The sequence below is a fragment of the Sphingomonas sp. Leaf67 genome (assembly GCF_001421965.1).
GTDB lineage: Bacteria > Pseudomonadota > Alphaproteobacteria > Sphingomonadales > Sphingomonadaceae > Sphingomonas.
Window position 1 is genome coordinate 1 of sequence record NZ_LMLP01000002.1, and the last position, 57,671, is coordinate 57,671.

General features: G+C 61.8%; 48 protein-coding genes and 3 pseudogenes (1 of these 51 running past the window's edge). 16 read left to right on the forward strand and 35 right to left on the reverse strand.

Going from position 1 to position 57,671, the window contains the following annotated elements:
• The first annotated feature begins 87 nt into the window (after positions 1-87).
• The 3 genes from ASE90_RS05455 (at position 88) to ASE90_RS05465 (ending at position 3,262) form a co-directional block, all read left to right on the forward strand.
• Complete coding sequence (locus ASE90_RS05455) at positions 88-285, forward strand: hypothetical protein (RefSeq protein WP_055997387.1); 198 nt, start codon at positions 88-90, stop codon at positions 283-285.
• Between the two features lie 1,958 nt (positions 286-2,243).
• On the forward strand, positions 2,244-2,924 hold the full coding sequence (locus ASE90_RS05460; protein WP_055997710.1) for a ParA family protein: 681 nt from the start codon (positions 2,244-2,246) through the stop codon (positions 2,922-2,924).
• The gene (locus ASE90_RS05465; RefSeq protein WP_055997390.1) at positions 2,921-3,262 is read left to right on the forward strand and encodes a hypothetical protein; all 342 of its coding nucleotides are present in this window, start codon (positions 2,921-2,923) and stop codon (positions 3,260-3,262) included. The genes ASE90_RS05460 and ASE90_RS05465 overlap by 4 nt, the downstream gene beginning before the upstream one ends.
• 417 nt (positions 3,263-3,679) lie before the next feature.
• On the opposite strand, the gene ASE90_RS05470 is transcribed toward ASE90_RS05465, so the two are convergent.
• The gene (locus tag ASE90_RS05470; RefSeq protein ID WP_055997393.1) at positions 3,680-3,949 is read right to left on the reverse strand and encodes a hypothetical protein; all 270 of its coding nucleotides are present in this window, start codon (positions 3,947-3,949) and stop codon (positions 3,680-3,682) included.
• Between the two features lie 341 nt (positions 3,950-4,290).
• Between ASE90_RS05470 and ASE90_RS05475 the strand changes: the two genes are divergently transcribed.
• The 3 genes from ASE90_RS05475 (at position 4,291) to ASE90_RS05485 (ending at position 7,456) form a co-directional block, all read left to right on the forward strand.
• On the forward strand, positions 4,291-4,872 hold the full coding sequence (locus ASE90_RS05475) for a hypothetical protein (RefSeq protein ID WP_055997396.1): 582 nt from the start codon (positions 4,291-4,293) through the stop codon (positions 4,870-4,872).
• 227 nt (positions 4,873-5,099) lie between these two features.
• Positions 5,100-6,377 carry a relaxase/mobilization nuclease domain-containing protein gene (locus tag ASE90_RS05480; RefSeq protein WP_055997399.1) on the forward strand — a complete coding sequence of 426 codons (1,278 nt, stop codon included), beginning with the start codon at positions 5,100-5,102 and terminating at the stop codon, positions 6,375-6,377.
• Positions 6,374-7,456 carry a hypothetical protein gene (locus ASE90_RS05485; RefSeq protein ID WP_055997402.1) on the forward strand — a complete coding sequence of 361 codons (1,083 nt, stop codon included), beginning with the start codon at positions 6,374-6,376 and terminating at the stop codon, positions 7,454-7,456. Before ASE90_RS05480 ends, ASE90_RS05485 begins: the two co-directional genes overlap by 4 nt.
• 207 nt (positions 7,457-7,663) lie before the next feature.
• Here ASE90_RS05485 and ASE90_RS05490 read toward each other — a convergent pair whose 3' ends face one another.
• The 14 genes from ASE90_RS05490 to ASE90_RS18955 form a co-directional block, all read right to left on the reverse strand.
• Entirely contained in the window at positions 7,664-9,511 is a 1,848-nt protein-coding gene (locus tag ASE90_RS05490; protein WP_082449554.1) for a type IV secretory system conjugative DNA transfer family protein, read from the reverse strand.
• Positions 9,512-9,586: 75 nt separating this feature from the next.
• Positions 9,587-10,609 carry a P-type DNA transfer ATPase VirB11 gene (gene virB11, locus ASE90_RS05495; protein WP_055997408.1) on the reverse strand — a complete coding sequence of 341 codons (1,023 nt, stop codon included), beginning with the start codon at positions 10,607-10,609 and terminating at the stop codon, positions 9,587-9,589.
• 4 nt (positions 10,610-10,613) lie between these two features.
• Complete coding sequence (gene virB10 / locus ASE90_RS05500) at positions 10,614-11,897, reverse strand: type IV secretion system protein VirB10 (protein WP_055997411.1); 1,284 nt, start codon at positions 11,895-11,897, stop codon at positions 10,614-10,616.
• 1 nt (position 11,898) lies between these two features.
• On the reverse strand, positions 11,899-12,906 hold the full coding sequence (locus ASE90_RS05505) for a TrbG/VirB9 family P-type conjugative transfer protein (RefSeq protein ID WP_055997415.1): 1,008 nt from the start codon (positions 12,904-12,906) through the stop codon (positions 11,899-11,901).
• 1 nt (position 12,907) lies between these two features.
• Complete coding sequence (locus ASE90_RS05510) at positions 12,908-13,585, reverse strand: virB8 family protein (RefSeq protein ID WP_055997418.1); 678 nt, start codon at positions 13,583-13,585, stop codon at positions 12,908-12,910.
• 431 nt (positions 13,586-14,016) lie between these two features.
• Complete coding sequence (locus tag ASE90_RS05515) at positions 14,017-15,078, reverse strand: type IV secretion system protein (protein ID WP_235531672.1); 1,062 nt, start codon at positions 15,076-15,078, stop codon at positions 14,017-14,019.
• A 43-nt stretch (positions 15,079-15,121) separates the two neighbouring features.
• Positions 15,122-15,394, reverse strand: coding sequence for a hypothetical protein (locus ASE90_RS05520; protein WP_235531673.1), 273 nt, complete (start codon positions 15,392-15,394; stop codon positions 15,122-15,124).
• Complete coding sequence (locus tag ASE90_RS05525) at positions 15,394-16,116, reverse strand: type IV secretion system protein (protein ID WP_055997421.1); 723 nt, start codon at positions 16,114-16,116, stop codon at positions 15,394-15,396. Before ASE90_RS05525 ends, ASE90_RS05520 begins: the two co-directional genes overlap by 1 nt.
• A 1-nt stretch (position 16,117) precedes the next feature.
• On the reverse strand, positions 16,118-18,484 hold the full coding sequence (locus ASE90_RS05530) for a VirB4 family type IV secretion/conjugal transfer ATPase (protein WP_055997424.1): 2,367 nt from the start codon (positions 18,482-18,484) through the stop codon (positions 16,118-16,120).
• The gene (locus tag ASE90_RS05535; RefSeq protein ID WP_055997427.1) at positions 18,477-18,812 is read right to left on the reverse strand and encodes a type IV secretion system protein VirB3; all 336 of its coding nucleotides are present in this window, start codon (positions 18,810-18,812) and stop codon (positions 18,477-18,479) included. Before ASE90_RS05535 ends, ASE90_RS05530 begins: the two co-directional genes overlap by 8 nt.
• A 1-nt stretch (position 18,813) precedes the next feature.
• Positions 18,814-19,149: a TrbC/VirB2 family protein gene (locus ASE90_RS05540; RefSeq protein ID WP_235531674.1), complete on the reverse strand. Its 336-nt coding sequence runs from the start codon at positions 19,147-19,149 to the stop codon at positions 18,814-18,816.
• A gap of 9 nt (positions 19,150-19,158) precedes the next feature.
• A complete protein-coding gene (locus tag ASE90_RS05545; protein ID WP_055997430.1) occupies positions 19,159-20,691 on the reverse strand; it encodes an LPD7 domain-containing protein in 1,533 nt (510 codons plus the stop codon).
• Positions 20,688-21,287, reverse strand: a complete 600-nt coding sequence (locus ASE90_RS05550) for a lytic transglycosylase domain-containing protein (RefSeq protein ID WP_055997433.1) — start codon at positions 21,285-21,287, stop codon at positions 20,688-20,690. The genes ASE90_RS05545 and ASE90_RS05550 overlap by 4 nt, the downstream gene beginning before the upstream one ends.
• A 349-nt stretch (positions 21,288-21,636) precedes the next feature.
• Positions 21,637-22,431 carry a muramidase gene (locus tag ASE90_RS18955; protein ID WP_082449556.1) on the reverse strand — a complete coding sequence of 265 codons (795 nt, stop codon included), beginning with the start codon at positions 22,429-22,431 and terminating at the stop codon, positions 21,637-21,639.
• A 213-nt stretch (positions 22,432-22,644) separates the two neighbouring features.
• Here ASE90_RS18955 and ASE90_RS05560 point away from each other — a divergent pair, with 213 nt between their 5' ends.
• Positions 22,645-23,253 (forward strand): helix-turn-helix domain-containing protein, encoded by a 609-nt coding sequence (locus ASE90_RS05560; protein ID WP_055997725.1) that lies wholly within the window; start codon positions 22,645-22,647, stop codon positions 23,251-23,253.
• A 305-nt stretch (positions 23,254-23,558) separates the two neighbouring features.
• Here ASE90_RS05560 and ASE90_RS18960 read toward each other — a convergent pair whose 3' ends face one another.
• The gene (locus ASE90_RS18960) at positions 23,559-23,807 is read right to left on the reverse strand and encodes a helix-turn-helix domain-containing protein (protein ID WP_082449558.1); all 249 of its coding nucleotides are present in this window, start codon (positions 23,805-23,807) and stop codon (positions 23,559-23,561) included.
• Between the two features lie 107 nt (positions 23,808-23,914).
• On the opposite strand from ASE90_RS18960, the gene ASE90_RS20965 reads away from it, so the two are divergent.
• Positions 23,915-24,055 (forward strand): hypothetical protein, encoded by a 141-nt coding sequence (locus ASE90_RS20965; protein ID WP_414888924.1) that lies wholly within the window; start codon positions 23,915-23,917, stop codon positions 24,053-24,055.
• Positions 24,024-24,401, forward strand: coding sequence for a hypothetical protein (locus tag ASE90_RS19565; protein WP_156361453.1), 378 nt, complete (start codon positions 24,024-24,026; stop codon positions 24,399-24,401). The genes ASE90_RS20965 and ASE90_RS19565 overlap by 32 nt, the downstream gene beginning before the upstream one ends.
• A 536-nt stretch (positions 24,402-24,937) precedes the next feature.
• Here ASE90_RS19565 and ASE90_RS05570 read toward each other — a convergent pair.
• From ASE90_RS05570 to ASE90_RS20485, 4 genes are all read right to left on the reverse strand, one after another.
• Positions 24,938-25,378, reverse strand: coding sequence for a hypothetical protein (locus tag ASE90_RS05570; protein WP_055997439.1), 441 nt, complete (start codon positions 25,376-25,378; stop codon positions 24,938-24,940).
• A gap of 117 nt (positions 25,379-25,495) precedes the next feature.
• Positions 25,496-26,442 (reverse strand): IS630 family transposase gene (locus tag ASE90_RS18965; protein WP_156361454.1). Its coding sequence is split into 2 segments (ribosomal slippage): positions 25,496-26,097 and positions 26,097-26,442, totalling 948 coding nucleotides; the frame shifts between segments, so codons are not numbered across the junction.
• Positions 26,443-26,604: 162 nt separating this feature from the next.
• Complete coding sequence (locus ASE90_RS05585) at positions 26,605-27,063, reverse strand: NYN domain-containing protein (RefSeq protein WP_055997448.1); 459 nt, start codon at positions 27,061-27,063, stop codon at positions 26,605-26,607.
• An 18-nt stretch (positions 27,064-27,081) separates the two neighbouring features.
• Positions 27,082-27,288: a hypothetical protein gene (locus tag ASE90_RS20485; RefSeq protein WP_235531688.1), complete on the reverse strand. Its 207-nt coding sequence runs from the start codon at positions 27,286-27,288 to the stop codon at positions 27,082-27,084.
• Here ASE90_RS20485 and ASE90_RS05590 point away from each other — a divergent pair.
• The 3 genes from ASE90_RS05590 to ASE90_RS05600 are packed head-to-tail and all read left to right on the forward strand — an operon-like array spanning position 27,212 to position 29,291.
• Positions 27,212-27,913 (forward strand): SDR family oxidoreductase, encoded by a 702-nt coding sequence (locus tag ASE90_RS05590; protein ID WP_235531675.1) that lies wholly within the window; start codon positions 27,212-27,214, stop codon positions 27,911-27,913. The genes ASE90_RS20485 and ASE90_RS05590 overlap by 77 nt on opposite strands.
• On the forward strand, positions 27,910-28,260 hold the full coding sequence (locus ASE90_RS05595; RefSeq protein ID WP_055997454.1) for an L-rhamnose mutarotase: 351 nt from the start codon (positions 27,910-27,912) through the stop codon (positions 28,258-28,260). The genes ASE90_RS05590 and ASE90_RS05595 overlap by 4 nt, the downstream gene beginning before the upstream one ends.
• Complete coding sequence (locus tag ASE90_RS05600) at positions 28,257-29,291, forward strand: aldo/keto reductase (RefSeq protein WP_055997457.1); 1,035 nt, start codon at positions 28,257-28,259, stop codon at positions 29,289-29,291. Before ASE90_RS05595 ends, ASE90_RS05600 begins: the two co-directional genes overlap by 4 nt.
• A gap of 46 nt (positions 29,292-29,337) precedes the next feature.
• Here ASE90_RS05600 and ASE90_RS05605 read toward each other — a convergent pair whose 3' ends face one another.
• The 6 genes from ASE90_RS05605 to ASE90_RS05630 form a co-directional block, all read right to left on the reverse strand.
• A complete protein-coding gene (locus tag ASE90_RS05605; protein WP_055997460.1) occupies positions 29,338-30,183 on the reverse strand; it encodes a fumarylacetoacetate hydrolase family protein in 846 nt (281 codons plus the stop codon).
• A gap of 56 nt (positions 30,184-30,239) precedes the next feature.
• A complete protein-coding gene (locus tag ASE90_RS05610; protein ID WP_235531676.1) occupies positions 30,240-30,953 on the reverse strand; it encodes a GntR family transcriptional regulator in 714 nt (237 codons plus the stop codon).
• A gap of 62 nt (positions 30,954-31,015) precedes the next feature.
• Positions 31,016-33,106: a right-handed parallel beta-helix repeat-containing protein gene (locus ASE90_RS05615; protein ID WP_055997463.1), complete on the reverse strand. Its 2,091-nt coding sequence runs from the start codon at positions 33,104-33,106 to the stop codon at positions 31,016-31,018.
• Between the two features lies 1 nt (position 33,107).
• Positions 33,108-33,932: an amidohydrolase family protein gene (locus ASE90_RS05620; protein ID WP_055997466.1), complete on the reverse strand. Its 825-nt coding sequence runs from the start codon at positions 33,930-33,932 to the stop codon at positions 33,108-33,110.
• Positions 33,933-33,934: 2 nt separating this feature from the next.
• Positions 33,935-35,248, reverse strand: a complete 1,314-nt coding sequence (locus ASE90_RS05625; RefSeq protein ID WP_235531677.1) for an MFS transporter — start codon at positions 35,246-35,248, stop codon at positions 33,935-33,937.
• On the reverse strand, positions 35,245-36,390 hold the full coding sequence (locus tag ASE90_RS05630; RefSeq protein WP_055997469.1) for a mandelate racemase/muconate lactonizing enzyme family protein: 1,146 nt from the start codon (positions 36,388-36,390) through the stop codon (positions 35,245-35,247). The genes ASE90_RS05625 and ASE90_RS05630 overlap by 4 nt, the downstream gene beginning before the upstream one ends.
• 211 nt (positions 36,391-36,601) lie before the next feature.
• On the opposite strand from ASE90_RS05630, the gene ASE90_RS05635 reads away from it, so the two are divergent.
• Positions 36,602-39,463, forward strand: coding sequence for a TonB-dependent receptor (locus ASE90_RS05635; RefSeq protein ID WP_162235052.1), 2,862 nt, complete (start codon positions 36,602-36,604; stop codon positions 39,461-39,463).
• 301 nt (positions 39,464-39,764) lie between these two features.
• Positions 39,765-40,043, forward strand: a pseudogene (locus ASE90_RS18970) (IS701 family transposase); the annotation flags it as partial.
• Here the strand turns inward: ASE90_RS18970 and ASE90_RS05640 are convergent.
• The 5 genes and pseudogenes from ASE90_RS05640 to ASE90_RS05660 form a co-directional block, all read right to left on the reverse strand.
• A pseudogene (locus ASE90_RS05640) lies at positions 40,035-40,492 on the reverse strand (transposase); the annotation flags it as partial. The pseudogenes ASE90_RS18970 and ASE90_RS05640 overlap by 9 nt on opposite strands.
• Positions 40,493-40,630: 138 nt before the next feature.
• Positions 40,631-42,160 carry a DUF1593 domain-containing protein gene (locus ASE90_RS05645; protein ID WP_055997478.1) on the reverse strand — a complete coding sequence of 510 codons (1,530 nt, stop codon included), beginning with the start codon at positions 42,158-42,160 and terminating at the stop codon, positions 40,631-40,633.
• 113 nt (positions 42,161-42,273) lie between these two features.
• Positions 42,274-43,866 (reverse strand): hypothetical protein, encoded by a 1,593-nt coding sequence (locus tag ASE90_RS05650; protein ID WP_082449605.1) that lies wholly within the window; start codon positions 43,864-43,866, stop codon positions 42,274-42,276.
• A 50-nt stretch (positions 43,867-43,916) separates the two neighbouring features.
• Positions 43,917-45,101: a family 43 glycosylhydrolase gene (locus ASE90_RS05655; protein ID WP_200910791.1), complete on the reverse strand. Its 1,185-nt coding sequence runs from the start codon at positions 45,099-45,101 to the stop codon at positions 43,917-43,919.
• A 327-nt stretch (positions 45,102-45,428) separates the two neighbouring features.
• The gene (locus tag ASE90_RS05660) at positions 45,429-47,120 is read right to left on the reverse strand and encodes a glycoside hydrolase family 3 protein (protein WP_055997480.1); all 1,692 of its coding nucleotides are present in this window, start codon (positions 47,118-47,120) and stop codon (positions 45,429-45,431) included.
• 1,134 nt (positions 47,121-48,254) lie between these two features.
• Between ASE90_RS05660 and ASE90_RS18975 the strand changes: the two genes are divergently transcribed.
• A complete protein-coding gene (locus ASE90_RS18975) occupies positions 48,255-48,899 on the forward strand; it encodes a LytTR family DNA-binding domain-containing protein (RefSeq protein ID WP_162235053.1) in 645 nt (214 codons plus the stop codon).
• Between the two features lie 376 nt (positions 48,900-49,275).
• Here ASE90_RS18975 and ASE90_RS05665 read toward each other — a convergent pair.
• A pseudogene (locus tag ASE90_RS05665) lies at positions 49,276-50,084 on the reverse strand (IS5 family transposase).
• A 404-nt stretch (positions 50,085-50,488) separates the two neighbouring features.
• Here ASE90_RS05665 and ASE90_RS05670 point away from each other — a divergent pair.
• Positions 50,489-50,746: a transposase gene (locus ASE90_RS05670; RefSeq protein ID WP_162235054.1), complete on the forward strand. Its 258-nt coding sequence runs from the start codon at positions 50,489-50,491 to the stop codon at positions 50,744-50,746.
• 278 nt (positions 50,747-51,024) lie between these two features.
• On the opposite strand, the gene ASE90_RS05675 is transcribed toward ASE90_RS05670, so the two are convergent.
• The 3 genes from ASE90_RS05675 to ASE90_RS05685 form a co-directional block, all read right to left on the reverse strand.
• On the reverse strand, positions 51,025-53,769 hold the full coding sequence (locus ASE90_RS05675; RefSeq protein WP_082449574.1) for a TonB-dependent receptor plug domain-containing protein: 2,745 nt from the start codon (positions 53,767-53,769) through the stop codon (positions 51,025-51,027).
• Positions 53,770-54,372: 603 nt separating this feature from the next.
• Positions 54,373-56,889, reverse strand: coding sequence for an alpha-L-rhamnosidase C-terminal domain-containing protein (locus tag ASE90_RS05680; RefSeq protein ID WP_156361456.1), 2,517 nt, complete (start codon positions 56,887-56,889; stop codon positions 54,373-54,375).
• Between the two features lie 213 nt (positions 56,890-57,102).
• Positions 57,103-57,671 carry the 3' end of an efflux transporter outer membrane subunit gene (locus ASE90_RS05685; RefSeq protein WP_055997489.1) on the reverse strand. The gene runs 874 nt beyond the window's last position, so only the last 569 of its 1,443 coding nucleotides appear in the window; its start codon lies off the right edge, out of view; the stop codon is at positions 57,103-57,105.

Consider the following 57,671-nt stretch of genomic DNA (forward strand, 5'->3'; position numbering starts at 1 on the left):
GCTCTTGGGCAGGAATTTCTCGTCGCCGACGATGTTCAAAAGTGATCGCGGCCCCTCCCCGTCCTGTCGGGCGCCTGTCGAGCGGGGATGAACCCCGCCGGCTTCACAGAAGCCTCGGACAGGTTCAACGATATCTGGATCGCCCGCAAATCCGCCCTCAGCCTCGCGCGCACTCTCATGGTCGCCACCATGGTCATCGCCGTCGGCACCCAATACGCCGTGATCACCGCGGAAAATCATGATAGCTCACACATCATCGTCAACGAATACGACCCCTTTGCCTGACACCACGGGGGCCGAGAGGCCCCTTCGCGCTCGACCAGTTTAACCATGTCCCGGGCAGCTTCGTGTATTCCGCGGCGATCAATGCGGGGCTGGCTTAAGTCCCTTTCCCGGAAGCGCGTGCAGAAATGGGGCCGCAAGACCAAACCGGCTTGGGAGTCAGCAAGCCGCCCGCTCGACGCTGAAATAACTGGCGGAGACGCGGCGTGCCCCCCCGCCGTCTCCATGACCGCTCCGTTCGATCACGGGCAAAGCGTCGTGAGGTGACGACAGCATCATCGCACAGGATGGCGGCTTGCGCAGATCGCGCGCAGTTCGTTAAAAGCAGGATACTCGCGGAGACGCGGGACGAGGCGTGGAAACCTCGAAGAGTGAGAGCCGGTTCGATTGACCGGGTGGCGGACGCGTATGTCCAAGCCACCCGGCTAAAGGCGTTCGCGCCAAGCTCACTCTTGGTTTCCAACACCCGGTTCCGAAGCGACGGCGTGCTCTACGGGGCACGCCGCCGGCTTCCCTACCGCAATGGTAGCTCCGCCCCAGGTTCGAGCGTGGCAGTTGTGATCCGCCTGTCTCGTAGAGAGCGCCGTGCCATGGCATCAGCACCAGGTTCCGGTGCCGGGGGATCCGCCCAGTTGGCGCCATGCGCTCCCGGGATGGCGCCCCGCCCCGCCGTTTCTCCTTCGGAAAAGCCGAGTTTGCCTCCGCTCAGGGTGTCGCGGGCGAGCCTTAGAGGAGTGCTGTTAGCGGATTGGAACGCCGGCACCGCGCCACGTTCGCGATGGCGGTCAGGGTACTCCAATACGGAGTGCGCAAAGTGAACATGTGATCGCAGTGCGCATGTTTCGACTGTGAACATGCTCATTATTAGGGCGTACGTGAGCAGCGTCTACATATAGGCAAGGTGCACGACGTGAACATACTTGTCTTAGATCTGTTAAGACGGCCAACCCGGCTTACGGAAACCGAGCTATCAAGGGCGTGGAAGGGCCCTTGCGGCCGCACATAATGTTCACATGTGCGCAAAGGCCGCATGCGCACGCCGTGAACAAGTGGCAGATGCGTAACATGTGCGCATGTGTAATCAAATCAGGCAGTATTCGCCAGGCGGCAACCTTTTAAGCGGATGACCCGGGAGCGCAGTGTTGAAGCAAGCGAACGACCGGGGATCGATCGCCCCGGCCGGGCCTCCTCGGAGGAGGCCGATGGCCCCTTCCCTTCCGGATGAATATGCATCGGCACCACCGCTAATTGGTTTCGGCCGCACCCACCGCAGACTCCTCACACATGTAGGCCTAGTGAGCAAGCACTCAAGAAGAGCACGTACACTGCGTGAGCATGTGTACGAGGTGCACCTGCTCACGCTGCATAGATCGACATTTTGGATGGCGATCCGATAGCGAGTTGTCCCGGAAGATTGGGGAGCGAACAGACGCGTCTGATACTGCCGCCAACCCGGTTGGGGAGGGGCCCACGAGGGTGGTAATGCCAGACTACGTGAACAGGCGCGCGAATAGCGCCGGGTGTCAAAAGTGCACATTTGCGCGCGAGCGGGTTGTGCACAAGATGAACATGTGCGCAGACCACGCATGTTAACAAAGTGGCCATGGGCACCACGTGAGCAAGTTAGCGAAATGCGTATGTTGCCTGGCCGAGCAAGTGTCTAGGGCGGGCCTGGGGATGGGTTGGGATCCGGGGGGAGAGAGGCCACGGTGACGCAGTCGCGGCGCCGCGGCACGTGGCTCACCGGGTTACAAAGAGCTCTCGGCCTCCGGCTCGATGATCGTAAACCTGGAGCGTCTACGGCATGTGAGCATGTGCCCAAAATAAACAGGTATACAGCGTCTACAAGCAGCCGGTGTAAGCTTGTCTCCGGTGTTTCCCTATGGCACTGCGCGTACATGTTCGCGAGCGGCGCGTTGTTCCACATGCGCCCCTCAGATAGCTTCGGAGGGACTCGGCTGATGCCGGTTATAACCATGCTTTCCCCGAAAGGCGGGGTGGGTAAGACGACAACCTCGCTCATCCTCGCGACGGTGCTCGCCTCAAAAGGATCGAGCGTCGTGATGATCGATGCCGACCCCAATTTCCCCCTGACGCGCTGGGCGGCCAAGGACGGAAAGCCCGCCAATATCGAGGTGGTCGCCGAGATCGACGAGGACGAGATCATCAATACGATCGACGCGGCCCGCAAGCGCGCGGACTATGTCATCGTCGATCTTGAAGGGAAGGCGAGTGCGCGCGCAACGAACGCACTCATGATGTCGCATCTCGCCCTTGTGCCGATCCAGGGGTCGGAGCTGGACGCAATGGAAGCGGCACGAGCTTTCAAGCAGATACGAAATGCGGGCACCGCTCGTCAGCGGCCCTTGGCATTCGCCGCAGTCCTGACGCGTACACCTGCCTCTACCCGCTTATGGCCCCGAGATCTGAAAGCGGTCGTCAATAATCTTGAGGACGCGGGCGTTCCGCTGGTGCCGACCGCACTTGCCGAACGGGGAGCCTTTCGCGGTTTGTTCAGCATGGGCGGGACGCTCGACGAAATGACGGCGGCCGATGTCGGTTCGCTCGATAGCGCAAGGGCGAACGCGAATGCCTTCGCTTTCGACGTCGTCACCTTGCTTAAGGAAGGGCTCGGCGCATGACCGATAAACCAGCCGCATCCCGGCGTGCGATCACCAGCTTCGCCGCCGACGACGATCTCCCATTGCCGACGCCTGAGCAACTTGCTGCCGCCAAAACGGCGGGGGAGGGGCTTGGCTTCCGCTCCGAGAAGCCGACGCCTGCTGCCCCGCAGCGTCCCGCGCCGAAGGTCCGGCAGGCGACATTCACCGACGCCGTTCACGTTCGGTGCCGCCCTGAGGATCGTTCCCGGTTCGAAGACTTCGTCTGGCGCAACCGTCTATCCAAAGGCGACGCGATGACGCTTCTCCTTGATTATGCGGAAGCCGAGGAGCAGCGGAAGGCCGAAGCCGCGAAGTAGGAGGAAGCTCCATCGAAGGCATGGCAGGGTAGGGGGGGCGTGCCCTGGTCGGCGCCGCCGCCTCGCCATCCGCCCAAACGGCTGCAAGACGGCCACGGTAGCATGGCGCGGACTCCTTTTAGATCCTCGATCGCGTTTCACCCCGACAAGGCATGCCGATCGAGCAGGCCGACTTCATGGGCGACTGGATGACGCCGAGCGGACGTGGGCCGTTCCTCGACAGCGCGTCGGGATGAGGTTTGTAGAAGGGGGCAACACTCGGGTTCCGCGTCGACGGTTCGACCCCGGGCCGTGCCCGCCGCGGCTGACCTGACCGGATTTGTCGCCAAGAGTTAGCGGTTCCATTTCGACGGCTTCAGCGCCGCTTTGCCTCGATCTCGAGAATTGTTGACTCCCCCTGCATCCGGGGTCGACGCCCTATTCGTTCGACAGTTCGGCCAGACGTTCTGCCACGGCTTTCCCGCCATGCGACGCGAGTGCTGCCGCGATCATCCGCGCATCCGATTTGTCGATCGCAGCGATCTTGATCCGGTCGAGCGCGGCCAGAAGTACTGGCCTACCCGCATCGCGAGCGGCTTCCTTGGCGGCCTTTGCCTGTTCGTCGACGCGCGCGAGTTCGGCAAGCAGTGCCTCCCGCCTTGCTACGATCGCCGCTAGGTCGTCACTGTTGGCCTTCGCACGGGGCATTCGCTGGCTCCCTCTGATTTGATCGCCTACTTATGCCGCACCATGAATCAACCGCGTGAAGATTACCAGCCGGCTTGTCGAGCAGATACGCAATGTTGCTCGTCCTTTTGTCGATACTACCAAGTAGCGGAATCCCCTAAAACCACCCTTTCAAAGTTCGTCATGGGAAATTTTGGTCGCCTCACTAACGATCAAGCCCCACTCCGCGTATGGAATGAAATCACTCCAGATAACTGATTTTAGGATGAGGGGAATTCAACTACTAGGGATGGCAGGATATGCCTTAAGACACCAATGTCGGACATTTGGCGTCTGAGGCGCCGCTGCACGGGGCTTGAACGATGAAGGTCACAGTCAGGCTCCGAGATGACATCACATCGGAGATCGACCGCATTGCGGCGGCGAACGGTCAAACGCGAAGCGCCTGGATTTCAAACACACTGCTTCGCGCCGTAATGTCGGAGGACAGTCAGGACGTGCCGGTGATACCCGTGCAGGGCAGGGGCCATCCCGACGACCACATTCGGGTAACGATCAGACTATACCGCAGCGAAATTGAAAGCATCGACGCTGTGGCTGGCCCCATGCGTCTTACGCGCAATGAGTGGATCAAGCGGACCTTGCGTTGGCAGCTCTGGGATAAGGCCGCGCTCCTTAGATTGGCCCCGACGACACAGACTGAGATCGCGAAGGTACGGAAACAGGTCCTCGCCATCGGCCGAAATATCAATCAGGCCGTTCATGCGATGAACGCCGCGAACCAACCTGAAAGCTCTTTGGACATCACACGGATTGCCGCCTCGCTGACCGAGAAGTGTGCGGAGGTGAGGGGGGTCTTATGGGAGACCCGCCGGGTTCTAGCCGCATCCATTGGCGGTGAAATCGCGTACTGGACCCGGCGTGACGGCGAGGCAAGCGAGTGAGTTTTCGGTTCTCGCCGGGCACGCTGGACTCCATGGCAGGGGTGTTCGCGCCGCCCATAAAGTATCGTCTTGGGACCGGAGGTGGCAGGCCGAAATCCACCAAGGGCGGGGGTGCGGTGCTAGGTGTATCGGTCGCATCCATGTTCCCCAAGGCGGAGTCTGGATCGACGACATCTCGGCCTGGTTTGCAGGCTAAGGCTGCATTCGGAGGAGGCTCTCAGACCCGCATGAGCGGTCGCGCGGTGATGGCTACCGACCGAACGTCGAGGCGCGTTCCCGAGGCCATTGTGCGCATCACGGGCCGTCAGCACGGGGGTGGGCATGTCCTTGCGAACTTCGCCTATATCAGTCGTCTCGGCTACGGCGACGGCAAGGAGCTTGGGCTGGAAACAAGTGAAGGTGACGCCCTTCGCGACGGGCGTGACATGCAACTCCTCGCGAAGGAATGGCATGATTTCGATATGGACGGAGACGCTAGGAGAAAGGGCGCGACGTCGATTTCAATGATCCTATCGATGCCAACCGGTACTGATCCGAAGCGCTTGAAGGCGGCCGCGCTGGACTTCGCTCACGAGGAATTTGCCAATCGGTCCTGGGTCGCAGCGCTCCATGTCGATCGCGATCACCCGCACGTTCACCTGACGATTGCTCGTCGTGACCACGACGGTCGACGCTTCCATCCCAATCGCGATGACCTGTTTCGATACCGTCAGCGGTTCGCCGAAAAATTACGTGGACGGGGTATCGAAGCCAACGCAACACCGGCGCGAGCGCGTGGCATTGATCCCCGCCACGAGTCCATTGCGGTGATCAAAATGCGGAGCAAAGGGCAGGTGCCCCAACTCGACAAGTCACGCATGCTTCGCGCTCAACGGTATCGGACACAGGGAATTGCCGACCCGGTAAGGGCTTTCCTCGCCGAGCGTCAGGCGACCGTTCGCGCGACGTACATGCGTTCTATCACGGAACTGTCTGCGTCGCCTCTGGCGGCCGATCACCTCGTGGCGCAGAGCTTGGAGCGCTTTGTCGCTACCATGCCCGAACCGCAGCCCAATTCACTGAGAGCCGATCGCGCGCCGGTCGATACCAGCAAAGATCGAGCGGATCGCCGCACAACGCCAATGCCCTCAAGGGTCCTCAACGTCCCCCCGCTTGTTGATACCGGCATCGACAACCTGCAGGCCCTGCATACGAAGATCGCGGCGCGATCGTCGGTAACGAGGGAGCCATTGGCGACGATCGGAGGGCAGGGCTCGAGCACCCCAAGCGTTGCCGAGCGGATCAGGAAGGTTGGTGAGGGAGGCCGCGGTGATAAAGGCAAGAGCAACAGCGACCGCGGCGGAACGCTCAGCGACCGTCTGCGCGAAATAACCGAAAAGATCGCTACGCCCGCACAGCCTGTCGATCTCACCCGCGCTAGCGAGATCATCCGTAAGGCGGAAGATCGTGATCGCGAGAAGCGGGAACGTGATCGCAATCGGGACAGAGATGGCCCCAACCGATGAGTTCCGAGGCCTCCAGCGTCGCCTTTGCAGCTATCATGGATGCGGTCTCGCTTCTTCGGGGGGAGGTTGCCTCGCTCGTAAGCAGCAACATGCGCATCGAAGAAGCGCAGCGTGCGATCCACCGCAGGCTCGACGCAGTGGATGCTGGCATTGCACCACTGGTCGACCTGATCCCGTTCCAAGAGGCGATCCTCGCCAGGGTGATCGAGGGGGATGACGCAACCCACAAATGGCTAGGCCTGATCGTCCCCGTCTTGGATAGGATCGTCGAAGAGACGAATTCGCAAAGGCACGCGATCGGATCTCTGAGCGGGCTTGTCGAACAGACGTCTGCGAGCCTTGAGAATGGGTACCAGGAACTTTCATCAGGGCTGGAGCTCGTCGCAACCCGGCTGTCGGCCGCAATTGAGCAAAGTCGGAATCAACAGATTCAAGCCTTCAAGGCGACCGGTGAGATGGTTGCGTTCACCCGTGCTGCGGCGCTTGGCCAGCAGGCACCGCTGCCGGTGCATGTTGAAGACAACCCGCTGTTCGAGCAGTATGTCCTATTTCAGCAGCCGGACCTTGCGTCCGAGGCCCGGGCGCTTTCAGTCTGGCGGCGGATCGCTGGAGAAGCCGGCACCGCCGAACTGACCGCAATCTTGTCGAGGCAACAAACCCCGTCGCCAACCGATACCCCAGAAAGTCGGCTTTTACGGTACAGGCTTGCCGCGATCACCCGAGCCCAGATCGAGGGCCGCGGCGCTTCCGCTCCCGCCCGCCCGCACACTACCCGCGCGCCTGATCGATCCGCTGCTTCGTGTTTCGAGCGATCGCAAGAGCTTGCAACCCTCTGGCGGGCTGGGGAGATTTCTGCGCTGTATGCCGACCCCGAGTTGGCCGGTGTGATCGACCTATTCGCCGCAGCCGAACGGCATATAGGGCCATCGCAGGGCGACGTGACTCCACCAGAGCTCGTGGCGCTGCATCGTGATCTGGCGGGGCGCATTGAGTTTGGGGAACGCCCAAACCTCGGCGAGACCCATACCGCAATCGACCGCGGATCAATCAATGCGGCCGAGCTTGGTAAAGACCGATAGGCCCTTACCGGGAACGTCACCATTCAGCACGAACTGGAGGCATCGGCATTTGATCAGCTCACGACCATCGCCAAAGGCATCCGTTTGGAGCTATCTCATTAGCGTTCAACCGTACGCCGACGATCACTCGGCCGACCCTAGAGATTGACGGTGAGGACCGAGGACGCTGACGACGCCGACGGGCGTCACGCCGGCGTCGCTTGGCCATCACGCGGCCTTGTCGCGAACCATCACGATTTGCTCGAACAGCTTTGCCACCCGCTGCTGTGGAGGCGCGGCAAGAGCCGCCTGAAGGGCGGCTTGATTCAAACGTGACGGCACGGCTGCCATAGCATCGCTACCTGTGCCGTTGACGGCTGCGGGGGCAATGACCGTAGCCGGCGCAGGTTCGGATTGCGTCGCCTCAATCACCCTCAGGCTGTTCGCAGCGACAGCGGGATCCGGTCGGATCTGCGGCATCTGCGGTGCCGGCATCTTGGTACGCTCAACGAGCTTCTTCTCGGCATAGTAGCGGACCTTTTTTCCATAGGTCGCGTACATGCCGCGCCGAAAGACGATCAGGTCATTTTCAGGCAGAAGTTCTACCTCCTGCGGAAGCATGAGCGGCCGGCGCTGATCGGAATCGGATGTTGATCCACCACCACCGCCCCACGTGGCCATCGAACGGGACCGCGCGCGGAACGTGTAGCTGCCGAGCTGGTCCGAAATTTTCTTCGCCTCGGCAAGGCCCGCAGGCCGCAGGACGAGCCGCACCGCGCAGTTGCGTTCGATGTCGGCAGCAACCTTGTCACCGTAGACGCCTTGGATTTGCTCCATTGACTGGAACGCCGGCAGCATCCGCAGGCCGTAGCCCGCCACATAGCTGAAGGCGTTGGCCAATACCGTGCATTTCCCAAGGCTCGCGAATTCATCGAGCGCCAGCAACACCCTGACCCGATGCTTGTCCCCTTTGGGCAACGCGCGCACATTTCGATCGATCAATTGCTGGAACAGCAGGCCATAGATCGCCGCAACGCGATCGAGATCGTCGGGCGATACGCCGAGGTAGAGCGAAATCCGCTTGTCGCGGAACTCGCTCAGATCGAAGTCACTTTCCGAGGTCGCAGCATCGACATAGGGGTTGAGCCACCCGTTGATTTTCGACGTGACGGACTGCCGTATACCGGTAAACGTATTTGGAGATGACGAGGTGTAGTCGAGGATCGCGGAAACGCAGCCCGTCGACAGCGGCTTGCCTGCCTTCTGACGAGCCGCGATGATCTTGGGGAATCGCTTTTGCGCATCGCCGCCAGCGAATTGTCGATAAACTTCACCAAGGGTGAAGGGCAGCGCGTCCTCGCCATCGTCAACGGTCGCAGCAATATACGCCGTGATGCCAAGGAAGGCGGTTCGGGCGCCGGCCGCCCAGAAGGGATCGCCGGTCAACGGATCAGGATAGAGCATTGCCGCGATCTTCTGAAGCTCGTTGATGACCTCTACTGGATCGCGGCGATTGATGTAGCTCAACGGATTCCACCGGACGGTGCGGCCGCTGGGGTCGAGCGGGTTGAACAGCAGCACTTCCTGACGGAGAGCGGTCATCCGGTAGCCGGCGGTGTTAGCGTAATTCTCCTGCTTGATGTCGAGAACCACCAAGGAATCCGGCCAGTCGAGCAGATTCGGAATGATGACACCGACGCCCTTGCCGGCGCGGGTGGGGGCCTCGAGCATGACATGCCCGGGTCCGCCGAAGCGCATCACCTTGCTCCCGAACTTGCCGAGAACGATGCCACCTGATGCCAGAAGCTTGCCCTTCTTGATTTCACCGATACGTGCCCAGCGGGCCTCGCCGTGCAGTTTTTGGCGCGTAAAGAGCGTCGATACGATCGGGATAGCCGTCAACACCAGTCCAACGCCGAAGCCGATCAGGAAGGGCTTATAGACGATCGGATAGCCCTTCATCGCCCACAGTGCGCCCGGCACCTTCCGCCACGGCGTATGGATGTTGAGAAGGTGAGATGCCCACAAAACGACGACTGCACCGATCGCAGCACTCAGCGCCAGACCGATTACCATAAGGAAGACGATCGCCCCTGGCTGCGACCCTTCGCTACTGCGAACCCATTTGCCGCTCACGTCTAGGTGCCTTTCTCAGTTGCGAGATTTGCTGGCGGGATCGAACCAAACTCCGGTCATACGATACCGGGCAGGTTTGCCTACGCCGGGCGGAATGCGATGCATCTGGACGACGATGTCGACCGACGATCGCAGGAGGGCTCGTACATCATCACGATCAAGGTCGCTGCCGCCCTCAGACTGCTTTACGAGCAGCGTAAGCTGCTCGAACGCGCCCTCTGGCGTATTTGCGTGGATGGTCGTGATCGACCCGGGATGCCCGCTGTTGACGTTGCGGAGGTAATAAAAGGCCGTTCCGTCGCGCAGCTCCTGAAGGAGGATACGGTCCGGTCGCATCCGCAGCGCCGATTCCAGCAGCTCCTGCGCTCCGGCCTTCTGCAGTCCCTTGCCGTCTTTGGCGTACATCATGTGCACCCGGTTCGGGTGCGGTACGACTAATTCACGCGTATCCTCTATCGTAAGAATACGCTCATAGTCAGGGATCAGCTTGATGAGACCCTTTGAAAAGCTGGTCTTACCCGAGCCCGTCGCGCCGGAGATCAGGATGTTTTTCCGGCTCTCCACCGCACGTCGAAAGAAGGCTTTCCATTCGCCCGCCTCGCGCAGCTGCTCGAGTTCGTCGTCGACCTCGCCATGAAGCCCCGTGGCGCGGACCTCGCTGAAAAGCCCCCCCCGCTCAAAGTCGTCGATGTCCATGCTCACCCCCGACGCCTTACGGATCGTGATGGAGATGAATCCCTGCTCGACAGCCGGCGGGACCACGACCTGAGCGCGCTCACCACCTGGTAGCACGGACGAACAGACCGGATATTCCGAGTTGATATCCTGCTTCGTCAGACCCGCGATGAGCTTGGCCAGGGTCATAAGGGCGGCGTTGTCCAGCGCCGGCTCCTCATGCCACTCCCATCCATTGCGTGTTTCGAGGCCGATCATTCCCGGTCGGTTGATGACAAGTTCGGTTACGTCCGGCCGGGCAAGATGCCGTTGGATCGGCTCTGCATTATGCTCGTAGATGGCAGAGCTTATATTCGATGCCATACACTCATCGCCTTAACCCGACCTCGTAGACGGAGCGGAAATCGAAATCCTTCGCGACGAAGATTGCGGCCGTATCGCCCTGGTTCTTTTTCAGGATCGGGCGGATCTGCATCGTCTGCGATAGGACGGCCTGGCCTGTGGTGCTCGGCACTTGGGTGGTGTTGCTCCCATTGCCCGCCAGTGCCCGCCCCGCGATGTTCGAAGCGTCCTCAAGGACCGATATCACCAAGCCAAGCCCGAATCGCGCCCAGAATTGCGTGTCCACGCCGCCCGGCAGTCCGGCGCGGCCAAGGCTATCCGCTGCAGGCGAGCCAAGGTCGATCGCCACACCCCGAGGACTCAACGCGCGTGTCCAAACGACGAACAAACGGGCCTGCCCCTGCGTGATGCCGCCGGAATACTGGCCGAGGACCTTCGTCCCCTTGTCGAGGAGCACGATGCGCCCACTTTCCGAATAGACGTCGTGGTTGATGACGCAGGAGACGAAACCGGCCTGCGTCGAGTTGATCGCTGTCTGAAGCGTGCAGGGGATGACTGTCCCGGCGCTCAACAGGAGATTGCGATCCCCTACCGTCGTCGCGCGGACCGTCTGAATTGCTGAATGCCCGAGCTGATCGCTGAAATCAAACGGGCCTTTGGTCGCTGCAGCCGGCACATCGTCGTTCGGATCGCCAAAGCCACTGGCGTCAACGCTCTGCCGACGAACGGCAGATTGTCCGGCGTCCGCTACCTCCAGATCACCTTGTTGTGGTTGGGGTTCTCCCGACGCGTTGGCTGTAGAGGTGCTGCCGAACGCCATGATCGGTGATCGCCGGGCGGCGTCCGCCATCGCTCGCGCCTGCTCCGCTCGGCGTTGCTCAGGGGTCGGATTGCCATTTGACGCGACGGCGGTGCCTTGGGGCGCGGCAACGGTGTTGCCGTTTGCATCTACGGTTGTCTGCCCGGATGCACCGGCGATCGGTCGTCCAAAGACGTCAGTCGCAGGCGCACCGGGTTGGCCGAGCTGACCTGCTAGAGCGGCACGTTGCGCGTTTGGCGAGTTCATCACATCCTCGACCGATCGCTCGCTGGGCTTCGCCGGCTGCGCGGCGTTGGTCGTAACGACTGTCCGATGGAATGCCGCGTACCCGATCACAATTCCGCCCAGCGCGCCAAGAAGACCTAGGCCAGCACCGAAGAAGGCGATGTTTCCCCAACCCCCGCTCCGCGCGATAGGAGTGTCCTGCTCGCCGGGAGGAACGGTATCGACAGCGACCTCGCCGCCCCGGTCGATGACATTGCCGACCATGTTACTGCCCCTTCACTTTACGCTCGACCACGTTCGAGACCGTGCCCGTCCGATCGCCGCGATCGTTGCGCAGCGGCGCTTCATTGTAGACGCACAGCACCGAGGTGCCCCGCCGCAAGCGGATCTGCCGATAGACGGCGTGGATCACAACGAAGTCCTCGCGAACGTCGTAGGGGACGATCGTCTCGGACCCATCGACGTCTACCGCGAAGATCGAGGGGATGTCGGCATGCCCCGGGTAGCGCAGCACCGTGAACTCGCCGTTGTCGGAAATCTCCGACGGTTGCAGCGAGGGGTCTCCCTGCACCGTGTACTTCATGTTCCGCACGCCCTCTATCACAGCATGATCAAGGGCCGTCTGGGCGATGTTTGTCTCAACCGCTTTCGCGGCCTGAGCCTGAGCAACCTGCGCCTGCAGCGTTGCCATTGCCCGTTCTTCGCGTGGGTAGCGGAACCGCACCCCGTACATTTGCTGCCCCGGAGCGAGCGAAAGATTGAAGTGGTAGGTGCGCGGTGTTCCCCCAGCGTTCGTTACGACGATGAGGTTCGTTCCAGCCGCTTTCTCGCGAGGTTTGAGAAACAGGATATTGCCGACGGGTGCGATCTGCCACGACACCGTGTCACCCAAGGCCGCTTGCGTCACCGTTTCGCCAGGACCGAACTGGATCTCGATCGCGTGGCGAAAGCTGCCGACGATCGTCACCACTTGGTCCGCGTCATAGTTGATGTTCCGTACCCGAGCGTCTTTCGTCCCGGGCTTGGGCGTATCAGACGCAAACGCCGGGTGTGGATAAACGGTCAGTGTCGCCGCGGCCACGACGGAGAAGGCAATCAGGCGGTGCCAAATCGCACCCACGCCGCGCCAGAAGCGACTTCTGGATCCCGTATCCGTCAGTATCAACTCCGTCTTTGGCGGAGAAAGCCGGGCTCCGAGCTTCTTGCGAAGCCGAGGCATAAAGGGGATGACGACCCGTTCGGCATCGTTCAAGGTGCTCGATGCTTTGGTCATGTCACGCCTCCGGATCCGAACGGTAATTGACGACCTGGAAGCCGAGCGGATTGATATTCCGATCCTTTTCGCTTTCCGGCGCGGAGGTGAATTTGAAGGTCATGATCGCGTTCCAATTCTGCGCGACGGGTGCGTTCTGGCCGAACGTGATGATCTTCATGAACCGAACTTGCGCCACCGTCGGGCTCAGGAAGCTAATCGTTCGGATTGAGATCGAGACGAAACCGCGCTCACCGTAGACGTTCGAGGGCGCGTTCTTGTTGTTGGACTCGACACCATTCAGGTATTGCGCACCTTCCGCCTGGTCGCTCATCAGCATGACAGCGTATGCATTTTCGCGAGCGGCATTATTCAACCAGCCCTCGCGCAGCCGCACATACTGCGAGATGAAGTAGCGGTTCACCGCTTCCTCATAGGTCCGCTGCTGCGGCCCCTTGAGCGCGGTGACGATCTGAGTTTCACCGGAAGAGCGATCGACCTTGATAACGTAGGGCTGCACCGTCTTGAGTGGGGCGAGCATTGCTACCGCGCCGACTGAAACCACCGCCAACGCACAGGCACCTGTCGCTACACCCCACGCAAGACGGCGCGACTGGATCGCCGAACGCATCCGGTCGTACTCCCACGTTCTCGACGTCTCAAAGTATTTAACTCTATCTTCGGCCCTAACCGCACCCATGACGGCGATCCCTTCAGCAGGAGGAGTAGGATAGCGCGCGATCCCGCTGGGATAGGCGCGGCGCTGACGGAGGCGTGTTCATCGCACCCGGCTCCACAGGCGACCGGGTAGCAGCACCGGCATCCGGGGAAGGGGCCAGCGCTGGCGCGGGCCCTGGTTCGCCCGAGGACGGTGCAACCATCGACTGACCCACCCCTTGCTGCGACGCAGGCAGCGGAACCGGCAGGCTGGGAAGGATCGAGCCGTATAGATTGGCCGGACGGCGGTGTTTTCCGTCACACACTGCGGCCGGCTTAATGTTACTCCCGGCGCAGCCGCTAAGTGCCAGCGCACCTAACGCGACGATGATCAGCCTGGTCATGTGGTCTCCGTTCGTATCTGGGGCGCGATGGCGATTGAATGGATCCCGCGATGCGGGCTGGCCCTGCGCCTCAGGAGGCGCGGCGGGCCGAGCCCCCGGTCGCGCTCGGGGCGGCGGCCGGTCGGTTCGCTTGGGTGGCGCGGCGGAACATGAGTCGGTTCGTCAGCATGTTTGCCCCGGTCATCAGGAAGCCATGGCCACCCGAGGATGCGCCGCCTGCGATGCCTGCGGCGATCGCTGGTGACTGGAAGAAAAAGATCGATCCGACGATATAGATCGCGCTGCACGCGAGCGTCGCTGCCAGCATCAGATCGGCGGTCAGGGTGACATATGTGCCTTCAATGGTCACGAAGCCGGAGCCGTCCCCGACCGAGCCCATGATCCCGTCCATCGCCGCCTCCTGGAGGCCGGTGATGAATTTCGTCATGATCGCCATCACGACCATTAGAAGGATGAAGTTGGCGGTTTGCTTCAGCCAACCATCAAACAGCCATCGTGATGAATTGAAGAGCAGGCAAGCCAAAGCCAGAGGTGCAAGCGCGACGCAGATCGCAACGGACAGCTTGGCAAAAATAACGATGCAAAATCCTATCGAAGCTGACAGGAAAGCGAACACAAAAAGGATGCCGATACAAAGATAGGTGATGACCCAGCAGCGAAGCTGGATGAGCGGCGTCCGAACATCCGTGAGTCCCTGCGACGGCATCAACTGGACCTTCGCGTTGGCGGCGCTCATCCTCGAGGCGAGCTTGCTGGTATCCGATACATAGGTGTCGAACGTGGTGCCGGGGTTCGTCATTGGCGTTCCCGACCCCGCGGCGATGATCTCGGTCGGCAGGTTCGTGACAACGTTCACGACGAACGCCGAATATCCAACGGCGCTCGCGGCAGCGAGGGCGAACCCGACCTTTCCTGCTTGAAACACAAGCTCTCTAAGGGGCGCTTGGATAGCGCCCCTTAAAACCGCAAAGCCCAGCAACAAGAAGTAGATCGTTGCCGCCAGCGCTAAAGGCGCTGCGACGAATGCCACCAGCCCCGAACCGAAGGATGCGACAGACGTCGAAATCGCCGTCTCCACATACGAATACATCGTTGTGAAAAGCGTCATGATATTGACCGGGGCGGCGGGCATCTTTGCTAGACCTTAGATATCGCAAGGGGCAGTAAATCGAGACCTACTTCCGCTTCGTATTGGTGTTGTAGAAGTCGCTCACGCTCTTGGCTGCTGCGGCTTCTGCGGCCGAGACGCTGGCCTCTTGGGTCGTCGAGCAGAACCGAGCCTTCTGCTCAGCCGTCAGCCGGCTATACTCGCCGGTGTTGCACTTGGCCTGCCACTCCGTGAGCAACTGGCGGCTATCGATCAGCTCCTTGGCCGTCGGAACCGACACTTCCTGCTGGCATCCGCAGACGATCAGCAAAGCGCCAATTGGTAAAAGCTTGCGCATCATCATTTCCTGATCGTGTTCGCGCCGTAAAAGGCTGCTGCATTGCGAGCGGCGGCCGCCTCGGCGCCGCTGGCCGCGAGGTTGCCTTCGCCGGCCTGCGCCATCTGGATCGCCCGCATTTTCAGCATGTCGTTCTGAAGATGCGCTTGCTCGACCGCGATGCGCGCCTGAAGGTCCATCACGTCCTTCGGGTCCTTGGCGACGGACAATTGCTGGCGCAGCTGATCAAGACCCTGCATTCGTGTCTGCGAAAGGGCGAGGGTTTTCTCGCCTAGAGCGGCCGTGGTGGCGGCGGAGCCCGTCGAGTTCTTCAGGGCAGCGGCATATGCCGCATCGGCATCCGAGCCGGACGACGAGAGGGCGTACCGGGACTGGATGTTCGAGGCCAAGCCCCCGAGCGCGCCGAGCTGCGAGAAGTCACCGCGGAGCAGCGTCTGCGCGTCAATCGTGGTGTTCGGCAGTATATTGCGGACCTGACTATTCGCCAGCTGCGATGCGATGGTGTTGACGTTCGTCAGTTTCGACATCGACTCGAATGTCTGGCGCGCCTGCTGGATTTGCTGCTTGCCCTGGTCGACGATCGTCAAGGTCTGCCGAGCGGTCTGGAGCGCCTGCAGATAGGTTGTCGTATCGAAGACCGGGATACCTTGCGCTGCGGCTGACGACGCGGAGGCGGCGAGCGCGAGGGGCGCGCTCGCGATTAGGATGATGGGCTTGAACGACATCTCAGCTTCTCCTCTGATTTGCATAAAAGTGCGGCAGCCACGCCGCGGGGTCGGTGCCCGCATGGGCAATGGCCTCCTCCATGGCTTCGAGCGTCTCCGCTCGGCCGGAAAGCACCTTGAGCTCGTCCGACATGCCGCCGAGGTCGAGCCTCGCGACGATCGATGTGTGGCCTTGCTTGACCAGAAAGGTGCGGCTCTCCGGCGTGAGTTCCTCGCGGATCAGTCTGTATTCGGCTTCGGTGAGCCCAAGGCCGTCGATGTAGTCCGATCGCCTCGCCTCCGAGTTCGGGAGAAGGATCTTGGTCGCGGTCTGCTCAATGATCGCGCTAGCGATCGGGGAGCGTAGGGCGTCGGCGGGCGACTGCGTCCCGAACACCAGGAACGCGTTGCGCTTACGGAATGTCTTGAGGCCGTCCTTTGCAAAGGCACGGAACGCATCGTCTTCAAGCGCCTTCCAAAACTCGTCGACGTCGACAACTACTCGCTGCCCGTTGAGCAGCTCGTTTACCCGGTGGAACAGGTAGAGCATCGTCGGCGTGCGGATTTCCGGATTATCCAAGAAATCGGTCATGTCGAAACCAACGAATTGCGCCGCCAGGGAGACCTCGTCCTGTGGACCATCGAACGCCCAACCAAGGGGGCCGCCTAGACACCAGCGTTCTAGCCGAGCGCCAATACCCTCCGCGTCTGCATATCCTAGCATTTCGCGCAACGCGCTGAATGAGCGTGCCTCAGATGGAAGGCGCATCACCGCGTCGATCCCCTCGTCGATCAAGCGTTCCTCGGCGACCGAGAGGGGCTGGTTCGTTCGACGGACGAGCACCCGAATGAACTGGCGCAGGAAGCCGATGTTGACCGGGTTTGCCGTCAGTCCCTTCAGCGGCGCAAATCCGGTCGGCACGCCATTGCGAAGCGTGAGGTATGTGCCCCCACACGCCCGCACGAAAATCTCGGCGCCCCGGTCCTTGTCGAAGAACACTTGGCGCGCGCCGGTCTTCTCAAGCTGCGCCTGCAGGAAGTTTTGCAGGACCGTTTTACCGCCGCCCGTCGGGCCGATGATAAGCGTGTGCCCGACATCGGCCCGATGGAAATTGAACCAGAAGGAGGAGCCTGCCCGCGTCTTCAAGAGCGTGACCGCCTCGCCCCAATGATTGTCCGACTTGCGGCCGGCGGGGAAGGTGTAGAATGGGCTCAACGCCGCAAAATTGCGGCTATTCACGACTGCCGGCCGAGCCCGCATCTTGAAGTTGCCCGGGAGCTGTGCCCAGAAAGCGGCTTCCAGCGCTACATCTTCGCGGGCCATCACCATGCCAGTGTCAGCTGCGGCCGATCGCGCGATTGATAACCGCTCCAGCAACCGCTTGGGGTTCTCGTCAATCACCGAAAGCGAAAGGTGATGCTCTCCCATCGCAAACCGGTTTTGCATCAGATCGTCGACGCCATCGAGCAGCTCTTCGGCCTGGCTTACGCCTGCGTCGTTGGACGAGATCATCTGCTTGTATTTTCTGGTGAACCGTTCGCTTGCGACGGACTTCACCAGCGGCGAAAAACTCTGAGTGAGGACAAAGGGGAAGTCGAGGCTGAGAAGGTCGTTGAACTGCCCGGTGCGGGTCGACGCGACATATTCGCGGACGCCGAACATACCCAGATAATGAGATTTGTGAGGAAGCCGAATTTCCGCAGCTTCGCGTCCAAAAACGATGCGTGACGTGTAGAGCGCTTGGCCCAGACGACCGTTCAGGAGCGGAATGCGAATGCGGTCCGCCGTTAGGATAAAGTGAAGGACCTCCATCGGCTGCGAGAACAGCACGCCGTTATGTTCGTAGATCGAGAGTGGCTCGGGAGCGATCTGCACCAGAAGTTTCTCAAAATCACGGCATTTGTCAGCCATGATCTTCATTGCACGATCATCTGTTTCCGCGCTTGCCTTCCGCTTTGCAAAAAGCCGCGTCAACTGATCGCCTGCCATCTGTGACGGCCGCACCAAGATCGTGACGTAGAACTCGTTGTGGTAAAGGACCTTTTCCTTCAGCGAGGCACCGTATTTACACTGCAGCTCGCGAGCGAAATCCGAATGAAACTCGCCTTCGAGAACCGGATCCGTCGCGGTTCGCACAAGATGCGTCCACAACGCGACGCGATCGTCACCGATCGAACGCCAAGCGACGTTGAGTTTGTTATGCCAGCTATTGAGGTCGGAGACATCGCTGGTTTCGAACGGCCGCCCATCCACACGATACATGCGGATTAGCGAGCCATCTTCAAGCGCGATAACGGAGTCGTCGACATGTCGCATGTAAGGAATGAATTTGATATCGTCCGCCTCACGCTTGGCGATATTTTTATGTTTGAGCTTGAAATCAGTCATTTCCGAACTGCTTCCGCTTCACGCCTTTACTGAGACGGACAGGAGAGTAGCTGCCGCCATCCCAGAATTTACGGTTTTTCGAGATGAACCCGGTCTGGAACCACAGGCCCCAGAGCCGGAAAGCATTGAAGTCGTAGTGGCAGATCATTCGCGCAGGGAAGTAGAGCGCTCCGAACAAGGCCAGGGGGAAGAAGGGATTATGAAATACTCCCCAGATCACCATGCAAACCATGATGATCGGAAGGATTGCCTCGAGCGGCAATCCCATGAACACCGAGGGTCTGGTCAGGGCGAGGAAGACCTTATCCTCGGCGAGCTTGTCTTCCATGTTATGCCGTTCCGCCCATCCAACCGACGATCGTTGCGGCGGAGAAGATGATGCCGATACCGATCAGCACCGTTACGGCCCGGGTCCAGTCCATGCGACCGGTCAGCTTGGCATAACCAACGGCCATGACGGCAATCACGCCAACGACCGATGCGATCGTGATCATCCAGTCCTTGATCGTGTTGAGGCCGCTCTGGATTGCGGTGCCGCTCTGCGCGAGTGCAGGCTGGGAAATCACCATTAAAGCTATGACGCCGGCAACGCCGACCACCCGCCGGGAATTTGCATCGGGTATCATCCGGCGGATGCTGCGAGAAAACTTCATACGGGTCTCCATGGCTAAAGGTTACCTCTCCATGTCGGGGGTTGGTTGGGACGGTTCGATCTGCCGAACCGGTGTCGGCTCGCGGACCGACACATCGAGGCCGCGCCGGAGCACGTCCGAGATCATCTGGCGGCTCTCGAGGGTTGCGGCGGCGGTGCGCCCGACCTCCCCCTGGAAAAGCTCGCCAAGATGCCGCTCCATCACCGCTTGAGCTTCCATCGCGTTGGCGAGACGTGGTTCGGCCGAAATTCTCTCTGCGGCTCCATGCAGAAACAGCTCTGCCAATGCCTCGCTCTCACTGTGATGTGAGGGGGCTTCGGCGGAGCGCTGCCGGTTATCAGCAGCTTTTGCAGGCGGTGTATCGGGATGCGTTTCGCTTGATCCAGCGCCGCCAGTGGCGGCCTCACGCTCGATGAGCTGCTCCATTGCCGGATGAAGACGCCAGCGCGGAAAACTTCCGTCGTTGATCCATTCGGCATGGCCAACCGTCCGATCGCTATCCCGATCAACGATCCGAGTGTCAGTTTCCCGATTGAAGAGCGTCGCTGCTTCGGAAGGGCTGTCGGTTTGCCCGAGCAGCATAAATTCCTTCGACTCCGCATCGTAGCGGTCGATGCGGTAGCGACCCGTTTCGTCCTTGACGGCTATGGCTTGCCCAAGCGTTTCGCGATGACTGTCCGAGCGAACCAAGTAGATCGCATCAGCGATATCCTTGTCCCACAGGCCCTGAGCGGCCATGCCGCGCAGCTCTTTCGGTTCATACCCGGCCTTCCTGAAAGAGTTGACCAGGGTTTCGCTACCCAAAGCCCGATTCAGCGCTTCATCCAAGGTGTGTCGATTGACCTCGAAGCGCTCCGAGATGAACGTCGCCTCTATTGGCGACAGGGCCCCGTTGCAGTCCTCAGCGAGCGCCTTGCGATCACGCGTGTGGGCACTGATCGTCAATAGAAGCCGTTGGTCTTCGCTGGAAAGGTCGCCGTCGACCTCCCGACCTGACGGCGCGGCACCTGACCGCTCCAGGCCTGTCGTGCGACCGGTAGCCTTGGCCTCTGGCGCTTCGGGTTCTGACTCATTTGGTGCTTGTTCGGGCTTCGGTGTTTTTGCCGATGCCTCCCGCTCTCGACGTTCGGCATCGTCATCGCGCCACTTATCCATCTGCCCGAGCTCAGCGAACGCTGGTTCATAGCCGCGCACGACCAAGCCTTCCCGAGTGCCCGCGGCCCATACGGCCCTGCGAAACTCTGGCGATCCGTCGACGTCGATACCTTCCCAACCATTGTGCTTGGCAATCTCGACGAGGGCGTCGATGGCTTCTCGATCGTCCGTGCGAGCAACGATGCGCTCGCCGTTCCCTGAGATTTCAATCGACGGGTTGTCGCGGTCACCTGCGAGAAAGAGACCGATGCGACGATCTGCCCCATCATCGTCTCGAATGATGCGAACCTCGTACCGTGCTCGGAGCTCCGGTGGGATCTGGAATCCAGCCTGTTCGCCCTGGTCGGCCGATGGGTCAATGTCCCGCCCGCCACGCGTGACAGTGTTCTCGATGCTCATCTGAACACCTCGACGGTAGTAGAGGCGACCTGGCCGACGATCCAAGCGTCTTCCGCCGGAACCGCCACTGCAGTGGTATGCGACTTCACGATCGCAGCGAGCGCTCCAGGGATGGCCGGGGCGGCGTAAATCGACCCGAGATCGGTCGCGGCCGCCCAGACACGGCTGACGTACCCGTTGCGAAAGCCCCGCGTTAGCGTGCCGGTGTTGTAGAGGGAGTAGGTCGCCGAGATCGCGTCCATTCCGGTATAATGCTTGCTCGCGAGCCGGAAGCCGTCCTGCAAGACGATGGAGGCCAACCGCAGATTGGTGCAAGGCTCGAAGACCTGCTCGACGCCCACGCCCAGTCGAGCGAAATTTGCCGAGTTGATCTGGGCGAGGCCGACATCAACCGTATGGCCCGTTGCCATGTACTGTCGCACCAACGCCGCGCCTTCAGCGACTGACCTTGCGCGTACGCGAGGGCCATTATTCACGTTAATTGACAAATCGTCGCCGCCACTCTCCGTAACGACGAGGGGTACAACGGCTTCGGTCGCGACTTCGGGCGCGCATTGCTGCGCTAGAAGTGTGATAGCGGCGACCGTGTAGATCATTGCGGCGTGACGGTCTGGTATCGCGTATCAAGCGAATAGCGCGACGTGACGCCATCCGAACGCGTAACGCTCAGATCGTACCCATGCTTCGCCTTCTTCGTCTTGATCCCAATGCCAGCGCACGTCGGAAACCCGCGCCCGAGTGCGAGCGCGTTCCACAATTTGGTGATGGGGGGAACGCAAGCCGCGTACTTCGTCGGAGATCCCGGCGTCGCGAGGCAGAGGATCACCTGACAACCCCAAGCCGATGCGTTCGCCGGCTCAAGTGCCGCAACCGAGTTCAGCCCTGCCGCAGCGAAGGCCGCGGCTCCGCTGCTTCCTATAAATCCTTCGAGCAATCGTCCCCTCATTATCCACCTCCCTTGGATGCGCGCCATGCAGCGGTCGCGAAGACATCCCATTCGGGTGGCGGCTTGGCTGCCACCGTGGCAGCCAACGACGGCGTGTCATGCGCGTCGGGCTCATTGGTATCGGCGGGACCATCCACGCTGGCCACATTGACGATCCAATTCTCGCCTCCCTCGACCGGGCGAGTCCGGTCGATGATCTGACCAGGCCGGGCAAACGCGATGTGCCAATGATGGGAATGACCCCGATCTCCTGGACCAAGTAGCTCAAGGATCCGAATGCCATGCCGCGCCATTAGGGCACGGATCTGCAAGCGATCGACTGCGTGAACACCACCTCGCGGAACAAAGTCTATTGCTTGCCCAGCCTTGTGCCAGCTGTACCGGGCCCCGTAGTTCGCATTGGCAGGTCGGACCGTGTCGGTAATTCGCGCTCCGAACGACCGACGTAGCAAAGCAGACACACTCGACAACGTGATCGATTCCATGGCCGGCGCCAGCCCGGTTCCGCCGTTCAGGTTGACGACGCTGCAAGGATCGAAAACTGACGATGGCGTGATGCCATACATCGTGAAATCGCGACCGTTGATGCGCAGCGGGCCAGCAGTGAAGTCGGCGTCAATCGCGAGCAGCTCGCGAACGGTTGTCTCTGCATCCGCGAGATCCTGCGGCTGCCGAACGAGAGCGGCGCCACTGAGAACGACGATCGGAAAGCTTTGCGCTGGAGCTGGCCCCATCGCTGCAAATTGGGCTGCGCAGAGCTGAATCGCTTTCGCTGTTAATGCCGCTGGAAGCATGGGGCTCCATCCATCTGATGCAGTCCAAATAAACGACAAGACGAAATTGACGCAAGTGGCAAACGTACCCGGGGTCGGCAGACAGCGTCTGGAATGCGATCAGCGGAGGTGGCGCCAGCGTCACGTAGGGTGCGCTGGTTGCTCAAGGCTCCTGGTTGACTTAGTGCGTCAGCTTTCGGCGGGTGATATCGCGCAGTGAGGGGAGAGCAGGGGGTGGGCAAGATCGTCGCGTTCCTTGCGGAATGCCAAGGATCGCCGACGATCGACGATCAAAACGCGGCGATGGCCGCTGATGCGCACATCCTGATTGCGGGCCGACAGAGCTTCAACAAGCTCGGCGATCTTCTGGCACGAGGCGGTGTACGGCTCGCAGCCGGTGACAGGGTCGTGGTCTACGACTTGTCCTGTATCACGCTGTCGACTTCGACAATGGTTCGAATTATCAGTAGGCTCCTGCGAAACGGGATTTCCTTCGAAATTGCCTCGCTAGGCATCATCATTAGCCCGGCCGGCGATGACAAACTCTATGGCCTGATCCGCGCGTTAGACGGACACTATCGCCATCTGCATAGGCTAAAGACCCGTCCGGAAGCCGCGTCGCGCGGTCGAAAGCGGCTGTTGGATCCAAACGACCTTGCAGCGATTAAAGCCGAGCTAAGCCGCCCAGGCGCTACGGCAACCGAAGTCGCGCGCGACTTGGGTGTGTCGCGGTCGACCCTATTCAACTTTCTCGAGCGTTATGATCTTGATCGTGCTGCCGGGATCAAGAAGATCGGCAAGCGGGGTTCGGATGATGCCCGCAAGCGTGACCATCTCGTGTAATGTAACGCAAGCTGAGTCTGCATCCAGGATCTGCCATAGGCGCGTTAGAGGCCAACTAGTCTGTTTCGATAAGTCTTCAATCGATAGCCCAAGCCTCATTGCGATTTCGCGAACTCTCTGCCCAAAGCGAAGCTGTAAGGTTTGACCGTTGTTCACGACGAACTCCACCCTCGCTTCAATCCGGCGGGTGGCAGCTGCTACCGCAGGTATCAGCAATCAGCAGAGTTATATACGTTCAAACTAGTTGTAACAACGAATTGTTTGGAGTTAATCCTCTACCGTTTCGGAGTGAGTCCGAGGAGCGACTAAGAGGCTGTTGGCTTAAGCATATCCCAAACTTCCGCTTCGACCACTTCGGCAAATCGTGCCATCACATCGAGCGTAGGATTGGCTCGTCCGCGTTCTACCTGAGAAACATAGGCAGCGGTTGTACTTGTCCGTTCAGCTAACTGGCCCTGTGTCAGGCCCAGTTCGCGTCGGTGCTCCTTGAGGCGCTTCCCAAAAATTTCTGCGGCGGGCAGTTTCAGATCGTCGGCAACGATGAGCTTCGGCATGTGCCCTCGCTAGCAAATACCGCGCGAAAATCACAGCATCAACGCGGATCAATGGTGCGGGTAACGCACGGGGCTCCGGTCGAAAGGTCCGAAACCAGATACAAATCCTGGTCCACTTCTTCCGCGATGGCGACACGTTGGTCGTGAGGCGCATTGACCGGCTTGCGCAGTCCATGAAGGATTACAGGACATTGCCTATGAGCGGAGGGGCAGGGGATGGCTCGGAAAGCGAAAGAGCAGCCAATTGATACCCGCTTTGCCGCCGTTAAGGCGTTCCTGGATGTGCTGAGCGTCCTGGCAAAGTTCGAACCAAAGCTCCGCAAGGGCTGGCCGCCAGAAAGCGTCGCCGCCGCCAAGGCGCGCCGAGCCCATAAGGGCGATAGACCTTGTATCGATCCGGAAGCCGTGCGGCTGCATGCTGAGCGCGAAATGCTACTTAACCAAATCGCACGCGAAGCAGAACATTCCCCGGAGAACGGCCTATGGCTTCCTACCCGCGGTAGCCTTCGAACCAAACGGTACCCTGCCGCCCTACGGCATAGAGTTGCTGCCGATGCCGATCCGTCCCGAGCATATCTTTCTATTTTCAATTGAATAGCAGCACATCTTCAACATCGTTCTGTTCCTCCGTTCGGAAGGTCGCTTCGGGGACTGCGGTCGTGGACATTTGAAGCGGTTTTCCCATATGAGCACCGAACGGTGGTAGAAATGCATACCGCCGGTATTGGAGGAACGGGCGGGGTGGGCGAGTCCGTCGGCCGATCAACGCCACTCTTGACGTGAGCCGATGGGCTTCGGTGGTTTTAGTCTGCACCCATCTGCGTCAAGATCCAAGAGACGGTCGTTTCGGAAAGCTGGCTGTGCCTTGACAACAATGCCAGATGATCTTCGATGCGCACGAGCATCGCCGACGCCGGTGAATGAACGCGCATTCCGTCCAGCACTGGGCAAGCTGTTCTATGGTCCTATCCGAAACACTTTGCCGGCTGGAGCACGCCGACGCTGGCCAGCATGCTTGATGACCCAAGGTCACTTTACCTCCGGGTTTGACTCGAGCCGACGATCGGGCAAAAAGTCTATGAGACAGGCCCGAGGGTTCGTGCTTTTGAGTAGCAACGTGCACGTGCTGATTACGCTGCTTCCGACCCCTGTCCATTTGCCGGCATGTCAGCAATCTGCAGGCGCTTGGTTGCCTGAGCCAGGAACTCGGCGTGCGACAGATTACGGTGATCGATCCACCACTTAGCATCGTAGATACGCAGGCAAAGGTCGCAATCGGAATTGTCGCTCGTATGCGGGGATGTCGTCAGCGCGGCCAGGCGACTTATGCGAATAGCTACTGCCCAAGCCACTTGGCATTCGCTCCCGATCAGCATCGGCAGGTCGAGATGCGCGATCGTTGCGCTGTCACGCGCTGTAGCCTCGGCCTGTTCGGCTTTCCTGTCTGCGAGGAAACAGGCACGGCATTTGGTTGTCCGCAACCAGCGTGCCTTCCGAGCAACTTGAGTGTTGAACCCGTAAATGACGTGGATTTGCTCGTGGCCGCATGCATGAACGATCTGGTGTTCCATGCTGCCGAGAATGCGGCACCATCTACCGGTGGCCAAATCTTATGAGTCGGTCTGAATCGTTCTTGCGACGAACGGTTTTGTCCAAGCCAAAGTGGCTCAGCCTAGAGCAGATTCCGTTCAGTACGCATCGTATCCGGCAGCGGCGAAGTAGTTGGCGCACTCTGCGGGCGTGAAGGTGTCGATGGCGGCACCGATGGCGCGGGACAGATCGTCGACGGTGCGCGCAGCGGCTTTGCGCAGGAGCGCCTTGAGCTTGGCGAAGGCGTTTTCGATCGGATTGAAGTCCGGCGAGTAGGGCGGAAGGAAGAGCAGCCGGGCGCCCCTTGCCTCGATCGCGTCTCTGGCCGCGACGCTCTTGTGGGCAGGCAGGTTGTCCAGGATCACGACATCGCCACGTTTCAGCGTCGGGGCGAGTGCCCGGGCGACCCAGGCTTCGAACCATGCCCCGGTCATCGGTCCGTCGATGACGAGCGGTGCGGTCATACCCGAGAGCCGCAAGCCGCCGACGAACGTGGTCGTCATCCAGTGCCCGTGCGGCACCGCCATGCGCAGCCGCTCGCCGCGTGGGGCACGGCCGTACCGGCGTGCCATCTTGGTGCTGGCGCCTGTCTCATCGACGAAGACGAGTGTTTTTGGATCGAGATCGAGTTGACCATCGAACCAGGCCTCGCGCGCGCTCAGGACGTCAGGGCGGTCCTGCTCTTGTGCATGGCCAGTCTTTTTTTGCGCGTATGCCCATGGCGGGCGAAGAAGCGCCACAGGGTCGATACCGCAACCGCGATCCCCTCGGCGGCCAGCGCCGCGCGCAACTCAGCAAGCGTGATGTCGGGCGCTGCTTCGTACAGCGCCCAGATCCGCGCCGCCTTGGCCTCGGCCTTCGCCGAGCGTGTGTCACCACCTTGTGGCTTGGCCGCTGGCTTGCCCTGATCGCGTTGGAGTGCCGCCCACCTCACCGCACTGGCTGCGCTCACACCGAACCGCGCCGCGGCCGCCCGGCGTGATATGCCGCCGGAAATGGCACCAACAACCCGCTCGCGCAGGTCCATCGATAACGGCTTACCCATCTGACCGGCCTCCCGTCGCCGGTGACAAGCATGAATCAGACTTCAGTCCCCTTGGGAATCCCTCAACGATTCACGCTGTTCGGATTTTGCTCTAGCTCTGCGGGAGGAAGGCTTGGCGGTCACCAGCATCATAAAGAATGTCCGCGACGCTGCTGGCGAACCTCACGACATCCTGACGTAGAGAGTCGAAAGGTAAATTACTGCGCGTCGTAGTTGCTTCCCGCAGAGCAACGCGGCCCTGCCCGGATGCTTACCCATTGCTAGTGGAGCGACCGCCTCCAAGTAACGGCGCCGCACGAAGTCGGCGAAGTCGATCGAACCATAGTCAACGCCGTCAGTTTGGGCGACGGTGCCTACTGGCGGCTTGAGGACCGCATCCGCGTCGCGGGAGCGCAGGAGTTCCCGAAGCGCATCGAAGTCGACGACGCGGTCCGCCGAAGCGCTATATGCGGCGGCCAAGTATCCGGGCGAGACAATCGTCGTGCGCCTATCCTCGGCGCGAATGCGCTGGAGTAGCGGCATGAAGTCAGAATCGCCGGAGGCGATGACGAACTCGTCGAAGCGGGTACGATGGCCGAGCAGGTCGAGCGCATCGATTATCCATACCGACAGATAGACCATAGAGGAACAACTAAAATATCAGTAGACAGATGTGATCCGTTTGTCGTAGGCGTTGATCATAATCAATAACAGGCGATCGAAGCCTTCGGCAGAGAACGCGATGTCGGATGATTGAAGAATGGCGCGATTGACCGGGAAGAGGGTTCTCGTGACGGGGGCAGGGCAGGGCATCGGGCGTACCTCTGCAGAACTGTTCGCGCGGGAAGGGGCGGCCGTGGTGGCCATCGATCGCAACGCGGATACGCTGGCCAGCCTAGCCGGATGCCAGACCCGGGTGGTGGACCTGACCGATCCCGCCGCGATCGTCGCGCTGGGAACGGAGGCCGGGAGGACAGACGCACTGTTCAATTGCGCGGGCTATGTCGATGCGGGGGGACTGGCCGACACGACGGATGTCGGCTACCGGATGTCCTTCGACCTTAACGTCCATGCGATCACGCATATGCTTCGCGCGTTCCTGCCGGGGATGGTTGCGAACGGCGGCGGATCGATCGTCAACATGGCGTCGGTGGCGGGGCCCGTCATCGGCGTTCCGAATCGCTATGCCTATTGCGCCAGCAAGGCGGCGGTGGCGGGAATCACGCGCTCGATCGCGGTCGACTATGTTGCGCAAGGCATCCGCTGCAACGCGATCTGCCCCGGCACGGTGCAGTCTCCGAGCCTCGACGAACGGCTTGCCGCGACTGGCGACGAGGCGGCGGCTCGCGCCGCCTTCGTCGCGCGCCAGCCGATGGGGCGGCTCGGTTCGGCGGAGGAGATCGCCCTTCTGGCGCTCTACCTCGTGTCCGACGAAAGCGCCTATACGACCGGGCAGTTGCATACGATCGACGGCGGCTGGAGCATGGCATGATCAGGGAGAGCCGCAGGGTCTGCCTCGCGCTCGACCTGATCGACGATGCCGACCTGATCGCCGCCTACGACGCCGCACATGCGCCGGGGGCGGTATGGCCGGACGTCATCCGGGGTATCCGCGCGTCGGGCGTGGTGGCGATGGAGATCTGGCGCACCGGCGAGCGGCTGTTCATGATCGCCGAGGTCGCTGAAGACTGGCCCCGTGCGATTCCGGCGGACCTAGAGGCTGTTGATGCGTGCTGGCAGGCGGCGATGGAGCGGTTCCAGCGGCGGCTCGCCAATGCGGGCGGCGATGACAAATGGGTGACGATGAAGCGCATCTTCCATTGGGACGCTCAGGCATGACCGCGGTTGATCGGCGCCGCGTCGGCACCACCGCGCTGTACCTGCCGGAGATCGGTTTCGGCGCGGCATCGCTCGGCAACCTGTATCGCGTGATCGACGATGCCACCGCGCACGCGACGCTCGACGCTGCGCTGGCGGCCGGCATTACCTATGTCGATACCGCGCCGCAATATGGCCGCGGGCTGAGCGAGCGGCGCGTCGGCGATGCCGTCCGGTCGCGCCGGCACGTGATCGTGTCGACCAAGGTCGGGCGCCTGCTGGAACCCGACGCCTCGATCGTGGACGATCGTCTGCACGAGGGGTTCCGCTCGCCCATGCCGTTCAGTGCGCGGTACGACTACAGCCACGACGGGGTGTTGCGCAGCGTCGAGGACAGCCTGCAACGGCTGGGCTTGGCGCGTATCGACCTGCTCTACGTCCACGACATCGGGCGGCGCACGCATGGCGAGGCCCACGCGCTATATTGGGAGCAACTCACGCGCGGCGGCGGGTTACGTGCGCTCGAACGGTTGCGTGACGAAGGTGCCGTCGCGGGATTCGGCGTGGGCGTGAACGAGGTGGAGGTGTGCCTGGAAGTGATGCGCGAGACACGGCTCGACGCGATCCTGCTCGCCGGCCGCTACACGCTGCTCGAACAGGGGGCGCTCGACGCGCTGTTTCCCGCCTGTTCCGCGGCGGGAACGTCGATCGTGATCGGGGGCCCCTACAATAGCGGGGTTCTCGCCACCGGCACCCGGACCACCGACATCGTTCATTATGATTATGCACCTGCGCCGCCGGCGATCGTCGCGCGCGTCCGGGCAATCGAGGCGGTCGCGGACCGCCACGCCGTGGCGCTGCCGGCCGCCGCCTTGCAGTTCGTGCTGGCGCATCCACAGGTCTCGAGCGTAATCCCAGGCTGCGATAGCGCGGCACGGGTCGGCCAGACGATCGACCTGTATCGCCATGCGATCCCGGCTGCCTTCTGGACGGAATTGCGCGCGGACGGGCTGGTGCGTGCCGACGCGCCGCTGCCGGGGGATCCGGCATGAGCACGGCGGCGTCCGGCCGGCACCGCCGAGCGGACGCCGGGAGCGGTCAGGCCGCAGCCACGAATCGCTGCGTCTGTTCGCCAAGGCGGTCGATACCGAGCCGAACCGTCTGCCCGGCGCGCAGATAGACCGGCGGCTTCTGGCCCAGCCCGACACCCTTGGGCGTGCCGGTGGAGATGATGTCGCCCGGCTCCAGCGTCATGAACTGGCTACAATAGGACACCAGTTCGGCGACGGTGAAGATCATGTCGGCGGTGGTGCCATCCTGATAGCGGTGGCCGTCGACCTCGAGCCACAGCCGCAGCGCCTGCGGATCGCCCACCTCGTCGGCGGTGACGAGCCACGGGCCGGTCGGCCCGAACGTGTCGCACCCCTTGCCCTTGTCCCAGGTGCCGCCGCGCTCGATCTGGAATGCGCGCTCGCTGACATCGTGGACGACGCAATAGCCGGCGACATGCGCCAGCGCGTCTTCGTGCTCGACATAGCGTGCGCGCGTTCCGATCACGACGCCCAGTTCGACCTCCCAGTCGGTCTTCTCCGATCCGCGCGGGATCTCGACGTCGTCATCGGGGCCGACGACCGCGCTGGTCCATTTGCCGAAGACTACCGGCTCGGCGGGAATGGGCAGATTGCTCTCCGCGGCATGGTCGCGGTAGTTCAGGCCGATGCACACGAACTTGCCCGGCCGCGCGACGCAGGACCCAAGGCGCGGCGTACCCTCAACCAGCGGCAGCGAGGCCGGATCGAGCGCGGCGATGTCGGCGAGGCCCGCCGGCGTCAGGCGCTCGCCGCCAAGATCGCCCAACGCCTCGGGCAGCGCGCGGATGCGGCCGTCGCTGTCGAGCAGCCCGGCGCGCTCGTGCCCGGGTTCGCCATAACGTAACAGTTTCATCGTTCGGTTCCTGTCGCGATGGTGGCCGGCACCGCGAAGCGCCGGCAGAGAGAGGATCAGACCATGCCGAGGATGCGTTGCAACGCGGCCTGGAAGTGATGGCCGAGCGCCGCTTCCGCCGCGGCGGGATCGCGCGCAAGGCAGGCGTCGAGGACGTCGAGATGCTCGCGGATCGTGCGGATCACCCGTGGTACGGTGAACGTCAGGTCGAGCCGGATCAACGCGACATGGTTCTTCAACCGGCGCGCGGTCGTCTCGATCATCGGGTTGCGCAGCGCGGCGATGATGCTGCTGTGGAACTGTTGTTCCAGTTGCTCCATCGCCTCCTGCACCGCCCCGGTCGCTCCCTCGGCCTCGACACGGTCGAGCAGAGCCTGATGCGCATCGATCAGCACGACGATGTCGGCCGTGTCGGCGGTTTCCGCATAGGTCCGTGCCGCCGATCGCTCGATGATCGAGCGGAACTGATAGGTCGAGCGCGCCAGTTCCAGATCGGCCTTCAGAAATTCGATGCCCGAACGCGCGTGGATTTTGAGGATCCCTTCGGTCTCCAGCACCCGCAGCGCGTCGCGCAGCGGCTGGATCGGCAGGTCGAGCAGACGGACCAATTCGCCTTGCGAGATGAAGGAGCCGGCCTGCAGGCGGCGGTCGAACAGCGCCTCGAGGATACGGCGATAGGCGAGGTCGCCCAGTCGGCGTCCCGATTCCAGCGGCTCCTCGATCGGCTTGGTCGTCGTGCGGGCGCGAGCAGATCGGCTGGTCGTGGTCATGGACATTCCCCGTAGCGGGTCCCGACCTTTCACGCCAGCCACCTGAAATACCACACTGCCCGTCACGGTTTGGGCTCGGGCTCGATACCCGCCTCGGCAATCACCTTTGCCGCAGCAGCAGGCCAGGCGCTGCCCTTGACCTTCACGTTGTCGACCAGACGATTGTTCATGTATTCGTCCCACGATCCGTTACGCGTTCCGGCATTGTACCAGTTGCCGCTCGCGAGGTTGTCGGTGGTGGTCCGATGCGGACGATAGCTGTCCATCGTGTTGGCGTTGAGCCAGACGCCGACGCCGTCGACCACGTTGTTGCGCGCGGTGACATAGCGTGACCCTTCGTCGAGATAGAGGCCGATGCCGCCCGGCACGTCGAAGATATAGTTGTTCGCGATCAGCGCGCCGGGGTCGGCGGACAGATGATAGATTGCGCCGCCGTCGGCGAAGTTGGTCTTGACGTTGTGGACGCGGTTGTTCGTCACCACGGTGTCGCGCAGGATCGTGGGCGTGTCGTAGACCATGTTGCCCGGCTGGTCGTAATAGCCGCGGGTGCGGGTGCGATAGGCGCCGCTGCCGCCGGGATCATTCACGCCCCAGCCCCAGCCGATGTCGATCCCGTCATAGGGCGCGCCCGACACGTCGTTATGCGTCACGATCGTGCCCGCGGCATAGGTGACCAGGATCGCTGCCTGTTCCTTGTAGTCCTGCGAGACGTTCTCGATCCGGTTGTTCGCGATCACGACGTTGCGCACGCCCATTTCCGGGCGCGGCGGATGATGTGCGTCGGGCGCGATGCCGCCGACCATGATCGCGCCGCCGGCGAGATCAGTGAAACGGCTGCGGCGCACCTCCACCCCGGCTGCGCCATATCCGACGCCGCCGTCGTTCGCCTCGGGGTTGTTGCCGATGCCGAGCGCGATCTGACCGAGATGCGCGAACTCCGCTCGTTCGAAGGTGACGCGGACGGCGGCGGCGACCTGCACCGCCGCCGGCTGCTGCCGCCAGCGGTTGCGCATCGTCTCGAACGCCCAGCAGCCCCAGCTGCACGTCGCGATCGGGTCCGCCGGATAGTTGGGGATCAGCCCGGCAAGGTAGGACCCGCTCTGCTGGCTGGCATAGCCTTCCGCGCTCGATGCGCCCAGCCAGCTCGTATGGTGGAAGGCGAGGCCCGCGAACTGCAGGTCGGTGACCGGCCGATCGTAGCTGCCCGCGATCGCTACCAGCGCTTCCAGCCGCGGCATCACCACGTCCACCCGGGTCATGTCCTCGCCAGCGCGCGGCTTGTAATACAGCTTCCCCGGCGTCGGATCGACGAACCACTGGCCGGGTTCGCGCAGGAAGGCGAGGGAGTTGGCGAGGTACAGCCGCCCCTCGTCCCCCGCCAGCGTCTTGGGCAGCGTGTCGTAGCCGATCAGGTTGTTGCGCCATCCCGGCTGCTGCATCCGGATCATGTCGCCCTGGATACTGTCCACCAGCGCGCGGCGATCGGTGAAGATGCCCGTATGCTCGACCTCGATCCGGTTTTGGTCGGGCAGGGTGGCGAGGAAGCGCCAGGCCGGATCGACGATCGTCATGCCCGTCGCGTTGAAGGCGAAAGCCTTGCGCGGCGCCCGTACCTGCGCGCGATGCGCCATCTTCGCGCCAACCCAGATCTGGCGCGGATCCTCGCCGCGCGGCACGTTCGCGACCCAGATGTCGCGCGTCCGATCCGCCAGCGTCCACCCCGTCACCACGGTGCCGCCCGACAGGACCGGGCGGGCATTGGGGGCCGCCTCCCATCGAACGACACGGCCGCCCTGTCCGCCGTCGGCCGCGGTGAAACGCAGCGGCGCGGCAAGGGGGTAGGTTCCGTCGGCGAGGCGCACCGTGACATCGTGGGTGGCGTTCAGCCGCCGCACCGCATGCTGCGCGCGCTCGGGCGAGCGAAAGGGATAGGCCGCCGATCCGTCGCCTCCGTCCGAACCCTGCGGCGAGACGTGGACGACCAGCGGGACCGCCGCCTTCGCCACCGGTAGCTGGAGACCTGCGAAGGTCTCGTTCGAATCGGGTTTCTCGACAGGGGGCATCGCCGGGATGGCGGGTGCCGGCGGCAATTGCTGCGCGGATGCCGCCGCCGCGAACGACATGATCGCCGAACCGGCCAAGACATTCCTCATATCACGTCTCCAGGGCATAGAAGTGCCGCGCGCATCCTGCGAACAGCCAGTCGTTGGCCTCGCCGGACAGGGCGGTGAGCCGCATGGCGTCGGCGAACCAGGCGGCGTAGCTGTCGCCGGACAGGTTCAGTACCGGCCAGTCGCTGCCCCACATTAGCCGGTCGCCGAAACCGGCGACGAGATGGGCGATGCACGGCGCAAGATCGTCGGCGGTCTGGCCCGGCGCTTGTTCGGTGCGCAGGCCGGACAGTTTGCAATACAGGCCGCGCGCGGCGAGCGCGGCGATGTCGTCCCGCCACGGATCGAGCGTCCCCGTCGCCAGATGCGGTTTGGCGGCGTGGTCGATTACGACCGGCAGGTCGGGCCACCGATCGGCGAAGCGGGCCAGCATCGGCAGATGCCGCGGCTGGACCAGTGCATCGAGGCGTAGGCCGTGCGCGATCATCGCATCGATCGCGGGGACGAGCTCGTCGCGCAGCAGCCAGTCGGTATCGTCGATCGCCTGCAACATCGGCCGCAGCGCGCGCAGCTTGGGATGCGCGGACAGGTCGGCGATCCGCGTCGCCGCGTCGGGCGCGGCAAGATCGACCCAGCCGACCACGCCCAGCACCCGCTCCTCCTGCGCGGCGAGCGCCAGCATCCAGTCGGTATCGGCATTGGCGAGTTGCGACTGGACCAGCACCGTCCCCGCAAGCGGGATCGAGGCGGTCGCGCCGAGCAGGTCAGCGATACCGAAATCGCGGTACAGCGTCGACTCGGCGGTCGGCCATTCGTGGCCCGGCGTCGCCAGCGACCAGAGGTGCATGTGCGAATCGATGATCGTCATCGTCAGCGCACCGACTTGATCGGCAGGACCAGGAACGACCCCACGATCACGAACAACCCCGACACGATGAAAAGTGCGGGATAGCTGTTGCCGGTCAGCGAAAGCAGTGCGGCGGCCATCACCGGGCTGAGGATCTGCGGCACGTTTATCGCGGTGGTCAGGATGCCGAGGTCCTTGCCTGTCGTATCCTCCTCGCCCTCGCGTGCCTTGGGCAGCACCTGCGTCATCAGCGCGAGGTCGACCGACATGAACGCGCCGTAGCCCAGCCCGATCAGCACCGCATAGGCCATCATGCCGCCGGCCGTCGGCACGAAGAGCGGCATCGTCACCGCGAGCGCCATGACGAGGCTGGCAAGAAAGACCAGGGGCTTGCGCCGCCCGATCCGGTCGGACAGCACGCCCGACCCGAGCCCGGAAATCACCAGCGCGACGAAGGTGACGATCGACATCGTCGCGATCGTCGCGTTGGCGACCGACTGGCTGAGGCCGATATGATCCTGGAGGATGTAGAGCAGGTAGGTCAGGATCGCCTGATATCCCATATAGATCGCGAACCGCCCGGCGAACGCCCAGGCGAAATCGGGATGCTCGCGCGGGCTGATCCAGAATCCCTTCAGGAACGCGCCGAGCCGGAACGGCCGCGCCGCCGGCAGCGCGACACGCGGTTCCGGGTTGAACATCACGAACCCGAGCGACGCAATGACGATCGCACCACCAACGATGCCGTAGGCCAGCGGGATACGATTGGCGAGCGAGCCGGCGAAGAAGGTGCCGAACGACACGCCCGCCGTCATCGCGCCGCCGACCACGCCGGAGGCGAGGCCGCGCTCCGCCGGGGCGAAGCGGTCCGCGACCAGGGTGGTGATCGCGGGCTGCATCGCATTGAGCGTGACGACCGCCACCAACCAGATCGCAGTGATCCCGACCAGATTGCCGCCATGAGGTGTCAGGATGATGGCGATGCCGCCCACCGTGCCGCCGATCACGATCCACGGCGTCCGCCGCCCGAACCGGCTGCGCGTCCGGTCGGACAATGCTCCGGCGATGGGTGTGGTCAGCGTGCTGAAGACCGAAGTGATGGCGTAGATCACACCCAAGGTCTGCGCCTTGCCGGCGGGATCGAGGTTTTGAATCTGGTTGGGGAGCAGCACGCCCAGCACCGAGGCATAGAGCGTCAGCAGCGTGAAGAACACCGTGCCGAGCGACACCAGAAGTACCCATTTGCCGCGACCGCTCACCCAGTTCGCGCTGTGCGGATCGGCGGCGGCGAGCATGGCTGCCGGCTCCTCCAGCGACGGGGTCAGGCCGACGCTCACGCCGGACGTTCCCAGCGCGGCGCGGCCGGCAACGCATCCTCGGTCAGCGGCTCGGGCGTGCGATGCTCGTTCCGCGCCGCTGCGCTCAGCACGAGGCCATGGCCGGGGCGGTCATGGCCGCGGATCAGGCCGTCACGGATCACATAGGGCTCCTCGACTAGATGTTCGAAATTCTGGAAGCTGTATTCCAGCCAACGGACGCCGGGCAGCGCAAGCGCCATGTTGACGCCGATCTCCAGGAAGCTGTTGCCGAACGTCACCTCGACATTGTGTTCGCCCGCCAGCCAGCCGGCGCGCATCACGTCGCTGACCTGGCCATGGACATTAAGCATGTCGCACGCCTCCGCCTGCAACAGCCGGCGCTTTCCCGACACGTTCAAATATTCGCCGCTGTTGACGCGGGTGCCGGGGCAGGCGAGCCGCAGGCGCCGCAGCCCGTCGATATCGTCCCTCGGGATCGGGTCCTCGATCCAGTAGATGCGGTGGCCGGCGCGTGCGAACAGATCGAGCGCGGCCTGCGTCTCGGCCGCGGTCCATGCCTCGTTGGCGTCGATCATCACCGGCCGGCCGTCGTCCCCGGTGGCCCGTTTCAACAGGTCGAGTCGGTGAAGATCGCGCTCGACGTCCGGGTGGCCGACCTTGATCTTGTAGCCGCGATAGCCAGCCTGCGCGGCCCGTCCGAACAGGTCCGAGAAGTCGTTATCGGACAGATGGAAATCGAGGCCACTGGCATAGGTCGGAACCGCCTCGCGCTTCTCCCCCAGCAGCCGCCACAACGGCAGCTCCATCGACTGGGCGAACAGGTCCCACACCGCGTGCTGGATCGCCTCTTCGAAAGGCAGCAGCATCCGCCGGACGTTGCCGCCGCGCGGGCGGGTGACCTGAAGCGCGACAGCACCGGCTTCGCGCCCTTCGAGCAACGGGAACGCCTCCTGGCGGAACGCCGTCTCGACACCGGCCTCCGACATCAGCGGCTGGAAGAGCACTTGGATAAAGCCCAGCCCGGCGCGACCCGCCTCGTCGATCAGTTCGAGCGAGACGATGTTGGCCTGGGTGGCGAACACCTGCGCATCGCCGATCGGCCGGTCGCGGCGAAACTGAAAGCGTGAAATGCGGAAATCGACAATCCTGGTTCCACGCATCTTCACCCTCGTCCCTTAAATTTATGGTTCATCGTAGCGGCCAATCCAACGTGGCGATGCCTGCACCGTTATCGCCTTGTGCCTTAATCCCCAAAGATACGTCAATAGAAATGCCAAAAGACGACGATGATATTTCAGATTGACATCGGAACGCCATCCGATGATGGTTCCGTCAAATTCCGAACAGAATCGGAACCTGGAGGGGAAAGACATGAAAAAGGCATATCTGCTGGCCGCCGTCGCGGGCGTCGTATTCGTCCCATCGGCGCGCGCGCAGACCGCGCCGGTCGCGAATCTTCAGGACCAAGGAGTGCAGACCGGCCCCCAGACCGACTCCGGCGCTACGCCGCAGGACGCCGCCGCCACCGATGACATCGTCGTGACCGGAATCCGCGCCAGCCTGCGCTCGTCGCAGGCCACGAAGCGCAACGCCGCGTTGATCGTGGATTCGGTTTCGGCCGAGGACGTCGGCAAGTTCCCCGACGTCAACATTTCCGAGTCACTCCAGCGGGTGACCGGCGTCGCTATCGACCGGAACGGGGGCGAGGGCCAGTTCATCACGGTGCGCGGGCTGGGGCCGCAGTTCAACACCGTGCTCGTGAACGGTCGCATCATGGCGACGGACAATCCGGGTCGCGAATTCTCGTTCGACGTCCTGTCGCCGAACATGATCCAGCGTACGGACATCTACAAGAGCACGGTCCCCCAGTTGCAGGAGGGCGGTATCGGCGCGACCGTCAACATCGTCACCGCGCGGCCGCTCGAGGGCAAGGGCGGCGCGCATGTGACCATAGCTGCCGGCGGGATGTACGATACGCTCCGCGACAAGGCGAGCCCGGACGTTTCGGGGGTCGCGTCCTTCACCAACCAAGCCAAGACGTTCGGCGCGGTGGTCGCCGCGTCATACACCAACCGCTTCAGTCAGAACGATCAGTTCATTATCCATGGCTGGCTCCCGGGACCGCAGGGGCTGATCGCCGGCGGCGCGAATGCGGCCGGCCTCGGTGCGGCGAGCCTGGTGGATAGCGCAAGCAACATCTCCACGCCCCGCGACTCCACCTTCAACCGATCGCTGGAGAACCGCGAGCGGCTCAACGTCTCGGGGACCGTGCAGGGGCAGTTGAGCGACAGTCTGCTGCTGACGGTTGATGGTCTCTATTCGAAGTTCGACGCGTACAGCACGGGACGGACCTTCGGTGCCTTCTACACGCCGCGCTTCATCGGTCTATCGACCAACTCGAACGGCACGGTCATCGGTTTCAACCGGCCCGGCTCGCAGTTCCTGACCGCCAATCCGGCGCTCACCGACCCAGCGCTCGCCGACCGTCGGGTGACGCTGTCGCAGAACGATAACTACGCCTCCTATGCGAACCGCCTGACCACCAGCTATCAGGTCGGCGCGAACCTCAAATGGAGCGTCACCGACGCGCTCGATCTTAAGTTCGATGCGTCGAGAACCCAAGCGAAAAACCGGACGCCTAATGCCTTCGTCGTGGTCGGTTCTCTCGCGCAAACGTCGCCGCGATGGGATCTGGTGTCGGGCACCGAACTGCCGATCCTGACCAATCTGGGGCCGATCACCGATCCGGCGCTCATGCGTGCGCACTATACCTCGATAGGGGAGGGCCGGGTACGCGACTCCGGGTCGGAATATCATTTTGATGGCGAATTCCGCAACGACGACACCGGCATCGTCAAGTCGATCCTGTTCGGTGTCGCGTACAACGAGCGGAACAAGAACAGGACCAATGCGGACAATTCGGACACCGTCTGCTCCTACTGCGGCTACGACATTCCGATCCCGACGTCGCTGCTGTCGCCCTATGCGATGGACAACTGGCTGCCCAAGGCATCGGGTAGCGACCGGGCGCCGGTGGACTACCTGACCTATGATCCGATGGCGATCATCGCCCATCTGTCGCAGCCGAGCGTCCTGGCGCAGGTCCGTCAGGGCCGCACCGCCGCTGAACAAGCGGCCGAGGCCGCGCGCCAGCTGGCGCTGCCCGGCGGGCCTTTCGGTCTGCGCGATCGTCCCGGTCAGTTGCTGGACGTCCGTGAAAAGGTCTGGGCAGGCTATCTCAACATCGGGATCGGCGGTCCACGCTGGTCGGGCAATGTCGGTTTCCGCGTGGCCGACACGTCGGTGCTATCGCAGGGCTTCGCGCAGACGATCCGGTCGATTACGGTCAACCCCGGGGATGACAACCTTAACATCGTCTTCAACGATCCGACCGCGACCAGCGTGCGCAACCGGTACCGCAACTTCCTGCCGTCTGCGAACGTGAAATACAATCTCTCCGACACGATGTTGCTGCGTGCGGCGGCATCGCAGACGGTGACTCGCCCGACGCTCACCGATCTTGGCGTCGACAACAACTACACCGGTCGGATCACTGCGGCGGTCTCGGGCGGGGGCAATCCGGCGCTGCGACCGTTCAAGTCGACCAACTACGACCTGTCCTATGAATGGTACATCTCCGACATCAGCTATCTCAGCGTCGCCGGCTTCTACAAGGAGTTCTCCGACTTCCTCGAACAACAGACCCTGCCGGTGCCGATCGGCATCTATACCTTCCAGGACACGCGGACCCGCAACGGCGCGACGGGGTCGGTGGCCGGTGTTGAAGTTGGCGGCCAGCTGACCGCGGATCGCCTGACATCGGGCTTCTTCGGTGGGTTCGGTGTCTCGGGCAACTACACCTATGTATCCAGCACCGCCAATCGAACCGCAGCGACGAACAACAGCTGCGGGTACAATGGCCTGTCGCCGCACTCGGCGAACGGCAGTCTGTTCTTCCAGAAATATGGCATCCAGGCTCGCGCCTCCTATAATTGGCGCTCGTCGTTCCTGCGCACCTGCTTCAGCGATTATGGTCAGCCGGAAGATCGCCGCGCCTATGGCCAGCTCGACTTCAGCGCATCGTACGATATCACGCCGGCGTTCCAGGTCTATGCGCAGGGGGTCAACCTCACGCAGAACTATGTGTACGACTATTCGGTGCTCGAGGAGCGGGTGAAAAACGTCCAGAACACCGGCACCCGTTTCAATTTCGGCGTCCGCGCTTCTTTTTAAAAGACTTGCAGCTCCCTTTCACCTGGCAACCTTGGTTGTCAGGTACTTGTTGCTAGGGTGGCGCAGATTCGGGCCAGCACGACAAGTGGATGATGGCCTATGTCTCCGATGACCGGAATTGTTGAGCGGACGTCGATAAACGCAGTCGGCCCGGTGGAGCCGTTGTTTATGAGCGGTGACGAATAACAAGTTAGTAGCCTTACCGGATGGTCCGGTTTGATACTTAGCATTACAGTTGTTTTTTTTGATCGTGTTCTGATTCAATGTGTCACCGTGACGAGGAGGTCGTGGTGACGGGAGCATCGATCGAGGCGACGCTAGAGCCTTGGGCGAGGTGAAGGCGCGGATGCGACCATTGTTCAGTCAGGCGCGCGTAGCAGCATCGGCGAACAGCTTTCTGGATGGCCTGTTGGGCGATGAACGCCGTAAGACCGGCTGGATGCGCGCCGAGGCGGCTGCCGATGCCGGGCCATGGCGTCAGTAGGCGATCCTGCGCCGCGGGCGTTGGGATGCAGATGCCTTGCGCGACGTCGTGCGCGATTATGCCATCGAGCATCTTGGCGCGGAAGATGCGGTGCTGGACAGCGCGTCTTCGTCCCTTCCGGCGCCTGATCGTTAGAACCTCCTCGCTTAGAGCCGCTGAGTCTTTTTGCGGTTGATCGTGATGCCGTGCCTGCGAAGCAGGATTTGCAGCCGTCGATAGCCGAACCACCAGCGCTGCTGCGCCAGTTCGCAAAGCTGCGCCCGCAGGTCACCATCATCTCTTTGGCACGAGCGATACCGTATGCTCGTGCGGTCCGCCCCGAAGACCATGCACGCCCGCCGCTCGGTCATCCACAGCGTCGCCTGGAGATGCTCGACCGCAGACGCTTCGCGTCGTACACCTCCAGCCTGCCTAACTTCGCCTTCCACGCGTAGTAGGTCGCTAGACATCTCGTGCTTGCGGCATAGCTCCGTCACCACCGCACCTGACTCGGCCATCTTCAGAATGCCGACGATCTGCTCTTCCGAAAACTGTTTCCGCTTCATTCCGTCCGGTCCGTCGAGGGACCGGTCTTTAGGTCGAGGTAAATGGAGAACCGGGGGTCACGTTACATCAAACCTTGGGTAAGTGCCGGCACGCCGTCGATTTCGTCGTCCTGCGGCAATATGCCAGATCAGTAGCGCCTACGGCCGCACGTCAAGGATGACCCGGCGGTAGCTAGTCAGCGCCGGCTCTCCAGTATCGGTGACTTCGAGGATGATGTGGGCAACGCCGCCCCGGCAAGGCCGCTGCCTGTCAACCCAGGCTGGCCGACAAGCGGCAGTGGGGGTGACCGTCGCCCGTGCCTGCTCCGCCCCCTCGATTGCAAGGTCGGCCATAGCGACGTAGGGTCGATAGCCGGCCTCCGGATAATGAAACCAGCGGAATCGAAGCCTCTGCTTGTCGGGGTCGCGTGATCCGTCAGCGTCCAGAACGATGGGTTTGCCCTGCTGCGCCTCGATCGCTAACGGCTCACCCGTCGTATCGCGATTGACTATCGCAACCGGCGCATGGTTGGCGGCCGCGAATGGTTTGACCGTCCATTGCATCCGCGCCGCAAAGTCGTTCTGAAACGCGTTTCGCCAACGCCAGATCGTTGCCTGGTCGGAGACGTAGGTCCGACCATCGCTTCCGACGACGCTGTCCCGAGAGTCGACCCTGGAGCCGACTTCACCGCCATTGGACCAGATCGGATGGCTTTCCCCGTAGGGCTGGGACCAATTGTACCGGCCACCCCAGCCGCCCCAGTTCGGGCTGCGCCAGCTTTGCAATCCATTGCCGACGAACCACAGGTACGCCGGCGTATCGCCTTCCATAATGTACTCGTACTTCGGATAGTGCCGGCCGAGCGGGCCAACGCTGCGGACGTTCCGGTCAAGCCAGTCGTTCGTGACCTTCTCAAAGTCGGCGCCCGCGCCGTTGCGATAGAAAGCGTCGCCCGCAATGCCGCTCCAGGTCGCGGAAGCGTAGCCCGAGCCGTCCGCGTTCGACGGCGAGACGACGTAGAACAGGCTAGGGAACTCCCTTCGTATCCATGGGCCAGCATCGTCTTGGTCCGAAATAGAATAGACCCGCATTTTTGCTACAAAAACGGCAAGTTCAGCCGAAGTACGGCGTTCGCGGACGTCGCGAAGAGCTTGGGCGATCGTGTTGGCTCCACCCCACACGCTGATCCACAACGGACGCAAATCCGCGCGATCGACGGCAGCGATAAGGGCTTCCGATCCCGAGGTGGACTTGCCGGGCCCGACCGATGCCATGCCATAGCTCGGCTGGCCGGAGCTAACCCTTGCCGCCAGTTGCTGCGCTTCGGGCCAGCCTTTGGCATGCATGAGCAAGTTTGGCCGTACTTCGCCGTACGCATCGATGATGCCACGGATCGTCTCCGGATGAACTTTCTCTCGTAGCCAGGTCGAGGTGGTCGCCACTAGCCCCTCAATGTCCATTTCGTCCGTGTAGAGCATCAACCGGACCATCGACATCTGATCGTCCGGCTCGTTGCCCATGTCAGTGAGTACGAACACACGCGGCTTGCCGGGTACCCTGTCAGTGTCGGCGGCGAGCGCTAGCGGCGGAACTTGAGCGGAGGCAGCGAACGGTGCGAGCGAAACCAGGGCGAATCCCAATGTAGGCCAGAACTTCAATGCGCTTATAGCCTTATTCAATTGAGTCATCTTCAACAGCCCTCTGATCTTCCCTCGGCCACAAGACAGGTTGGTTAGCCGGATATGCGCTAGTCGCGCTCCCTTGGATTGGTGCGCGGAGCAAGGTGGCGAATGTGCGATCGTCATCGGCATGACAGATTGCTGGCGCCGGGCATCGCAAGAAAGCTGATGCTCGCGGCCGGCAGTCTGACTGATCCGCGGGCCTGCGCCTCGGGGCGCAGCGTCGGCATTGCATCGTTGGACCCCAATCGCAGCGGTTTTCCGTTGAGCTTAACCGTGCTGGCTTGCAGTTCGTCGGCAGTCAACGTGTAGCGTTGCGCCGGAGCCGTAAGCACTACGGTTGCCGCAGCGTGATCGTTAAGGTTGATGGCGACCACCGCGACGCCGCCGCTGGAACCGCGCAGGCAGTGGGCATAGAGGTGCAGGCGGCCGCGTTGCTCGCCCGCGTCAAGCACGGTTTCGCCCATTAGCCTGCGCCACAGTAGCGCGGCCCAATAGCTGGGACGGGGCAGTTCGGTGACATCATCGATCAGCGCATAGTCGCTGGCGGACAAAGTGTTGTGGAAGATCACGTCGACGCCGCGCTTGGCCAGCCGCGCCATTTGGTCGACGTACCGGAAGCTGTCGAGCCAGGTCGCGGCCCAGCGATCGCCGCCGCAGCCGGCCTGACCCATCTCAGTCACCCAGATCGGTGCGCCGGGCAAAAAGTGGTCGCGATAGGCCTTGTAGGCGTCGAACACTTGGTCGGCACGCGCCAGCCAAGCTTCGGAAAGTGCGTCCTCGGGTGCAATACCGGCAGTCTTGTCCATCGCCGCGCAGCGCGAAGAAACGGTACCGTAGAAATGGTATGAGAACGCGTCAAACGTCGGCCGGGGCTCCGCACTCATAAGTGCGGGCGTCGGGATCATGCCGCCGCGGGCTGGGAAGATGACAAACCCGCCTTCGCCGGTTGATCCCGGGCCTACAGTGCGCATCTGAGGCGCATCGGTCTCGACTAAGCGGCGGAAGGCGGCAATATCCTGCGCGAAGCGCGCGGCGGTATAGTCTTTGGGCACGCCGACCTGCGGTCCGACATTGGGCTCATTAACCAGCTCGGCCGCCACGATCTCCCCGCCTCGGTCGCGCGTGTAGCGGATCATCCGTCGCGCTTGGTCCGGATCCCAAGAGCCATCGGGGTTGCGCGCGCCTATGCCGACAGGAAACGACCCGACGATCGACGCATCGACAAATTTCGCAAAATCGATCACGCCCGCCCATTGCGGCCGGGTCAGCATACTCTCGAACCCTGCCGGCGGGCCGGCCGGCGCCGGCGTATCGGCGTCGTGGAAGAACACCCTGTTCGCCCAAGCGCCGCTGACGCGCATGTAGGCGGGGCCAAGCTCGCGGGCCAACGTGCGCAGGCGCCGGTCGTTCGCGAGATCGAGCGGCGGGCGCTTGCTGAACATGGCCGCGATGTCGACACCGCCACTGGTGCTCCGGTCGGCAGTCGCGGGCTTATCGCCAGGCTTGGCATAGGGCGCCCAGAAACGGCCGCCGACCACCTCGACCATCTCGACGTTGTACGATTGGAAACGCGGATCGACCTTACGCACCATCGGGAACGTGGCTGGGGCAACTGTCGCTTCCCGCGACGCATTCTGCCCCGGTGCCGGGGATGCCGGTATCAGCGCGGCTGCGGCGGCAAGCGCGGTGATGCTTACAGATGACGCTTTCATCACATACATTCCCTTTTATCGTAACTTCGGCGCCGCGGCGGGCCGCGACGTCAGGCGTACTCGTCGATCGTCCATTCGTCCCGCCATGCGATCGTGGGTCGGCCGTCCCGAAATTCGATCGGGAGCCACACGTAGCGCGAGATCGACGTGTTCACGTTCGCGATCTGTGCGCTGATTCCGACTGCGGAGCGCTCGGCCGGGCTCATCGGTTTGCGAGGTTTCGCCGTCGCCTTGGCGATCCCCGAGCGTACGAGCTCAGACAACTCGCCCGAGGCAAAATTGGGCCGGTCGGCGACATCGGGCATCCAGCGATCGCCTAGAGCGATATAGAGGTCGCGCTTGTCGGGATGTTTGAAGATGAAGCTTATCTGTGAATTGAACGACGTTCGCGACGGGTCCGTGGGGTGCAGGTCACCGATAGCGGTAAACGGTCCGTGGAAGCGATCGGCGACGGCGACGCTAGACGGGTTGGGAAAATACCCGGTCATCTGCGAACTAGTCAGGAAGACTTTACCCTCGCGCTGAAAGCAGGCGATGCCCTCCGGCGTGGCAGGCGGACGGCTACCCACGAAATGGCGAGTGAACTTTTCCGTGACATCGTCCCAACCGGCGGTCAGCTCGACGCAGACCACCTCTTCGTGATCATGCTCGAAATACATAAACGCTTTGCCGTCGCGGGGATCGATGACGATGTCGAAGTCGCCGGCCGCCATGCCCCCCGGCAACAGTCGGCGGTGGACCATGGTATAGGGTCCGGTGATAGCATCGGCGGTGAGCACCGCCCGATACTGCGGCTCGCCGCCTCGCCGCACCTTAATCCAGCAGACGAACTTGCGGGTGCGCGGGTTGAACAGGATGTGCGGCCGTTCGGGGAAACCCTTCGGGCTGAGCGGGGATGATGGATCGGCCGTGTCAGGAGGAATGATCGGTCCAAGATCCTCCCAATTGTAGAGGTCGCGTGAGCGGTAGAAGCGAATGCCCCAGCTCTCGATACCTTGCTTCCCGTCGGTAAATTCCTTGTTCTCGCCGTACCAGTAAAAATATTTCCCGACGGCGATGATGCCACCGGCGTGCGCTTGAATGGGCTTGCCGGCCGTATCCAACCAAATCTCGCCGGGACGAATACTGCGGCGCGCGGCTACACCTGTCAGTCGGGGTGTAGAAAGGCATCCGCCCAGCGCGAATGCGCTGAGCGCGGCGCCAGCGGTCATAAGATCTCTGCGGGTGGTCGTCATGGCTGAAAGTGCTCTCCATTAGAGAAATTTTATGGCGTTGTCCGTGCCGAAGTCTGTCAATGGGCGGCAATGCTGAATGGAGCTTCGTGCCGTCGACGGCGACAGGGGTACTGAAGCAAGTGATTGGGCGAACGAGTGCGACCGAGAGGTGCCGCTCGCAGGCAATGCCTCCACTGTCGATCGTCCCGAAACCGTCGCGCACGCCTGACACCGGACCGACATCCAAGGAAACCATAGGTCCCCGGACGTGACCTGGGACTTGCTGCTTAGGAGAATATTGTACACATGATGGCGCTTGCTTCGCTCTGAAGATGAAGATGCTCGTTACTACGGCTTGAACTGAAGACCGAAGCCGTAAGGGTAGAGCGGTTTCGGGCTATCGTACGCAACGTCTTCCTTCTGCTGGCGGACAGCCTCCATTGACGAGGGAAGCTCGAATGGCAACTTGGCCGTCGGGCGCACCTTCCCTATAATAAGATTCAGGATCGCCTCGTCGCTCGCTCCAAAATTGCCAATCAGTGCGGTGGTCGACGACCGGACGTTAGTGAGGATCGCGGGACGTTCCAGGTATATGCTAGCGATTACCGGCACTTTTTCGCTAGCCTCCCGTATCGCTTTCAGGTCGGCATTGTCGTCTTTGAAGTCGAGGTCGCCTTCATGGAGAAAGTGGGCACCGACGTGGTAGGGGTGCAGCTGCTGGTGGGGGGTCACCGTCCGCATGATCGCCAGATCTGCGTTGGCGAGCTTGTCGACCACGGTGAACCCGGCGGCACGAGCCGCGGCCGGATCAACGTTGCGCAAGAACACCTTCTTGCCCGCCGGAACAAGCGGCAGCAGATTGCCGCGGTTCTCCAACAGTACCAGCGAGCGCTGCTGTGCGTCGAGCGCGGCATCTCGAAAGGCGGACTGTCCGACGATACGGCTCGCAGCGGCCGGATCGACATAGGGGTTCTCGAACAAACCCTGCTTGAACTTGACGGTCATGACCTTGCGCACGATCCCGTCCAATCGCGCCTGCGACAAGCGGCCGCTCTTGACCGCATCGGCGATCGGCTTGAAGTCAGTTTCGTCGCCCAGCTGGTCTACGCCAGCCTCGATAGCGCGCACAATCCGTTCGTTCTTCGGGACCTCCTCCATGCCCCATGGCTTGCCGAACTGTATTTCCCTTCGGTCGAGACCGGGTTTATATCCGGTCTGGCAGCCGCCCGAGCAATCCTGAACGATACCGAAGTCGGACAGGACGATGCCCTCGAACTTCTCTTGCTCGCGCAGCACGTCCTGAAGAAGATGCTTGCTAAAGCCACCCGCCACTGGCTCATAGCCGGGCGCGCGAATGATCGAGTATGTCGGCATGACGCCGGTTGAGCGTGCAGCGAAGGCGGGACGGAAGGCGGCGATGAAGTCGCCCAGTCGATTGCCGGGGTAAACCGAGTTCCGCCCGTAAGGATTGTGGCTGTCCAAACCTTCGGGCTGTGCGCCATAGCCTGTAAAATGCTTTACGATCGTCGCCACGCCGGACCGCGTCAGTCCGCGTGCGCTGCCTTGAAAGCCCTCGACGTACGCACCGGCATGCCGTGCCACGGTGCGCCAGTCCTCGCCATATGTGCCCGATACGCGTGACCAGCGCGGCTCGGTCGCCAAGTCCGCCTGCGGTGACAGCGCCATGGTGAAGCCGACCGCTCGATATTCCCTTGCAGCAATCGCGGCAAAGCGTCGGGTCAGCGCAGTGTCATTGATTGCTGCGAAGCCGATGGCGTCGGGCCACTTCGAGAAGCCCGTCGCTGCCACGTTGGTCTGCGTCGTCTCGACAAAAACGTTGCGAGGGTCCGTGCTGATCGTCAGCGGGATACCGAGGCGGCCGGTCTCCGCGACTTCCTGTGCAAGATTGTTGCGCTCCGCCAGCTTTTCCGGTGCGGCATTATAGCGGGAATCCATGCTGATGATGCCGCGTTTCACGACATCGTCCTTGTCGGTCATCACCGGATGGACGGCGACCGCAGCCTTTTCATCCAGCCTCATTCGCTTGAGAAGGTCGGTACTCCTTACGCTGTCCGACTTACGCCAATCTTCATAGGGATCGACGCGCCCGTTCCGGTTGAGATCACGAAAGCGGAGACCGTCGGCGTCAAGGACCGGCGCCGAGCGCGTGCCAAGTGTCGGCTGTGATACCGGACTTGCTGCACCGGTAGCAACGCCCACAGCCATTAGGCCGAGCGCGACTGCGGTCGCACGGGCACCTGCTAGTCGTTCATGAGCGCCACAATCGCGCATCATATTCCTCGGTAGCTATAAAGGTACATGGATGTACGATTGTGGCTTAGGCCATTTACGGTGCAGCATGCAAGGCGCGGCGTGCCAGGCGGCCATTGCGTCTGCCGTTTTGAGTCCGGCATTTGAAATTTGAAAGGTGCCGAACAATGCCCGGACGCTACTACCGCCAAGTCAAAAGGCACTTGGTTACTCCTGCCGGCCTGAACGCTTACGTGCGCAATCACGTCGAGCGCCTCCGCAAATCGCGACGCCACTCAAACTGGAATTAGGTCAGCCTCATGGACTTTGAGGTGTAAGCGTAGGTAGGTTGAATCTCGCTGACGAAACCGGCCGCTGATGGCGAAGCCCGCGGAAGCCAGCCTTCAAAATGGCTTTGAAACAGCGGACGTTTGCCCCATCTAGCCGACGGTTGCCGCCATTAGAACGACATGACCAAAGAGGGCGAGGATGATGGCAGCACCGCGATTGAAACCAGTAGACATAACTTACTCCTGTTGCTGAGCGGTCGATCCGCAGGCAGACATCTGAGTGGTTGCGGTTCGCGGGCAATGGCGTTTACGTAACGCGGCTGAACCTGCCAAAAAAAGGCGTTAGAACAATGATCTGCCGGTTGGCGTTTCGTGAATGGGAAGGCCATCCGTCGTGAGCCGGCCACGTCGATTTGTCCTCGAAATGTTCGCAATGTTGCCGGTCACGGCCGCAACTGCGTATCTGGGTCCGTTCGGGACGTACAATGCGATGAGCTACAGCACTCGTTTGGGGGCATGGGGGCTGTTACTGCTGAGCGCATACGTCCTTGCCCGACCAACGTTGCTATTTTGGCGCTGGGTCGCACGAGTCTCAAAGTTGCCCTACCGAGGACTCGCGGTATGGGGCATGTTCGTGTCGGCAGTACCGATCGCACTTATTTTTATCGAGGCTTCACCAAGCGGGTTGCGCGAATTGATCGGGTTCTGGGGCATGTTGCCTTTCGCCCTGCTATCCTGTCTTCTCGTCATGGCGATAGGCTGGTGGGCGGAACGGGTCGACGCACAGATCACGGCTTCGGAACTAGATTATCGTCAATCTCTTGAAGCGCCATCTGGAGGATCCGTCGTAGGTGAGCCAAGCCTGGCGTTGGACGATGGAACGTATGTCGTAGATCGACCGCAAGCGTCCTCGGTAATCATTCCTAAATTTTTTGGCCGGGTCGGTGTTAATTTTAGAGGACCAATCGATGCCTTAGAAGCGGAGGATCACTACGTCCGGGTGCACAAGTCTGACGGCTCTTCTCAACTCATTCTCATACGGCTTCGCGACGCTATCGCTGAGATGGATAGCGTACCTGGACGTCAGGTGCATAGAAGTTGGTGGGTCGCAAACGATGCGATTACACATGCGGTCGAAGCGGGTAGAACGGTCGAACTGGCTACCCGGTCAGGGGTACGCGTACCAGTAGCTCGCGACTTGGTTGGTGGGTTAAAGGCTGCCGGCTTTTTTAGAAAGCAAACAGATGACCGATCAAACTTACAATCCCCCAAAATCTGACGTTATTGACAAAAATATATAGTATGAAAAAATTCGTTCGCGCTGGCGTTGGAATCATACCATTGGGAAATCAACCATAGCTATATGCGATTATGATCCCCGGAATTGTAATACAATGGGGCATACGTGTGCATTTGGTAAGTTTCCTACGCCGGGTCGACATTCAGGATTTCCAAACGACCTGAGGGCTAATTTATCGGCATCCGTGTCAAGGCGCGGAGCGAGCGATGGGGATCAAGCGGTACGAGTAGAGCGAGCCGCAGTGGCAACGGATTGCACCGCTTTTGTCGGGCAGAGCGCCTGATCCGGGACGCACGGGTTTGGACGACCGCTTGTTCATGAACGGATGTTTGTGGGTGCTGCGCTCTAGAGGCTGTTATGAACCTATGGCGAGCGCGGCAGCCTGCTTCATCATGAGGCATGCGAAGGCGACGACGTGAAGTCCTGCGAGGTTTCCGCGTAGCGTTCGTAATCTTTAACGAGACGCCTGAAGCGGGTCGCCCATGCGAATGATCGTTCGACCACCCAGCGTCGTGGCAAGAGGACGAAGCCGCGTCTGGCCTCGGGCAGTTTGACGACCTCAAGTGCGATGCCGTGTTTGGCTGCGGCGTTGGCGGCTCGCTCGCCGGTATAGCCCTGGTCGACCCAGGCCAGTTCGACGGCATCGTCGGTGACGGCCTGTACGGTCCGCGCGAGCCGTTCCACCTCGCCGCGATCCTCTGCATTTGCCGGCGTTACGTGGAGTGCCAGCAGATGACCCAGCGTATCGACGGCCATGTGGATCTTCGAGCCCTTCTTGCGTTTGCCCCCATCATAGCCGGCCCGCTCGCCGCTCTCGGGCGTCGAGCGTAGCGTCCGACTGTCGATGATCGCGGCGGTCGGCTCGGCCGCGCGTCCCGCCGCCAATCGCAGCACCGCCCGCAGGTCATCGACCAGCGCTTCGAAACAGCCTGCCGCCAGCCAACGCTGCGTCTGCTGGTACACAGCCGCCCAGGGTGGCAGATCGTTCGGCATCCACCGCCACGGCGCTCCCGTCTTCACGATATAGCGCAGACCGTTGAACACCTCGCGCAGGTCGTGCTCCCGCTGACCGGCATCCTCGCGCTGCAACAGCAGGTACGGCGCAACCAGCGACCATTCCTCGTCGCTGACGTCAGACGGATACGGCCTGCGGCAAATGCTCATCCAGTAACGGATGAATCAGTCCCGCCGCCAAGTCCATAACAGCCTCTAGGGCACACTGGTGCGATCTCCCTGAACGTTACGGCAAATGGAAGACTGCACCGGCGTTTCAGACGCTGGTGTCATGCGGGTGTCTGGGAACGGCTGTTTGAGGCGCTGACAGCCGACCGCGACAACCGGTATCTGATGATCGACAGCACCATCGTCCGCACCCACCAGCAGGCAGTGACCGGGAAAGGAGGGGCTCGGACCAGCCGCTGGGGCTTTCCGGAGGTGGACTAACGACCAAGTTCGACATGCTCGCCGACACGCTCGGTCGCCCCTTGCGCTTTTGCATCACGCCGGGGCAGACCAGCGACATTGCCTCCGCGCCCGCCTTGCTTGAAGGCTAGCTCGCCGGAGCCGTGTTGGCTGACAAAGCCTATGACGGCAACGACTTACGCAACCAGATCGCGACTATAAAAGCTAAAGCGGTGATACCGTCCAGGCACAACGGCCAGATCGACATCCCGCACGACGCCGACATCTACAGGCATCGCAACCAGATCAAGCGATGCGTCAGTCGGCTCAAACACTGCCGCCGCTTCGCTACCCGCTATGATCGGCCCACCATCCACTTCAACGGCTTCGTTCATCTCGCCGCCGCCATGATCTGGCTGCGCTGAATGTTGATCGGCCCTAGTCGTGCTCCCGAACCGACGTACATCCTCCAGATCGTGACAGCGCCCGGCTAGGCTTTAGCCGCCAACGGGAACGAATGAGTTCTAATATGTCCCTACGGAAAGGGGCCAACACACCGGCCGAGTTTCTGACCCAATCACCAACCGGGGCAACGACGGTCGCACGCTTACGCTGCCGCCGTTGTCCGACGCTCGAAAGGGGGCACGCTGCGAGACCCGGACGCTCGGTTGCCCCCTTTGCCGCAGCGTGGCCGCCGCCCTAATCAGAACTTTTTGGTGATGCCGAACTGGACCACCCGACCTACAGTAGCGCCGTTCGCATAGCCCGGAAATCCATTGTAGTTAGGCGGATCGCTATCGAACATGTTGCCGATATAGGCCGTCAGCTGGAGATCCTTAGTCAGGCCAGCGCCATTGACGTCGTAAGACAAGAAAAGATCGACCGTATTGAAAGCGTCCACGCTGGTCTGGGGTGGCAATCCAGGGTTGAGATCGTAGCCGCCAGAGTGGCTCAGCGTTAGACTGCCGGTCAGGTCGCCATATGTCGCCCCGGCCGTTGAGATAAAGCTGAACCGGCTCAGCCCTGGTGACTCAAGCAAGTCGCTGAATGGATCGTTCGGCAGCGCGGCGACCCGCCGGGTCAGCGTATAGGTCCCGGCGAATGCTGCATTCACAGAGCCGAAACCGGTGGTGCGGTTGTAGGCGATGTTAAAGTCGATACCGTCTTGTTCGTACACGCCGAAATTCTGACGTCGGGCATCCAGGATCACGGCCGGCCCGAGAGGGTTTAGATTGTACCATTCGGCAACTGTAGAAAAGTTTACTAGGGGCAGGCTACCGAACAGGCCCGTCGCTTGGGCAATTGAGGGATTCTTGATGACCCAAGGCGAGTAGACCGGGCGATAGGCTTGCGCCGGAGTGAAGATCGGGACGATCGCAACCTGGTTGTCGAGGTGAATGCTATAGTAGGTTGCGCTAAGTGTCAGCCCAGGCACCGGTGCCGGCTGCAAGTCTGCACCTATCGACCAGGTTCGGGCCGTTTGCGGCCGTAGATTAGGATTGCCACCTGCGATGATCGCCGATGGTCGGGCTTGGAGCTGGGGTGTGGTTGTGTCGGTAGGATCATAAAACGGATTGGCCGGGATCAGGACTACGCGCGTGTCGGCTGCGGCGGTGGTATCGCCCAGCTGCGGCGCGTTAAACGCCTTTCCCCAGTTGCCACGTAGCTTGAACCCTCGCACGATTTCCCAGGTGGCACCGAATTTCGGATTGAAAGTCCCGCCGAAGTCCGAATAGTGATCGTATCTCCCCGAAGCCGAGAAGACCAGACTCTGGAAGCCGCTTATCGCGTTGCTGCGGCCGAAGAGCGGCACGGCGACCTCTCCATAGACCGAAGTTATGTCGCGGCTGCCCGACGCAGCACCATTCGCCAGCCCGCGCAGGCTGGCCACCAGACGCTCATGTCCGTACTCGACACCGGCGGCGAGCCGTACGTTGCCGCCGGGCAGCGAGAGCGGCGAACCATCGATGATCGCACGCGCGTTCCGGTATGCTTGGTTGTAGCGGGTGCGGCCACGAACATATATCGAGTCCAGCACTGCTTGGCTGGTTGCGCCCAGGTCGTAGGGGTTGAGCGCGGTATCGCGGGTCACCGCCGCCAGCGCAGCGTTCTGGGCCGTGGTGTTGTACTGAGGCTCGTAGGAGTTGACCCAGCTTTCGCCTAGCGTGCCCAGCGCGCGCACCTGCCAGCCGCCGCCGATGTCAGCGGTAATGGTAGGTGTGATGCCGTACTGGTCGAGCCTGTTCAGGCGATCGTCGGGCAGCACGCCGGCGTAGGAGAAAAGAACCGACTGCGTTCCGGGATCGGGTGCGATCGGCACGTAGAAGGGATTGGCCGGGGTAATCGTGCCGGTCTGCGCGTTCTGCGGGTCGTTCAGGTCGATGTGGCTGGTCGAGTCCCGGCGGGTGTAGAAAGCGGTGACGCCGACATCGAGGCCGCTGCCCAGCGACTGGCTTAGGTTCGCGAAGACCGAATGGCGGCTAAGGCGCGGGAAGATCGTAGTGTTGTCGGTGCCGTCGCAGTTCGTCAGCGTGCCGGGCCTGCGGTCGGGCAGTGCATAGTTGGTTGTGGTGCCGTTGCGGGTAACCTGCACAGTTCCGGGTGCGCAAAATCCGCGGTTTTCGGAGAATTGGCGATAGTAGCTGCGTTCACGTCCCTGGATCTCGCCGGTGACCGCATAGGTGTAGGAGACATAGGCCGAGCCGCTGCCCCAGTCGGTACCGGCAGTGCCATTCGCGTCCAGCGTATGGTAACCATCGCCAAAACCGTATTTGGCGTGGAACTGCAAGCCGTCGAACCGCTTGCGTGTGATCAGATTGATCACGCCGCCGATCGCGTCGGAGCCATATATGGACGAGCCTCCGTCCGGCACCACGTCGACGCGCTCCAGCACCTCGGCAGGAATGATGTCCGGGTCGACACCGGCGAAGCCGCCAGAGCCGCCGATACGGTGGCCGTTTAGAAGGACCAGCGTGGTGGCGCCACCCGCCGGAATGGAGCGGATGTTGGGAATTATCGACGATAAGCCGGGATCGTTGGTCGGCAGCGTCGGCACGGCGTTGAACGCGCTGCTGACCTGCGGAATACGCGCGAGCACTTGATTGGTGTTGAGCGCGCCGGATTTGGCGATGTCGGCAGAGGACAGGCCTACAACGTTAGTGCCTGTTGGTGCGACCCCGCGTAATAGGGTGCCGGTCACCACGATTTCCGCAGACGTGTCGGGCGCAGTTTCGGCTACCGGTCCGGGAAGTTGGTTGCCTTGTGCGGGCGCGCCCTGCTGCACGTCGGGGTTGACCGGATCAGTTGTACTGGCGGTAGTAGGCTGTTCATTCGTAGTCCGCGTAGGCGCCGCCAGCTGCGGCGCTTGTGCTAGCGCGGGCGCTTCCCCCAGAAGCAGTGCGGCAGTGGCAGTGCTAAATAGCAACTTGCCACGGATGTTGTTTCCCATTCGACCTCTCCCAAAAGGTAATTTGCATCCTTCGGCGTCCAAAAGCCACGAACTTATTGTTCTGTCGCAATTTACAAGAACTGACCCAAACAGATGCTTTATTGGTTCGTGCTGATTAGATATCGCAACTTCCGTTGCGGCAATTAATTTACTGACTCCGTAAGCTCGATAGTTACGGGTGCAGACGTCGTAGGCTAGTTTCGATACAAGAGCAACAAAAATTCACATTATAAAATATTGTCCCGCATGATGAGATTTAATTATCTTTTGTCGGCGTAAATTTCGGAGATCACATCGCAAATGTTGAGATCACTTCCCTATTACGAGGAGCCAAACTGCCTTTGTGCTCAACGGATTGGAACGGGCCTTGCTAGCTTGGGGCATTTTATACTCGGATATTCCCGGCGATGCTCAGCATCATCCTTTACAGTGATCAGGCTGGCGGTCCGCAAGGCTCCGGTGCGGGAGTGCCGGACGTTCTGAACTGGCATCGCTAAGTATCGACCGATGTCTGTACCGGCGTACGTCCTGTCGCCAAAAGTTCGTCTGATCCCCGCCTCAGCTAGCAACGCCTTTCAAGGCGGTTGCCAGCTTGGAGGGCGGTTATTCTGCAGGCGTCCCGCGTTCGGGATGGATGCTCAGCCGCCTCGTTCCGGGCCCGATTGACCAAGATCTGCCGGCATAGTCGAACTTGCCGGACAGTCCCGCTGGCAGCGTGATTATCGCCGTGAGGCCGTTGCCGCTTCGACGGTATCGGACGCGGATCAACCCGGACGGATGCGGTACGGCGGCGTCCAACTGCGTAAGCGGCCCTAAGTTAGGCGCAATCCGAACCGTCGCGTAACCGGCGCTCGCCGGCGAAATTCCCGCAACGATCCGGAGCAGGTCCGCTGTCGGATGGGCGCTCCAGGCGTGGCTGTCGGACCGGGATGGCTCCGGGTTTTCCGGCCAAGTCGTGAAGTTTTGTCCAAGCATGTCACGCCACGTCCGCAGCAGTTCGAAGTACCGTTCGGATAGGCCTGCATGGACGGCCGCGCGGGCGAGATAGTAGGAGAAGTAATAAGACGTTCCGGTGACACCGTTGGGTGCTGTAATGCCGCCGTTGCGAACGGTGATCCGGTCCATAATCGCCCGGTGCTGCGCCGAAGGCGCTACATCGTAAAGGACGGCCAGTAGATTCGCGTGCTGGCTGAAGTTCTTGAGTCCAGTGCTATCGGCATAGAGCCCGCGCTCCGCCGACCAGCAATGCGCCCGTACCGCCTTGGCTACCCCGTCTGCGCGGTGACGGTCGCGAGTGGCGATGCTAGCGTCGCCCAGTTCATCTTCCAACTCTGCCGCTTCTTGCAGCGCCCCCAAATAGGCGAGGCTGACCACGCAGCCATTGTCATCCTTCGTATCGGGGCCGGTCGGGTTACCTTCCAGGTTGGGCTTCCAGTCGATGAAGGTCCATGCGGGCCCCTTGCCGACCAACCCGTTCGCACCAATGAGCCTCGCGTACCAGTCGAGCACAATACGCATGCCGGGCAGGCTCTCGCGAACAGGCGTAGGGTCCGGCCAGCGCATTCGGTAATCTGCGAGCGAGCCGATCCAGAACAGGCCGAAGGGCGGAATGGACTGGTAGTCCCCCGAGGGGTAGGCCGCTTGGGGGAGACCGGCGACGGCCGGAGTGAGGCGTCCAACTATGCTCTCGCGGGCGGCCCTAGGCGTGCGAGACGCGTCGAACGCGCGCAGCATCTGCGCTGACAATCTGCCGTCGCCGGACACGGTGTCCGCGATGAGGGCCTCAATCCGGCTGTCGCCGGCATATTGGAGCTGCTCCCAATAGGCGGTGTCCATGAAAGTCTCGTGTGCGTCGAGGCGAAGCGTGTCCCAGCCAATCTGCCAGACGCGGTCGAGTGCCGGATCGCTAGAACGGAACCAAGCGCGCGCCTTGAATGGGTAGCCGGTCCGATAGCGCCTGAAGCGGACAAGGCGTAGCGGTTGGTCACCTGTTTTCACGTGCAGTTCGGCGAACCGCCACACTCGCCACCAGAACGGCTGGAAGCGCTGTTCGGCTGCGCCGCTCGGTCGAAACGTGTCGCGCAGACCCAGTGCCTGCCCGTCGCCAACGGCAGCGCGATCCTGCAGACGCTTTTTGTCGGCGCTGTACAGCGCCTCGGTATAGGTCAGCGTCACCTCAGCACCCGCCCCGCCCGAAACTACCAGCTCTGGATAGGCCGCCTCGACCGCACCGGCATCAACCAGGAACGTCGCTTCGCCATGCGCGGGGACCGTAACTGCCTGCTGGGGAAAGCGCCCGGCGGCAGTGCCGCGAGCACGCACCAAGCGACCTGCGGGTGCCGTCTCGTACCGCATCTGAGGCAGCGTGTCGGGCATAAGATGCCACGGCGTGTCGGATCCGGTGGCGAGCGGAACTGCCGGCACCCAGTCCGGAGCGGAGCTTCGAACTGCGGCCCAATCAGGGCGCTGTCGAGCGCCATCTAGTGTTTCAGGCGCCCCCGCCACATAGTAGGTGCCGCCGACAGCATCGATCAACTGCGCCATGCCCGAGGAGACTGAGCGGGAGCCGTCAACCCGGACGAGCCAGTTCGTTCCGTCTGCAAAGGGCATGGCGCCGGTATCGTCTGGAACGAGGTAGAAAGCCGTTCGAGCAGAGATCTGGGCACGCGGCGCGTCTCGGCCATCGCTCCACACCTCCGCAGCAATGACGTTGGCGCCGACGCGCAAAAAGGGCGCAAGATCGACCCGCTCGTACCGCCAATGGTCCAGGTCGCCGCGCGCCGGGCCGGCCGCGACTCGCTGGCCATTCACGTAAAGGACGAAGCGATTGTCGGCGCTGACTCGCACCATCATGCGGGCTGGTCTGGACCGCAGCGTCAGTTCACGCCGAAATTGCAGGCTGATCGCCGTTCGGGCCTGATCGGTTCGGGCGGCCATCGGATGGGTAATCCAGCCAGACAACTGCCGTGACGGCGCCTCCACCGGACCAGCCCCGAGCAGGGCCGGTCCAGGTGCGTTCCCCGCCATGAATAACCCCACAGCAAAAATAGGGACCGATTGCTTAAGCCATCTCCAACGTGCCGAACGATTGTCCTGCTTCTCCGATTTGCGCGTCAGCAAGGTCTTCTCCAGTCAATATTTTAGAAAATTACGCTGTGTTTGCAAAGGTCCGCACATACTGCTTGGGTGTTCACAAATTTAATTATGTGCAGTCCCACTGCCGCTATCCATAGTAGCTGCGGAGCCTCGAAGGGAGCAACGACAGCGTCGCTTGTAAAGTCGCGCTGGATACCGGTCGCGCCGTTGATCGCGGTACCGGTAACGCTGCAAAAACTATTGCACATCTTGGTTTTGTTCCAATTGCGGTTCCCAGCCCAAACCCAGAGACTTCTGAAGCGCGACGAAATCTGTGCCGACTGCCGTCTTCGCCTGCAGCAACGCATCCTCGGCGGTGAGCAGCTTGCGGCGATATTCGAGCATTTCCTGACGGCGGATGGTGCCGGCCGCAAACGCACGGTCGGCACGGCCCGCGATTGCAAGCGCCGTCGCCCGTGAACTCAGCGCGTCGCCAAAGCCGGACCTGCTGCGTCCGAAGCGGCTGAGTGCATCCTCGGCATTTCCGAGCGCCTGTAGGATCACCTCTCGATAACGTGCTTCGGCTTCATCCCTGGCACCAGTTGCTTGCCGTACCCGGGCAGCATTCCGCCCGAAATCCAGAAAGCTCCAGGAAAGTCGAGGCAACGCAAGCAAAGAGATGTTCGAGGGGGCCAGAACGTCGCCAGGCTTGCTTCCTCCAAGACCCACGAGGCCCATGAGGCTTACTCGGGGGAAGCGTGCAGCCTCTGCGACCCCGATCCTCGCCGTCCGCGCTGCAAGCTGGCGCTCTGCACCTCTGATATCCG

Coding starts and splice junctions, on each gene's coding strand:
- ASE90_RS05485 (WP_055997402.1), top strand. CDS start 6,374: ATGAGTTCCGAGGCCTCCAGCGTCGCCTTTGCAGCTATCATGGATGCG.
- ASE90_RS05530 (WP_055997424.1), bottom strand. CDS start 18,484: ATGACTGATTTCAAGCTCAAACATAAAAATATCGCCAAGCGTGAGGCG.
- ASE90_RS05630 (WP_055997469.1), bottom strand. CDS start 36,390: ATGCGTGGAACCAGGATTGTCGATTTCCGCATTTCACGCTTTCAGTTT.
- ASE90_RS18955 (WP_082449556.1), bottom strand. CDS start 22,431: ATGCTTCCAGCGGCATTAACAGCGAAAGCGATTCAGCTCTGCGCAGCC.
- ASE90_RS05605 (WP_055997460.1), bottom strand. CDS start 30,183: ATGAAACTGTTACGTTATGGCGAACCCGGGCACGAGCGCGCCGGGCTG.
- ASE90_RS05675 (WP_082449574.1), bottom strand. CDS start 53,769: ATGGGAAACAACATCCGTGGCAAGTTGCTATTTAGCACTGCCACTGCC.
- ASE90_RS18960 (WP_082449558.1), bottom strand. CDS start 23,807: ATGCCGAAGCTCATCGTTGCCGACGATCTGAAACTGCCCGCCGCAGAA.
- ASE90_RS19565 (WP_156361453.1), top strand. CDS start 24,024: ATGGCTCGGAAAGCGAAAGAGCAGCCAATTGATACCCGCTTTGCCGCC.
- ASE90_RS05505 (WP_055997415.1), bottom strand. CDS start 12,906: ATGACCAAAGCATCGAGCACCTTGAACGATGCCGAACGGGTCGTCATC.
- ASE90_RS05490 (WP_082449554.1), bottom strand. CDS start 9,511: ATGGTAATCGGTCTGGCGCTGAGTGCTGCGATCGGTGCAGTCGTCGTT.
- ASE90_RS05455 (WP_055997387.1), top strand. CDS start 88: ATGAACCCCGCCGGCTTCACAGAAGCCTCGGACAGGTTCAACGATATC.
- ASE90_RS05475 (WP_055997396.1), top strand. CDS start 4,291: ATGAAGGTCACAGTCAGGCTCCGAGATGACATCACATCGGAGATCGAC.
- ASE90_RS05645 (WP_055997478.1), bottom strand. CDS start 42,160: ATGACTCAATTGAATAAGGCTATAAGCGCATTGAAGTTCTGGCCTACA.
- ASE90_RS05610 (WP_235531676.1), bottom strand. CDS start 30,953: ATGACCACGACCAGCCGATCTGCTCGCGCCCGCACGACGACCAAGCCG.
- ASE90_RS05550 (WP_055997433.1), bottom strand. CDS start 21,287: ATGATCTACACGGTCGCCGCTATCACACTTCTAGCGCAGCAATGCGCG.
- ASE90_RS05570 (WP_055997439.1), bottom strand. CDS start 25,378: ATGGAACACCAGATCGTTCATGCATGCGGCCACGAGCAAATCCACGTC.
- virB11 (WP_055997408.1), bottom strand. CDS start 10,609: ATGGCATCGAATATAAGCTCTGCCATCTACGAGCATAATGCAGAGCCG.
- ASE90_RS05545 (WP_055997430.1), bottom strand. CDS start 20,691: ATGAGCATCGAGAACACTGTCACGCGTGGCGGGCGGGACATTGACCCA.
- ASE90_RS05620 (WP_055997466.1), bottom strand. CDS start 33,932: ATGACGATCATCGATTCGCACATGCACCTCTGGTCGCTGGCGACGCCG.
- ASE90_RS05650 (WP_082449605.1), bottom strand. CDS start 43,866: ATGAAAGCGTCATCTGTAAGCATCACCGCGCTTGCCGCCGCAGCCGCG.
- virB10 (WP_055997411.1), bottom strand. CDS start 11,897: ATGGTCGGCAATGTCATCGACCGGGGCGGCGAGGTCGCTGTCGATACC.
- ASE90_RS05520 (WP_235531673.1), bottom strand. CDS start 15,394: ATGATGCGCAAGCTTTTACCAATTGGCGCTTTGCTGATCGTCTGCGGA.
- ASE90_RS05515 (WP_235531672.1), bottom strand. CDS start 15,078: ATGCCCGCCGCCCCGGTCAATATCATGACGCTTTTCACAACGATGTAT.
- ASE90_RS05480 (WP_055997399.1), top strand. CDS start 5,100: ATGAGCGGTCGCGCGGTGATGGCTACCGACCGAACGTCGAGGCGCGTT.
- ASE90_RS05535 (WP_055997427.1), bottom strand. CDS start 18,812: ATGGAAGACAAGCTCGCCGAGGATAAGGTCTTCCTCGCCCTGACCAGA.
- ASE90_RS05595 (WP_055997454.1), top strand. CDS start 27,910: ATGATCAGGGAGAGCCGCAGGGTCTGCCTCGCGCTCGACCTGATCGAC.
- ASE90_RS05635 (WP_162235052.1), top strand. CDS start 36,602: ATGAAAAAGGCATATCTGCTGGCCGCCGTCGCGGGCGTCGTATTCGTC.
- ASE90_RS05655 (WP_200910791.1), bottom strand. CDS start 45,101: ATGACGACCACCCGCAGAGATCTTATGACCGCTGGCGCCGCGCTCAGC.
- ASE90_RS05510 (WP_055997418.1), bottom strand. CDS start 13,585: ATGGGTGCGGTTAGGGCCGAAGATAGAGTTAAATACTTTGAGACGTCG.
- ASE90_RS05615 (WP_055997463.1), bottom strand. CDS start 33,106: ATGAGGAATGTCTTGGCCGGTTCGGCGATCATGTCGTTCGCGGCGGCG.
- ASE90_RS05470 (WP_055997393.1), bottom strand. CDS start 3,949: ATGCCCCGTGCGAAGGCCAACAGTGACGACCTAGCGGCGATCGTAGCA.
- ASE90_RS20485 (WP_235531688.1), bottom strand. CDS start 27,288: ATGGCCACCACGGCCGCCCCTTCCCGCGCGAACAGTTCTGCAGAGGTA.
- ASE90_RS05660 (WP_055997480.1), bottom strand. CDS start 47,120: ATGAGGCTGGATGAAAAGGCTGCGGTCGCCGTCCATCCGGTGATGACC.
- ASE90_RS05460 (WP_055997710.1), top strand. CDS start 2,244: ATGCCGGTTATAACCATGCTTTCCCCGAAAGGCGGGGTGGGTAAGACG.
- ASE90_RS05465 (WP_055997390.1), top strand. CDS start 2,921: ATGACCGATAAACCAGCCGCATCCCGGCGTGCGATCACCAGCTTCGCC.
- ASE90_RS05585 (WP_055997448.1), bottom strand. CDS start 27,063: ATGGTCTATCTGTCGGTATGGATAATCGATGCGCTCGACCTGCTCGGC.
- ASE90_RS05525 (WP_055997421.1), bottom strand. CDS start 16,116: ATGTCGTTCAAGCCCATCATCCTAATCGCGAGCGCGCCCCTCGCGCTC.
- ASE90_RS05540 (WP_235531674.1), bottom strand. CDS start 19,149: ATGGAGACCCGTATGAAGTTTTCTCGCAGCATCCGCCGGATGATACCC.
- ASE90_RS05600 (WP_055997457.1), top strand. CDS start 28,257: ATGACCGCGGTTGATCGGCGCCGCGTCGGCACCACCGCGCTGTACCTG.